The 57,671-nt window shown below is 62.3% G+C and carries 49 protein-coding genes and 1 pseudogene (1 of these 50 running past the window's edge); 28 read left to right on the forward strand and 22 right to left on the reverse strand.

Features of this window, described 5'->3' with window-relative positions:
- A partial coding sequence (locus ASC97_RS26505) for a porin (RefSeq protein ID WP_443216786.1) occupies nt 1-164 on the reverse strand: 164 nt, incomplete at its 3' end.
- Between the two features lie 251 nt (nt 165-415).
- Between ASC97_RS26505 and ASC97_RS26510 the strand changes: the two genes are divergently transcribed.
- The 10 genes from ASC97_RS26510 (at nt 416) to ASC97_RS26555 (ending at nt 13,016) form a co-directional block, all read left to right on the forward strand.
- Nucleotides 416-1,033 (forward strand): ANTAR domain-containing response regulator, encoded by a 618-nt coding sequence (locus tag ASC97_RS26510; RefSeq protein ID WP_057471328.1) that lies wholly within the window; start codon nt 416-418, stop codon nt 1,031-1,033.
- Nucleotides 1,034-1,076: 43 nt separating this feature from the next.
- On the forward strand, nt 1,077-2,354 hold the full coding sequence (locus ASC97_RS26515; protein WP_057471329.1) for a CmpA/NrtA family ABC transporter substrate-binding protein: 1,278 nt from the start codon (nt 1,077-1,079) through the stop codon (nt 2,352-2,354).
- A 356-nt stretch (nt 2,355-2,710) separates the two neighbouring features.
- Nucleotides 2,711-4,009, forward strand: a complete 1,299-nt coding sequence (locus tag ASC97_RS26520; RefSeq protein ID WP_057471330.1) for a CmpA/NrtA family ABC transporter substrate-binding protein — start codon at nt 2,711-2,713, stop codon at nt 4,007-4,009.
- Between the two features lie 62 nt (nt 4,010-4,071).
- A complete protein-coding gene (gene ntrB, locus ASC97_RS26525; protein ID WP_057471331.1) occupies nt 4,072-4,965 on the forward strand; it encodes a nitrate ABC transporter permease in 894 nt (297 codons plus the stop codon).
- 11 nt (nt 4,966-4,976) lie between these two features.
- Nucleotides 4,977-5,774: an ABC transporter ATP-binding protein gene (locus ASC97_RS26530; RefSeq protein WP_057471332.1), complete on the forward strand. Its 798-nt coding sequence runs from the start codon at nt 4,977-4,979 to the stop codon at nt 5,772-5,774.
- 5 nt (nt 5,775-5,779) lie between these two features.
- Nucleotides 5,780-8,230, forward strand: coding sequence for a nitrite reductase large subunit NirB (gene nirB / locus ASC97_RS26535; RefSeq protein WP_057471333.1), 2,451 nt, complete (start codon nt 5,780-5,782; stop codon nt 8,228-8,230).
- A gap of 10 nt (nt 8,231-8,240) precedes the next feature.
- Nucleotides 8,241-8,570, forward strand: a complete 330-nt coding sequence (gene nirD, locus ASC97_RS26540) for a nitrite reductase small subunit NirD (protein WP_057471334.1) — start codon at nt 8,241-8,243, stop codon at nt 8,568-8,570.
- Nucleotides 8,571-11,228, forward strand: coding sequence for a nitrate reductase (locus ASC97_RS26545; protein ID WP_057471335.1), 2,658 nt, complete (start codon nt 8,571-8,573; stop codon nt 11,226-11,228). It abuts the gene before it with no gap.
- Complete coding sequence (gene cysG, locus ASC97_RS26550; RefSeq protein WP_057471336.1) at nt 11,200-12,699, forward strand: siroheme synthase CysG; 1,500 nt, start codon at nt 11,200-11,202, stop codon at nt 12,697-12,699. The genes ASC97_RS26545 and cysG overlap by 29 nt, the downstream gene beginning before the upstream one ends.
- Nucleotides 12,696-13,016, forward strand: a complete 321-nt coding sequence (locus ASC97_RS26555) for a hypothetical protein (RefSeq protein WP_244481606.1) — start codon at nt 12,696-12,698, stop codon at nt 13,014-13,016. The genes cysG and ASC97_RS26555 overlap by 4 nt, the downstream gene beginning before the upstream one ends.
- A 79-nt stretch (nt 13,017-13,095) precedes the next feature.
- On the opposite strand, the gene ASC97_RS26560 is transcribed toward ASC97_RS26555, so the two are convergent.
- Both ASC97_RS26560 and ASC97_RS26565 read right to left on the reverse strand, forming a co-directional pair.
- Entirely contained in the window at nt 13,096-14,991 is a 1,896-nt protein-coding gene (locus tag ASC97_RS26560; RefSeq protein ID WP_057471337.1) for a DUF882 domain-containing protein, read from the reverse strand.
- Nucleotides 14,992-15,169: 178 nt separating this feature from the next.
- A complete protein-coding gene (locus tag ASC97_RS26565) occupies nt 15,170-16,723 on the reverse strand; it encodes a sigma-54-dependent transcriptional regulator (protein ID WP_057471338.1) in 1,554 nt (517 codons plus the stop codon).
- 208 nt (nt 16,724-16,931) lie between these two features.
- On the opposite strand from ASC97_RS26565, the gene ASC97_RS26570 reads away from it, so the two are divergent.
- From ASC97_RS26570 to ASC97_RS26580, 3 genes are all read left to right on the forward strand, one after another.
- Entirely contained in the window at nt 16,932-18,785 is a 1,854-nt protein-coding gene (locus tag ASC97_RS26570; protein WP_057471339.1) for a M3 family oligoendopeptidase, read from the forward strand.
- A gap of 365 nt (nt 18,786-19,150) precedes the next feature.
- Nucleotides 19,151-20,341: an aminodeoxychorismate synthase component I gene (locus tag ASC97_RS26575; RefSeq protein WP_057471340.1), complete on the forward strand. Its 1,191-nt coding sequence runs from the start codon at nt 19,151-19,153 to the stop codon at nt 20,339-20,341.
- Nucleotides 20,334-20,960 (forward strand): aminotransferase class IV family protein, encoded by a 627-nt coding sequence (locus tag ASC97_RS26580; protein WP_057471341.1) that lies wholly within the window; start codon nt 20,334-20,336, stop codon nt 20,958-20,960. Before ASC97_RS26575 ends, ASC97_RS26580 begins: the two co-directional genes overlap by 8 nt.
- 21 nt (nt 20,961-20,981) lie before the next feature.
- Here the strand turns inward: ASC97_RS26580 and ASC97_RS26585 are convergent, their stop codons facing one another.
- Complete coding sequence (locus ASC97_RS26585; protein WP_057471342.1) at nt 20,982-21,887, reverse strand: sensor domain-containing diguanylate cyclase; 906 nt, start codon at nt 21,885-21,887, stop codon at nt 20,982-20,984.
- A 129-nt stretch (nt 21,888-22,016) separates the two neighbouring features.
- Between ASC97_RS26585 and ASC97_RS26590 the strand changes: the two genes are divergently transcribed.
- A complete protein-coding gene (locus tag ASC97_RS26590; protein WP_057471343.1) occupies nt 22,017-22,301 on the forward strand; it encodes a YciI family protein in 285 nt (94 codons plus the stop codon).
- 28 nt (nt 22,302-22,329) lie between these two features.
- Here ASC97_RS26590 and ASC97_RS26595 read toward each other — a convergent pair whose 3' ends face one another.
- Together ASC97_RS26595 and ASC97_RS26600 are read right to left on the reverse strand one after the other, a co-directional pair.
- The gene (locus ASC97_RS26595; protein ID WP_057471344.1) at nt 22,330-22,623 is read right to left on the reverse strand and encodes a type II toxin-antitoxin system RelE/ParE family toxin; all 294 of its coding nucleotides are present in this window, start codon (nt 22,621-22,623) and stop codon (nt 22,330-22,332) included.
- A complete protein-coding gene (locus ASC97_RS26600) occupies nt 22,620-22,904 on the reverse strand; it encodes a CopG family ribbon-helix-helix protein (RefSeq protein WP_057471345.1) in 285 nt (94 codons plus the stop codon). Before ASC97_RS26600 ends, ASC97_RS26595 begins: the two co-directional genes overlap by 4 nt.
- Nucleotides 22,905-22,959: 55 nt before the next feature.
- On the opposite strand from ASC97_RS26600, the pseudogene ASC97_RS26605 reads away from it, so the two are divergent.
- The 5 genes and pseudogenes from ASC97_RS26605 to hemH all read left to right on the forward strand — a co-directional run bounded on the left by ASC97_RS26605 (nt 22,960) and on the right by hemH (nt 29,208).
- A pseudogene (locus tag ASC97_RS26605) lies at nt 22,960-23,832 on the forward strand (heme-dependent oxidative N-demethylase family protein).
- A gap of 139 nt (nt 23,833-23,971) precedes the next feature.
- The gene (locus ASC97_RS26610; protein ID WP_057471346.1) at nt 23,972-25,423 is read left to right on the forward strand and encodes a homospermidine synthase; all 1,452 of its coding nucleotides are present in this window, start codon (nt 23,972-23,974) and stop codon (nt 25,421-25,423) included.
- Nucleotides 25,424-25,595: 172 nt separating this feature from the next.
- Complete coding sequence (omp10, locus tag ASC97_RS26615; protein WP_057471347.1) at nt 25,596-25,964, forward strand: outer membrane lipoprotein Omp10; 369 nt, start codon at nt 25,596-25,598, stop codon at nt 25,962-25,964.
- A gap of 181 nt (nt 25,965-26,145) precedes the next feature.
- Complete coding sequence (locus ASC97_RS26620) at nt 26,146-28,044, forward strand: bifunctional metallophosphatase/5'-nucleotidase (protein ID WP_057471348.1); 1,899 nt, start codon at nt 26,146-26,148, stop codon at nt 28,042-28,044.
- A 126-nt stretch (nt 28,045-28,170) separates the two neighbouring features.
- A complete protein-coding gene (hemH, locus tag ASC97_RS26625) occupies nt 28,171-29,208 on the forward strand; it encodes a ferrochelatase (RefSeq protein WP_057471349.1) in 1,038 nt (345 codons plus the stop codon).
- Nucleotides 29,209-29,338: 130 nt separating this feature from the next.
- On the opposite strand, the gene queE is transcribed toward hemH, so the two are convergent.
- The 3 genes from queE to queC are packed head-to-tail and all read right to left on the reverse strand — an operon-like array spanning nt 29,339 to nt 31,139.
- Nucleotides 29,339-30,076 (reverse strand): 7-carboxy-7-deazaguanine synthase QueE, encoded by a 738-nt coding sequence (gene queE, locus ASC97_RS26630; protein ID WP_057471350.1) that lies wholly within the window; start codon nt 30,074-30,076, stop codon nt 29,339-29,341.
- Nucleotides 30,073-30,429 (reverse strand): 6-carboxytetrahydropterin synthase QueD, encoded by a 357-nt coding sequence (gene queD, locus ASC97_RS26635; protein WP_057471351.1) that lies wholly within the window; start codon nt 30,427-30,429, stop codon nt 30,073-30,075. The genes queE and queD overlap by 4 nt, the downstream gene beginning before the upstream one ends.
- The gene (queC, locus tag ASC97_RS26640) at nt 30,429-31,139 is read right to left on the reverse strand and encodes a 7-cyano-7-deazaguanine synthase QueC (RefSeq protein ID WP_057471352.1); all 711 of its coding nucleotides are present in this window, start codon (nt 31,137-31,139) and stop codon (nt 30,429-30,431) included. Before queC ends, queD begins: the two co-directional genes overlap by 1 nt.
- A gap of 194 nt (nt 31,140-31,333) precedes the next feature.
- Between queC and ASC97_RS26645 the strand changes: the two genes are divergently transcribed.
- Together ASC97_RS26645 and ASC97_RS26650 are read left to right on the forward strand one after the other, a co-directional pair.
- A complete protein-coding gene (locus tag ASC97_RS26645; RefSeq protein WP_057471353.1) occupies nt 31,334-32,344 on the forward strand; it encodes an SPFH domain-containing protein in 1,011 nt (336 codons plus the stop codon).
- 3 nt (nt 32,345-32,347) lie between these two features.
- The gene (locus ASC97_RS26650; RefSeq protein ID WP_057471354.1) at nt 32,348-32,803 is read left to right on the forward strand and encodes an NfeD family protein; all 456 of its coding nucleotides are present in this window, start codon (nt 32,348-32,350) and stop codon (nt 32,801-32,803) included.
- Here the strand turns inward: ASC97_RS26650 and ASC97_RS26655 are convergent, their stop codons facing one another.
- Nucleotides 32,804-33,799: a KpsF/GutQ family sugar-phosphate isomerase gene (locus tag ASC97_RS26655; RefSeq protein ID WP_057471355.1), complete on the reverse strand. Its 996-nt coding sequence runs from the start codon at nt 33,797-33,799 to the stop codon at nt 32,804-32,806.
- Between the two features lie 133 nt (nt 33,800-33,932).
- On the opposite strand from ASC97_RS26655, the gene ASC97_RS26660 reads away from it, so the two are divergent.
- The gene (locus tag ASC97_RS26660; RefSeq protein WP_057471356.1) at nt 33,933-35,456 is read left to right on the forward strand and encodes an outer membrane beta-barrel protein; all 1,524 of its coding nucleotides are present in this window, start codon (nt 33,933-33,935) and stop codon (nt 35,454-35,456) included.
- Nucleotides 35,457-35,462: 6 nt separating this feature from the next.
- On the opposite strand, the gene galU is transcribed toward ASC97_RS26660, so the two are convergent.
- Nucleotides 35,463-36,350 carry a UTP--glucose-1-phosphate uridylyltransferase GalU gene (gene galU, locus ASC97_RS26665; protein ID WP_057471357.1) on the reverse strand — a complete coding sequence of 296 codons (888 nt, stop codon included), beginning with the start codon at nt 36,348-36,350 and terminating at the stop codon, nt 35,463-35,465.
- A gap of 200 nt (nt 36,351-36,550) precedes the next feature.
- Between galU and ASC97_RS26670 the strand changes: the two genes are divergently transcribed.
- Both ASC97_RS26670 and ASC97_RS26675 read left to right on the forward strand, forming a co-directional pair.
- The gene (locus ASC97_RS26670; RefSeq protein WP_057471358.1) at nt 36,551-37,774 is read left to right on the forward strand and encodes a lytic murein transglycosylase; all 1,224 of its coding nucleotides are present in this window, start codon (nt 36,551-36,553) and stop codon (nt 37,772-37,774) included.
- A gap of 99 nt (nt 37,775-37,873) precedes the next feature.
- Complete coding sequence (locus ASC97_RS26675; protein ID WP_057471359.1) at nt 37,874-39,082, forward strand: SGNH/GDSL hydrolase family protein; 1,209 nt, start codon at nt 37,874-37,876, stop codon at nt 39,080-39,082.
- A 70-nt stretch (nt 39,083-39,152) separates the two neighbouring features.
- On the opposite strand, the gene ASC97_RS26680 is transcribed toward ASC97_RS26675, so the two are convergent.
- From ASC97_RS26680 to gltB, 4 genes are all read right to left on the reverse strand, one after another.
- Complete coding sequence (locus tag ASC97_RS26680; RefSeq protein ID WP_057471360.1) at nt 39,153-39,785, reverse strand: LysE family translocator; 633 nt, start codon at nt 39,783-39,785, stop codon at nt 39,153-39,155.
- A 108-nt stretch (nt 39,786-39,893) separates the two neighbouring features.
- Nucleotides 39,894-40,373 carry an HIT family protein gene (locus ASC97_RS26685; RefSeq protein WP_057471548.1) on the reverse strand — a complete coding sequence of 160 codons (480 nt, stop codon included), beginning with the start codon at nt 40,371-40,373 and terminating at the stop codon, nt 39,894-39,896.
- Between the two features lie 121 nt (nt 40,374-40,494).
- Complete coding sequence (locus ASC97_RS26690) at nt 40,495-41,949, reverse strand: glutamate synthase subunit beta (RefSeq protein ID WP_057471361.1); 1,455 nt, start codon at nt 41,947-41,949, stop codon at nt 40,495-40,497.
- Nucleotides 41,950-42,174: 225 nt separating this feature from the next.
- A complete protein-coding gene (gene gltB / locus ASC97_RS26695) occupies nt 42,175-46,899 on the reverse strand; it encodes a glutamate synthase large subunit (protein WP_057471362.1) in 4,725 nt (1,574 codons plus the stop codon).
- A gap of 536 nt (nt 46,900-47,435) precedes the next feature.
- On the opposite strand from gltB, the gene ASC97_RS26700 reads away from it, so the two are divergent.
- Nucleotides 47,436-48,491, forward strand: coding sequence for a threonine aldolase family protein (locus tag ASC97_RS26700; RefSeq protein ID WP_057471363.1), 1,056 nt, complete (start codon nt 47,436-47,438; stop codon nt 48,489-48,491).
- Here the strand turns inward: ASC97_RS26700 and ASC97_RS35975 are convergent.
- Nucleotides 48,488-48,616, reverse strand: a complete 129-nt coding sequence (locus ASC97_RS35975) for a hypothetical protein (protein WP_274534178.1) — start codon at nt 48,614-48,616, stop codon at nt 48,488-48,490. The two genes, ASC97_RS26700 and ASC97_RS35975, sit on opposite strands and share 4 nt — an antisense overlap.
- Before the next feature lie 158 nt (nt 48,617-48,774).
- A complete protein-coding gene (locus ASC97_RS26705) occupies nt 48,775-49,629 on the reverse strand; it encodes a LysR family transcriptional regulator (protein ID WP_057471549.1) in 855 nt (284 codons plus the stop codon).
- 91 nt (nt 49,630-49,720) lie between these two features.
- Between ASC97_RS26705 and ASC97_RS26710 the strand changes: the two genes are divergently transcribed.
- Complete coding sequence (locus ASC97_RS26710) at nt 49,721-50,725, forward strand: bile acid:sodium symporter family protein (protein WP_057471364.1); 1,005 nt, start codon at nt 49,721-49,723, stop codon at nt 50,723-50,725.
- Between the two features lie 84 nt (nt 50,726-50,809).
- Here ASC97_RS26710 and ASC97_RS26715 read toward each other — a convergent pair whose 3' ends face one another.
- Entirely contained in the window at nt 50,810-51,277 is a 468-nt protein-coding gene (locus tag ASC97_RS26715; RefSeq protein ID WP_057471365.1) for an Hsp20 family protein, read from the reverse strand.
- 446 nt (nt 51,278-51,723) lie between these two features.
- Between ASC97_RS26715 and ASC97_RS26720 the strand changes: the two genes are divergently transcribed.
- Both ASC97_RS26720 and ASC97_RS26725 read left to right on the forward strand, forming a co-directional pair.
- Nucleotides 51,724-52,698 carry an alpha/beta fold hydrolase gene (locus ASC97_RS26720; RefSeq protein ID WP_057471366.1) on the forward strand — a complete coding sequence of 325 codons (975 nt, stop codon included), beginning with the start codon at nt 51,724-51,726 and terminating at the stop codon, nt 52,696-52,698.
- A gap of 178 nt (nt 52,699-52,876) precedes the next feature.
- A complete protein-coding gene (locus ASC97_RS26725) occupies nt 52,877-53,650 on the forward strand; it encodes a cell wall hydrolase (RefSeq protein ID WP_057471367.1) in 774 nt (257 codons plus the stop codon).
- Between the two features lie 43 nt (nt 53,651-53,693).
- Here the strand turns inward: ASC97_RS26725 and ASC97_RS26730 are convergent, their stop codons facing one another.
- From ASC97_RS26730 to ASC97_RS26745, 4 genes are all read right to left on the reverse strand, one after another.
- A complete protein-coding gene (locus ASC97_RS26730; RefSeq protein WP_057471368.1) occupies nt 53,694-55,400 on the reverse strand; it encodes a methyl-accepting chemotaxis protein in 1,707 nt (568 codons plus the stop codon).
- 272 nt (nt 55,401-55,672) lie between these two features.
- On the reverse strand, nt 55,673-56,173 hold the full coding sequence (locus ASC97_RS26735; RefSeq protein WP_057471369.1) for a GNAT family N-acetyltransferase: 501 nt from the start codon (nt 56,171-56,173) through the stop codon (nt 55,673-55,675).
- Nucleotides 56,174-56,233: 60 nt separating this feature from the next.
- Complete coding sequence (gene hisN / locus ASC97_RS26740; protein WP_057471370.1) at nt 56,234-57,007, reverse strand: histidinol-phosphatase; 774 nt, start codon at nt 57,005-57,007, stop codon at nt 56,234-56,236.
- 257 nt (nt 57,008-57,264) lie between these two features.
- Nucleotides 57,265-57,671, reverse strand: partial view of an N-formylglutamate amidohydrolase gene (locus ASC97_RS26745; protein ID WP_057471371.1) — the final stretch only. The gene runs 475 nt beyond the window's last position; 407 of the gene's 882 nt are visible here — the last part of the coding sequence; its start codon lies beyond the right edge, outside the window — the gene reads right to left on this strand; it ends in the stop codon at nt 57,265-57,267.

The raw sequence follows: 57,671 nt of genomic DNA on the forward strand, positions 1-57,671 counted from the left end.
TCCGTGCCCGGTATATAGAAGTAAGTCGTGCCGTAGGCGTCGCAGACGCGCACATACTCTGCCGGCTCCGGCTCAGCGGCGACGATCGCATCCGCTGCGTTCGCAAACGAAGGACTGGCCAGCGCAATGGCCGATCCAAGAAATGCGTACCTGAGATTCACCATGCGCTCCCCACATTGCAGCCTCTGATTCGCAATGATCTTCTTATGCAGCGAAAACGCAAGTGCCTTGCGCGCCACAGGGAATGACGGCGCGGGTGGGCTTGAGACGCCTTCGGTCAGCTACCCTGTCGATCTATTGGCGCAGGAAGTCCAAAATTTATGCAGAAAAATATTTGCTTGATTTTAAGGCTCGCTTCGCGCATTTCCAGAAACACGACAGACGCTATCTAGCTTCGCGATGCGTTCAACAAAGAATGGATGCCGGTAAATCCGTGGCCACTCAACCCTTGAAGTCCAGTTTGAACGTACTGGTCATCGATGAGAACAGCATCCGGGCATCTATCATCGAGGTAGGGCTCCGGGAGGCCGGTTACGACCGCGTGACTGTAGCCGATGACATGAACGGTCTGGCGCGGCGGATCGAGGAGATCAATCCCGACGTCATTGTCATCGATCTGGAGAACCCGAACCGCGACATGCTGGAAAGCATCTTCCAGATCTCGCGTGCGGTTAAACGCCCGATCGCCATGTTCGTGGACAAATCGGACGAGGACTCGATCGTGGCAGCCGTCGAGGCGGGCGTGTCGGCCTATATCGTCGACGGCCTCAAGAAGGAGCGCGTCAAGCCGATCCTGGAAATGGCCGTCAGCCGCTTCAACGCCTTCAGCCGCCTGCAGCGCGAGCTTGCCGACGCCAAATCGGCGCTTGAGGAGCGCAAGATTATCGATCGGGCCAAGGGCATACTGATGAAAATGCGGGGCCTGTCGGAGGAGGAGGCTTTCGCCCTCCTGCGGCAGACAGCGATGAATGAGAAGAAGAAGATCGCCGAGATCGCCCAGAGCGTGGTGACCGCCGCTGGACTGCTGATGTGATCGCGGACGCTCGGCGTTTGCCTGGCATCCGGAGGAAACCGGAATGGATATGACGATGACCGAAAGTGCCACCGGCGGCCTTGCCGCCCCTGCCCGCGCCTCGACCGAGGGTCCGAAGACATTGAGGGCAGGCTTCATCCCGCTCGTCGACGCCTCCGTCTTGATCGCGGCAGTGGAATTCGGCTTTGCAGGAAAGGAAGGTCTGACCCTTGACCTCGTCAAGGATGTCTCGTGGGCCAACGTCCGCGATCGCCTCGCCTTCCGCCAGTTCGACATCGCCCATATGCTCTCGCCGATGCCGGTTGCCTCCATGCTGGGCCTCGGATCCAACCCGTCGCCGACGATCACGCCCTTTTCGCTCGGCCGCGGCGGCAACGCCATCACTCTGTCGACGCGCCTGTTCGACAGGATGCGGGAAGACGCCGGCCTTGCGGAGACCGCAGGCGCGCTCGAGAGCGCCCGCGCGCTCGCCATGGTCCTGCGCGACATCAAGACACGCGGCGAAGCGCTGCCGACGCTCGCCATGACCTACCCTTTCTCGTCGCACAATTACGAATTCCGCTATTGGCTGGCCGCCGGCGGCATCGACCCCGACAACGACGTCAGGCTTGTCGTCGTGCCACCGCCGCTGACCTCGGACGCGTTGGCCGCAGGCGCCATCGACGGCTTCTGCGTCGGTGCGCCCTGGAACATGATCGCCTCCGAACGCGGGGTCGGGCGAATCGTCGCCGCCAAGCAGGACATCTGGCCCTCGGCGCCGGAAAAGGTGATCGGCATGCGGCCCGACTGGGCCGAAAGCCACCCGGACACCGTCTCCCGGCTGATCGTCGCGCTCGATGCTGCGGCGCGCTGGTGCGACCGTGTCGAAAACCACGACGCGCTTGCCGAAGCGCTGGCGGATGCACGCTACATCGCCGCCCCGGTGCAGATCATCCGCCATGTCCTGGCCGGCGAATTCAACCTCGACGCCAGGGGCAACCGGCGTGTCATCGACGACTACTTCCTGTTCCACGGCCGCTTTGCCAACTATCCGCGCCCGAGCCACGCATTGTGGATCTACAGCCAGATGGTTCGCTGGGGACAGGCCGATATGACGCTTAACAATGCAAGGATCGCTACATCCGCCTATCGCCCCGATCTCTATCGTGCCGCCCTGGGCGAGGTCAACACTCCGCCCGATGCGGACATCCGCATCGAGGGCACCGAGGACGGCGACCGCTTCATGGACGGGCATGTGTTCGATCCCTCCCACTTCGTCGAATACGTCTCCGGCTTTGCCGTCAGGAGCAATAGGGCAAAACCCGGTGCCGACGACGTGTGAACCCATGCTGTGATGCACAATTTGATTGCACTGCGAATGCAGCAGCACCGGCAACAGCTCAAAACAGCAGCAGACGAGATCGACGCCTCAAAAATAGGCATCAACTGATCTCCAGCTATTACGCTGCCATTTCAATGCATTATTAGGAATGAGCAAAACTGGCATGCTGCTTGCATCGCCCTTAGCGCACCGGTCAACGGCGACCGGAGCAAGATGAACGCGCGATTGGCGTTCACAAAAGACATCGACGTCGCAAGGTTTTTGCTGTCCGGGACCTCCCTCCCGACGACGCAATCTCCGAGCGGCGTTTTTTTATTCCCGAAATTCCGGCCATCACCAGCAGAGGGGACCTCGGAATGAACAAGACAGTAACGACCGGCATCACCCGCCGCAGCATCCTGAAGACGACGGCTACCGCAGCATTGATCACCGCAGTCCGCACCGCCTTTCCCTCGGGCGCCTTCGCCGCCGCCGCGGGTCCCGAGGTCACCGGCGCCAAGCTCGGCTTCATTGCGCTTACCGACGCCGCCCCGCTGATCGTCGCCAAGGAAAAGGGCCTCTTCGGAAAGCACGGCCTTCCTGACGTCGACGTCGCCAAGCAGGCTTCCTGGGGTGCCACGCGGGACAATCTTGTGCTCGGCGGCGCTGCCAACGGTATCGACGGCGCCCACATCCTCTCGCCGCTTCCCTACCTCATGCAGACAGGCAAGGTGACGCAGAACAATCAGCCGGTGCCGATGTCTGTCCTCGCCCGACTGAACTACGACAGCCAGGGCATCTCGGTCGCCAAGGAATATGCCGATACCGGCGTGCAGCTCGACTCCTCCAAGCTGAAAGCCGCCTTCGAGAAGAAGAAGGCTGAAGGCAAGGAAATCAAGGCAGCCATGACCTTCCCCGGCGGGACTCACGACCTCTGGGTCCGCTATTGGCTCGCCGCCGGCGGCATCGACCCGGACAAGGACATCTCGACCATCGTCGTGCCGCCGCCGCAGATGGTGGCGAACATGAAGGTCGGCAACATGGACGTCTTCTGTGTCGGCGAACCCTGGAACGAGCAGCTCGTCAACCAGGGCATCGGCTTCACGGCGGCGACGACCGGCGAGCTCTGGAAGGGTCACCCGGAAAAGGCGCTGGGCATGCGGACCGATTGGGTCGAGAAAAACCCGAACGCCGCCAAGGCCCTGCTGATGGCCGTGATGGAAGCTCAGCAATGGTGCGACAGCATGGACAACAAGGAGGAAATGTCGACCATTCTCGGCAGGCGCCAGTGGTTCAACGTTCCGCCGAAGGACGTCCTCGGCCGCCTCAAGGGCGACATCAACTACGGCAACGGCCGCGTCGTCCACGGCACCGATCTCTACATGAAATTCTGGGCCGGCGGCGTCTCCTATCCGTTCAAGAGCCACGACACGTGGTTTCTCGCCGAGAACATCCGCTGGGGCAAGCTCGCGCCGGATACCGATATCAAGACGCTGGTCGACAAGGTGAACCGCGAGGACATCTGGCGCGAAGCGGCCAAGGACCTCGGCGTTGCAGCAGCCGACATTCCGGCATCCTCCTCTCGCGGCAAGGAAACCTTCTTCGACGGCAAGGTCTTCGACCCGGAAAACCCGTCCGCCTATCTCGATAGCCTGGCCATCAAGGCCGCGTCCTGATCGCGTCTCCGGCGCGCAAGGGGCGCGTCGGTCCTTTCTTGAATTCGTATGAGGAGCGTTCCATGCCGGCCCTGGCCAAGAAACAAACAATCGCGACAGCCGCAGCCGCGTCGACGACAGCAACCATTCTGCCGCTTTCAAAGCGGCCTGCAGCCAGGTTCGACGCGAGGAAGATCGCAGCCGCGGTCGCACGCAACGTCGTCCCGCCCCTCGTGGTGCTGGTGATCCTGCTTGCCGTCTGGCAGGTGCTCTGTTCGTCGCCCACCGCCTCCCTGCCGTCGCCGCACCAGGTCTGGCAGGAAAGCTACGATCTGATCGCCTACCCCTTCTTCAACTACGGCTCGCAGGACATCGGGCTTGGCTGGCGCGTCCTGATCTCGCTGCAGCGCGTCGCCTACGGCTTCGGCCTCGCCGCAATTGCCGGTGTCGTCGTCGGCGCCGTCATCGGCCAATCGGTCTGGGCGATGCGCGGCCTCGACCCGATCTTTCAGGTGCTGCGTACCGTGCCGCCCCTCGCCTGGCTGCCGCTTTCGCTCGCGGCATTCCAGAACGCCAACCCATCGGCGATCTTCGTGATCTTCATCACCTCGATCTGGCCGGTGATCATCAACACCGCCGTCGGGGTGCGCAACATTCCCCAGGACTACCGCAACGTCGCCAAGGTGCTGCGTCTCAATCAGATCGAGTTCTTCTTCAAGATCATGCTGCCCTCGGCCGCACCCTACATCTTCACCGGTCTTCGCATCGGCGTCGGCCTCTCCTGGCTCGCGATCGTCGCAGCCGAGATGCTGACGGGTGGCGTCGGCATCGGCTTCTTCATCTGGGATGCCTGGAACTCGTCGCGCCTGCCCGACATCATCGTCGCCCTTGCCTACATCGGCGTCGTCGGCTTCGCGCTCGACAAGCTGGTTGCAGCCGTCGGCAAGCTGATCACGCGCGGCGCTTCGGCCAATTGAGAGGAACGATCATGAACGCCTATCTCAAACTCGACCACATCGACAAGTATTTCGACCGCGCAGGAACGCGCGCAGAGGTGCTGAAGGGCATCAACCTGACGATCTCCAAGGGAGAGTTCGTCTCGATCATCGGCCACTCCGGCTGCGGCAAGTCCACGCTGCTGAACCTCATCGCCGGGTTGACGCCGGTCTCGGCGGGCGCCGTGCTTCTCGAAAACCGCGAGGTCAACGCCCCCGGCCCGGAGCGCGCCGTCGTGTTCCAGAACCACAGCCTGCTTCCCTGGCTGACAGTCTATGAAAACGTCAACCTCGCCGTCTCCAAGGTCTTCAGCAGTTCGAAGGGCAAGGCCGAGCGTCATGAATGGGTCATGGCCAATCTCGACCTCGTCCAGATGGCCCACGCCAGGGACAAGCGCCCCTCCGAAATCTCCGGCGGCATGAAGCAGCGCGTCGGCATTGCCCGCGCGCTGTCGATGGAACCGAAGATCCTGCTTCTCGACGAGCCCTTCGGCGCGCTCGACGCGCTCACCCGCGCTCACCTGCAGGACGCGGTGATGGAGATCCACGCCCGGCTCGGAAACACGATGGTGATGATCACTCACGATGTCGACGAGGCCGTTCTGCTCTCCGACCGTATCGTGATGATGACCAACGGCCCGGCGGCCAGGATCGGCGAGGTCCTCGAGGTCCCGATCGACCGCCCACGCAACCGCATCGAACTCGCCTCCGACCGAACCTACCTCAAATGCCGCGAAGCCGTGCTGAAGTTCCTCTACGAACGCCACCGCTTCGTCGAAGCCGCGGAGTAACCGACATGACCGAGAAACTCGTTATCATCGGCAACGGCATGGCGCCCGGGCGCATGCTCGAGCACCTGTTCGAAAAGGCGCCCGGCCACTATCAGGTCACCATTTTCAACGCCGAGCCGCGCGTCAACTACGATCGCATCATGCTCTCGCCGGTTCTGTCGGGCGAAAAGACCTACGAGCAGATCGTGATCCATGGCGATGGCTGGTACATCGACCACGGTATTACGCTCTACAAGGGCCACAGGATCGTTGCGATCGACCGGCACGCCAAGACCGTGACCTCGGACCACGGCGTTACGGAGAGCTACGACAGGCTGGTGATTGCCACCGGCTCCGTGCCCTTTATCATCCCCGTTCCCGGCAAGGACCTGCCCGGCGTCATCACCTACCGCGACCTCGACGACGTGCAGGCCATGCTGCTGGCGGCCCAGTCGCGCGAAAAGGCAATCGTCATCGGCGGCGGCCTTCTGGGCCTCGAAGCAGCGGCCGGCCTCGCCCAGCGCGGCATGGACGTGACAGTGCTGCATGTGATGCCAACGCTGATGGAGCGCCAGCTCGATCCAGCTGCCGGCTATCTCCTGCAGAAGGCCGTCGAGGAACGCGGCATCAAGGTCATCACCAAGGCCAACACCAAGGCGATAACAGGCAATGGCAAGGTCGAGGGCATCGAGCTCGACGACGGCCGCATCATCCCGGCAAGCCTTGTCGTCATGGCGGTCGGCATCCGTCCGAACGTCGGCCTCGCAAAGGACGCGGGCCTCGCCGTCAACCGCGGCATCGTCGTCGACGACGGCATGCGGACCTCGGACGGCAGCATTCTGTCGCTGGGCGAATGCGCCGAAGTCGGCGGCATGGTCTACGGCCTCGTCGCGCCGCTCTACGAAATGGCCCGTGTCGCCGCCTCGCACCTTTCCGGCGACACGTCGGCCGCCTTCGTCCATTCCGACACGCCGACCAAGCTCAAGGTGACGGGCATCGATCTCTATTCGCTCGGCGATTTTGCCGATGGCGACGACCGTGAGGAGATCGTCCTGCGCGATGCGACAGCCGGCGTCTACAAGCGTCTCGTCCTGAAGGACAACAGGATCATCGGCACCGTGCTCTACGGAGAGACCGCCGATGGCGCCTGGTTCAACGATCTCAAGAAGAAGGCGACGGACATCTCGCAGATGCGCGAGACGCTGATCTTCGGACAGGCCTACCAGGGAGGGTCGCCGCTGGACCCTATGGCGGCCGTTGCAGCCTTGCCGGATGATGCGGAAATCTGCGGCTGCAACGGCGTGTGCAAGGGCAAGATCACCTCGACGATCTCGGGCAAGGGCCTGACGTCGCTCGACGATGTGCGAGCCCACACAAAGGCCTCCGCCTCCTGCGGCTCCTGCACCGGCCTGGTCGAGCAGCTGATGGCCCTGACGCTGGGCGACGGCTACAACCCGGCCGCCGTACAGCCGATGTGCACCTGCACCGAGCTTGGCCACGATGATGTCCGCCGCCTGATCAAGGCCAAGGGTCTGAAGAGCATTCCTGCCGTGATGCAGGAGCTGGAGTGGAAGACCTCCTGCGGCTGCGCCAAATGTCGGCCGGCGCTCAACTACTACCTCGTCTGCGACTGGCCGGACGAATATGCCGACGATTACCAGTCCCGTTTCATCAACGAGCGTGTCCACGCCAACATCCAGAAGGACGGCACCTACTCCGTCGTGCCGCGCATGTGGGGCGGCGTGACCAATTCCAACGAGCTGCGCGCCATTGCCGATGTCGTCGACAAGTTCGAAATCCCCATGGTGAAGGTGACGGGCGGCCAGCGCATCGACCTGCTCGGCATCGAGAAGGAAGATCTGCCGGCGGTCTGGGCCGATCTCGGCAAGGCCGGCTTCGTCTCCGGCCAGGCCTATGCCAAGGGCCTGCGCACCGTGAAAACCTGCGTCGGCTCCGACTGGTGCCGCTTCGGCACGCAGGATTCGACCGGCCTCGGCATCCGCATCGAGAAGTTCATGTGGGGCTCCTGGACGCCGGCGAAGCTGAAGCTCGCCGTCTCGGGATGTCCGCGAAACTGCGCCGAGGCAACCTGCAAGGACATCGGCGTCGTCTGCGTCGATTCGGGCTTCGAGATCCATTTCGCCGGCGCCGCCGGCCTCGACATCAAGGGCACCGAGATCCTCGGGCTCGTCAGGACCGAAGACGAGGCGCTGGAGCATATCGTGGCGCTGACGCAGATGTACCGCGAGCAGGCCCGCTATCTCGAGCGTATCTACAAATGGGCCAAGCGCGTCGGCCTGGAGGAGATCCGCCGACAGATCGTCGGCGATGCCGAAAAACGCCAGGGCTACTACGGGCGTTTCGTCTTCAGCCAATCCTTCGCCCAGGTCGACCCCTGGTCGGAGCGCGTCTCCGGCAAGGACAAGCACGAGTTCAAGCCGATGGCGACCGTCGGGTATTCAGAAGCTGCGGAGTGAGGGGATAGATATGAACTGGCATCCAATCGGCGACATCTCCGATATTCCGCTGCGTGGCGCACGCTGCGTAAAGACGCCACAGGGCAAGATCGCCGTCTTCCGCACGGCCGAGAACGAGGTCTTCGCCATCGAGGATCACTGCCCGCACAAAGGCGGCCCGCTCAGCCAGGGCATCGTCCACGCCAGGGCGGTCACCTGCCCGCTGCACAATTGGGTGATTTCGCTGGAAACCGGCAAGGCACTCGGCGCCGACGAGGGCGCGGTCCGCACGATTGCCGTCCGCAACGAGAACGGTGCCCTCTCGATCGCCCTTGAAAGTCTGATGATGGCGGCAGAATAGATGGCGGAAGAGGTCAAGACCACCTGTCCCTACTGCGGCGTCGGCTGCGGCGTGATCGCCAGGATCGCCGACGACGGCGTCGTGTCCGTCAACGGCGACCCCGAGCACCCCGCAAACTTCGGGCGCTTGTGCTCGAAGGGCTCGGCGCTCGCCGAAACCATCGACCTCGACGGACGCGTTCTGCATCCGGAGATCGCCGGCCGGCCGGCCGGTTGGGACGACGCTCTGGACCTCGTTGCCAACCGCTTCTCGCGAACCATCGAAGAGCACGGGCCGGACGCCGTCGCCTTCTACGTCTCCGGACAGCTGCTGACCGAAGACTACTATGTCGCCAACAAGCTGATGAAGGGCTTCATCGGCTCGGCCAACATCGACACCAATTCGAGGCTCTGCATGTCGTCGTCCGTCGCCGGCCACCGCCGCGCCTTCGGTGCCGACACGGTGCCCGGCGCCTACGAGGACATCGAGCTCGCCGATCTGGTGATCCTGACCGGCTCCAACCTCGCCTGGTGTCACCCTGTCATCTATCAGAGGTTGGCGGCGGCCAAGGCTGCGCGCCCGGGTATGAAGGTCGTGGTCATCGATCCGCGCCGCACGATGACAGCCGATATCGCCGACCTGCATCTGGCGATCCGCCCGGACAGCGATGTCGCCCTCTTCGTCGGCCTTTTCGCGCATCTGATCTCGCACGATGCCGTCAATCAGAACTATGTGGCCGAATACACCAACGGCTTTGCCGAAGCGTTCGCATCGGCCTCCGCGTCGTCCTTCAACGGGATCCTGGGGTGCACGGGCCTGCCCGCCATGCAGCTCCGCGAATTCTACCGTCTGTTCGCAACGACGGAGAAGGTCGTCACCTGCTACAGCCAGGGTGTGAACCAGTCCGTCTCGGGCACGGACAAGGTCAACGCCATCATCAACTGCCACCTCGCAACCGGCCGCATCGGCCGCCCCGGCATGGGGCCTTTCTCGCTGACCGGCCAGCCGAATGCCATGGGCGGCCGCGAGGTCGGCGGGCTGGCAAACATGCTCGCCGCCCACATGGCGTTGGAGAGCGCCGATGACCGCGACCGCGTCCAGCGCTTCTGGCAATCTCCCGGCGTGGCGACGAAGCCCGGCCTGAAAGCCGTCGACATGTTCGAGGCCGTCTCAGGGGGGCGTATCAAGGCACTGTGGATCATGGCGACCAACCCCGTCGTCTCGATGCCGAATGCCGATGCCGTGGAGGCAGCCATCAAGGCCTGCCCGTTCGTGGTCGTGTCCGACATCCTCAAGCAAACCGACACGACCCGGCACGCCCACGTGCTGCTGCCCTCGCTCGGCTGGGGAGAAAAGAGCGGCACAGTCACGAACTCCGAACGCCGCATTTCCCGCCAGCGGCCGTTCCTCGACGCACCCGGCGAAGCGCGCGCGGACTGGTGGCAGCTGACCGAAGTCGCGCGCCGCATGGGCTTTGCTGAAGCATTCCCGTTCGCATCCCCGGCAGGCATCTTCGAGGAGCACGCAGCGCTCTCCGCCTTCGAAAACGACGGCAGCCGCGATTTCGACATCGGTGCCTGTTCCGGCATCGACGAGACGGACTATGACGCGATGTCCCCGTTCCAGTGGCCGAGGTCCGCAGGCGACGTGAAGGCCGACACCCGCTTTTTCGCCAAGGGCGACTTCTTCCACGCCGACCGCAAGGCACGCTTCGTCGCGGTGGAACCCGCCGCTTCGGACCGGACCAACGCCGACTACCCCTTCACGCTCAACACCGGCCGCATCCGCGACCAGTGGCACACGATGACCCGATCGGGCAAAAGCGCCCGCCTGTCCTCCCATATCGCCGAACCCTTTGCCGAACTGCATCCCCGCGATGCGATCGAGATCGGCGTCGGCAACGCCGGCCTCGTGGAGATCGAAAGTCCGCATGGCAAGTCGATCGTTCGCGCGTTGATCACCGACCGGCAGGCGCGCGGCAGCATCTTCGTGCCGATGCACTGGAACGATCAGTTCGCGGCCCGCGCCCGTATCGATGTGGTCGTTGCCCCCATCACCGATCCGTTCTCCGGCCAGCCGGCCTCCAAGAACGTTGCGGTCGCAGCACGGCCCTTCAAGGCGGCGCGATATGGATTTGCCGTCTCGGCCGGCAAGCCGCAGAGCCTCGACGCCGCCTATTGGGCAGTGGCAAAGGCCGACGGCGGCTGGCGCCTGGAACTTGGCTTCGATCGTGCTGTCGACGACTGGTGCAGCTGGTGCCGCGAGACGTTCGCCATCCCCGCGGGCATTGAACCGCTCGGTTACGCCGACCAGCAATCCGGCGATCTCAGGCTGGCCTTCTTCGACGGCAAGCGGCTGCTCGCGGCGCTGTTCCTCGCGCGCCAGCCGGTGGCGGTGGCCCGCAACTGGGCCATCTCGCAGCTTGCCGCCTGTCACGACGACCTGCGCAAGCGCTTCGCGCTGGTCGCCGGCCGCCCCGGCGCCGACCAGCCGGATCCAGGGGCAACCGTCTGCTCCTGCTTCAGCATCGGCGTCAACCAGATCGTCGAGGCAGTCCGCAGCGGCTGTCACAGCGTCGAGGCCGTCGGCAAGGCAACCAATGCCGGAACGAACTGCGGCTCCTGCCGCTCCGAAATCAGGGGGATCATCGATGGATGTCTTGCAGCCGCCGCGGAATGACAATCCGGCCCGCCTGGAACCTCTCGCCAAGCTTCCGGTCTTCTGGGCACTGGAAGGGAAGCGCGTTGTCGTCGCTGGCGGTTCGGATGCGGCAGCCTGGAAGGCCGAGCTTCTCGCGGCCTGCGGCGCCGAGGTGCACGTCTATGCAGAGAGGCTGTCCGACACCTTCGAAAAGCTCGTTCTGCGCGGTGCAGAACATCCACGAGGCTCATTCGCTCACCACCCGCAGGCGTGGGACGCATCTATCGTCGCCGGCTCGGCGATCGCCATCGCCGACTGCGGGGACGACGGCGAAGCGCGGGCATTTTTTGATGCCGCCCATGCGGCCGGTGTACCCGTAAACGTCATCGACAGGCCTGCCTTCTGCCAATTCCAGTTCGGCTCGATCGTCAACCGGTCGCCGGTCGTGGTGGCGATATCAACCGATGGCGCTGCACCCATCCTGGCCCAGGCAATCCGCCGGCGGATCGAGACATTGTTGCCGCGGGCGTTGAAAGGCTGGGCCGAACTTGCCCAATCGCTGCGGGAAACCATCAACGAGCGGCTCGTGCCCGGACCGCTGCGCCGCGTCTTCTGGGAAGGTTTCGTCGACCGCGCGTTTTCAAGTTCCGATACGCCGGAGGAGGGCGTCGGCGGGCTGCTTCTCAAGGAGGCCGAGCGGCTTCGGGAAGCGCCCGCCCACTCGTCCGGAGGTGGCCGCGTCACACTGGTCGGCGCCGGCCCCGGCGACGCGGAGCTGCTGACGCTGAAGGCGGTTCGCGCCCTGCAGGCCGCGGATGTGATCCTGTTCGACGACCTCGTCTCATCGGAGGTCCTGGAGCTTGCCCGCCGCGAAGCGAAGCGGATGCTGGTGGGAAAACGTGGCGGCCGCACCAGTTGCCGCCAGGAAGACATCAACGAGACCATGGTGAAGCTCGCCAAGGCAGGCAAGCGGGTCGTGCGCCTGAAATCCGGCGACCCGATGATCTTCGGCAGGGCCGGCGAGGAGATCGCCCATCTCGATCGCGAGAACATTCCGGTCGATGTGATCCCCGGCATCACGGCTGCAAGCGCCATGGCCTCGCGCCTCGGCATCTCGCTGACCCATCGCGACCACGCCCAGTCGGTGCGTTTCATCACCGGCCATTCCCGCTACGGCGGATTGCCCACTGATGTGAACTGGGCAACCGTTGCCGATCAGCAGACGACGACGGTCTTCTACATGGGAGGCCGGACGGCCCCTGCGATCGCCGGGAAACTGATTGCCGAAGGCCTCCCGCCCGCCACGCCCGCCGTGATCGTCAGCGACGTGAGCCGTACGACGGAGCGCGCATGGCGCGGCAGCCTTGCAACTCTCTCCGACGGCATCGTTCAGATCGGCTACGACAATCCCGTCCTGATCGCCGTCGGAAGCGCGCTCGCCGCGCGTCGAAGCGAGCAGGACGACAACGACCTCACGCAGATCGCAATCGCATTCGAAAGGGCAGGATGATGCAGTTTCAGGCGATGGCCCCGGCTCTCCTCGTCCTGTCGATTGCGTTCAGCGCATGCCGCTTCGCGACCATATTTCGTGCCCGGCAGGATTCGTCCGTCGCAGTCTCGCCTCAGACGATATTCGCAAGTGCTGTCAGTATCGGTTCGCTCGGCCTGGCTTTCGCCGGCAACGGCTTTTGGATCGCCCTGCTCATCGTCCTCACCGGCGCGCTTGCCGCGGCGGCAAGGAGGACGTCGGCCCATGATGGGGATCTCTGGCTCTCGATGGCCAGCCTCGCAGCCTACCTCCAGTTCGTCCCGGCGGCTGCTCTCTAGCGCAAACGTCGAAAGCGTGACGAACGAAAAAACCGCCGGGACGATCCGGCGGTTTTTCTTTGTTCCATCAACGGGTGGCTCAGTTCGATTCGAACTTGCGCACTTCCATGAAGTTTACGGCAGTACCGCTGAACCGGCCCGGATCGATGGAGGCCGTCTTGGTGAAGCCTTCCGCGTAGACCGAGGTCGGCTGGGCGCGAAGTGTCTGGCTGACAAACCGCGGTGCCTTCACCGGCTTGGTTACCATCTCCATGCGCGAATTGGTGAGCGCCCACTTCGAGATAATCTTCTCGGTCAGCTTCGGCTCGGTCCTGACCGTAGCCCGGCTGGCATCGGCTTCTGCCGCCTCATGCTTGGTCGGGCGGCCGCCCTTGGCGGGCACGCCCTGCGCTACGCCGGCGTCGTCGGATGTCCGGGGCGCGTCGAAGCCATCCCCGAAGCCTGCCGACCGGGTCGACGGAGCGAGGGCGGCCATTTGCACCGGTGTCTTCTGGGCGGGAACCTTTTGCGGCATTGCCGCGTTGATAGCCTGTTCGACGCTCGAAACCGGCGGTTGGCTCGATGCGACCTGACGGTCGCCGGCCGTGTCCTGCTGGTTGAGCGCGTCGGCAACAGCCGGAGAAAGCGTATCCTCCTGGTCTGCCACATCGTCGTCCGCTTCCGCATCGGCATTCGTCGCGGCGAGAAGCTTTTCGGCAAGGGCCGGGCGTTCACCCGGCGTCGGAACCGCTGCGAGATTCCCCGTCATCGCAGTCGGATCTGCCGAAGCGACTTCCGCATCGCCCACAGAGCGGCGCGGTCCGAGCAGCGAAGGAACCGGTACGCTGTAGGCGCTGAGATCTGCAAACTGCTGCGGACCTTGATCGGTCACGGCAGAGAGGGCCTGTTGCGCGGCATTTCCGGACTGCGGAGCGACGAGGGCGCTGGCCACTTCGCTGCCGCCTGGTTGATTGGCGAACGCCGGCCGCACCTGCGGAATCGGCGCATTGACGCTTGCGACCTCGGTCGGCTGGGCGGGAGCCTGCTGGCCGGGATCGGCTGCGTTCGGAATATCGGCGGCCTTTGGCGGTGTCGCCCTGGCGATTGCCACCGACGTTGCGCCGCTATCGTCGTCAGACGTGTCTTCTGCCTCGTCCGCTCCACCGCCGAACAGCGCTGCAAACAGAGTCTTGTGCTTGCGCGGCTCCTCGGACGAGCCGGAATAGGCGCCCGAGCTTGCCATCTGCACCTGGCTGGAGCTGACGCGGCGCTTGTAGTCGGCAACGGCCTGTTCATACCCAGGCAGCGGACGCCCGTCTGCGGGGATATGCATCGTGTTGCCGTTCGGGAAAAGCCTGACCAGTTCGTCACGGCTCATGCGCGGCCAGGCACGAACGCCGCCGACATCCATGTGCACGAAGGGCGAACCGGATTTCGGATAGAATCCAACGCCGCCGACCTGCATTTTCATGCCTATGCCACGCAAAGTGGCCAGTTTGACGTCAGGGATGAAGAAATCCATCGCCTTGCCGAGCATATGCTGGCTCTTCTCGGCAACGCCGGAATTGCGCGAACGGCCCTTCAGCATCGCGTTGGTAGCAGGCGAACGGAATCCGCAGACGACGTTGATATAGTCGCGTGAGCCGCTCTGGCGGTAGACTTCCCAGATCAGGTCGAAAAGGCGCGGGTCCATCTTGGTTGGCTGGTTCTTGCGCCAGTCGCGCAGAAAGCGGTTCAGCTGCTCGAGACCCTTGGGGTCGAACCTGCCGTTGCGCTTGTAGGTGATGACGGCTTTCTCGCCGGTGTGGACGAAGTAGAGCTTGAGACTACGCGTATCGCCAGCCGCCTGGGAAGGCGTGCTCACCGTCACAGGTGACGAAACAGCAACTGCGAGAAGGGCGGCCATAGCCGTCCTAACCACCTTTCCGCAAAGGTCTGCGCACCTCTTGCGCCATGTCGGGCGCGAAGGCTTCGTGTTCCAATTCAGATCCGGCAAACTCAATCCCCGTCAGACAGCCGATGGTCCTCTACCCGACCCTTGACTGTGAAATGCGGTCACACGATGGCAAAAATGCCACACGTGATCAACCTTTTCTTTACATAGTGAACAGCCCGCTAACAAGTGGTTTATGAATGGTAACAAAAGATGATTGCCGGATTCTTAATTTAGCGGGCTATGCGGCGTCCTTCTGGGGATTGTCCGGATCGATGCCGTAATCCTTGAGTTTTCTGTAGAGTGTGGACCGTCCGATACCCAGTTTTCGAGCCACTTGACTCATCTGGCCCCTATAGAATTTAAGAGCGAATCTGATCAATTCCTCTTCGACATCGGCGAGCTTGCGAACCTCGCCGGCGGGGTTCGTGCTGGCAATTGCGTTGTCCGGCGCGTCGGTGATTCGCGAGACCGCTGGATCGGCCGCCGAATGCGAGGCCGAGTATTCCACCTCAACAAGTTCGCTCAGGCGCGCACTGCTGCTGTTGTCGGCGACCAGTGCGAGGTGGTCCACCACGTCGTATTCGGGCAACTGCGCCGCGATCTGCGGAAAATCCGCTTCCGTCAGCTCCGGTCCGTCGGCAAGAACCACGGCACGGAAGATGGCGTTCTCGAGCTGGCGGATGTTACCCGGCCAGTCATAGGCCGTCAGCAGCGCAAGCGCGCCCGAACTGACCGTCATGCGATGGCCGTTCTTCTGCTCTGTCGAGAACCGCTCGGTGAAAACGCGCACCAGATGAGGGATGTCTTCCTTGCGCTTGCGCAGAGCCGGGATGGTGATCGGGAACACGTTCAGGCGATAGTACAGGTCTTCGCGGAAGTGGCCGTTCTTGACCTCTTCGATCAGATCCTTGTTGGTCGCCGAGATCAGACGGACATTGACCTTGTGGGCGGCACGCGCGCCCACTGTCTCGATCTCGCCCTGCTGCACGGCGCGAAGAAGCTTGACCTGGACGTCGAGCGGAAGGTCGCCGATCTCGTCGAGGAAGATGGTGCCGCCGTCGGCCTCCATGAACTTGCCGACATGGCGCTCCGTGGCGCCGGTGAAGGCTCCCTTCTCGTGACCGAAGAGAATGCTCTCCACGAGATTGTGCGGAATGGCACCGCAGTTGACCGTGACGAACGGCTTGCCGGAGCGGTCGCTGCCGGACTGGATGGCGCGCGCCACGAGTTCCTTCCCGACACCGGATTCGCCTTCCAGCACCACCGGGATGTTGGACTGTGCCCCGCGCTGGGCAAGATCGATGACGCGTAGCATTGCGGGACTGGCCGAGACAATATCGTCGAACCCGACTGCCCCGGAACGGGACCGGCGACCGGTGCGCGCCTTGATTTCGCGCTGGTCGAGCTTCAAGGCATTCGAAATCGAGTTGGCAATGCGTTCCGGAGACACCGGCTTGACGACGAAATCGAACGCACCGGCGCGCATCGCCTGGACCACCGTCTCGATTCCGCCCTGCCCTGTCTGAACGATGACCGGGATTTGTGTGCCGAATTCGTGCACTGCTTCGAGAAATTCGAGGCCGGTCATCTCGGGCATCATGAGGTCGAGCACGATGACGTTGTAGAGGCCGCTGGCCCTCTTCACCATCTCCAGACCGATGCGTCCGTTCTCCGCCTGATGGACGACGTGCCCATGACGCTCGATCGCGTTCTTCAGCAGTCGCCGCTGTACTGGATCGTCCTCGACGACAAGTATCTGCGCTGCACCCTTGAGCTCATTGTAACCGGTCATTGCCGCCTCACTTCATGCGAAACCTGCAAGCACTCTCGCAGAAAGGCTTGAACATCCAGTTTTGAGAAATAATCGCATTTTAACGTTTGTGACGGAGCCAAAATCGCCTCGAAACGAAGCTTCTCGGCTACCTAAAGCCCCTTGATGCCGGGGCTTTAGGCGCATAGACAGTCAAGCCTGTCGCAAAAGAGGAAGAGGAACCCTGCTCATGAAAAACACGCTCGCCGGCGCCGATCTTAATTTTTCGGCAAGCTCCGCCGCCTCCGCGACCGATACCGCGCTGGGCGATCTGCCGACCTGGAAATTGCAGGACCTCTACCCATCCGCCACTTCCACCGCCTTCGTCGCCGACATGGACAAGGCCGGCAAGCTTGCGGTTGCCTTCGAAGAAAAGTGGAAGGGCAGGCTTGCCGAGGCCGTGACCAAGACGGGCGCCGAAGGCATCGGCCAGGCGCTCAAGGAATATGAGGCGCTGGACGACATCATTGGCCGCCTCGGCTCGTTTGCGAGCCTCACCTACTTCTCCGACACCAGCAACCCGGTGAATGGCAAGCTCTACGGCGACGTGCAGGCTAAGATCACCGATTTCTCGGGCCACCTCCTGTTCTTCGCGCTCGAACTCAACCGCATCGATGATGCTGTCATCGATGCGTCGATGGCGAACGACCCCGACGCCGGCCACTATCGCCCCTGGCTGGTCGACCTGCGCCAGGACAAGCCCTACCAGCTCGACGACAAGCTGGAGCAGCTCTTCCTCGAAAAGTCGATGACATCGGCCGCCGCCTTCAATCGCCTGTTCGACGAAACGATGTCGGAGCTGCGCTTCGACGTCGACGGCGAGAAGCTGCCGCTCGAAGTGACGCTCAACATGTTGCAGGACAAGGACCCCGAGGTTCGTCGCAAGGCCGCCATGGCGCTCGCCGCAACCTTCAGGGCGAACCTGCGCACTTTTACCCTCATCACCAACACGCTCGCCAAGGACAAGGACATCTCCGACCGCTGGCGCGGCTTCGAGGACATCGCCGATTCCAGGCATCTGGCAAACCGCGTCGAACGCGACGTCGTCGATGCTCTGGCCGCCGCCGTCAAGCAGGCTTATCCGCGCCTCTCGCACCGCTATTACAAGATGAAGGCCAAGTGGCTCGGCATGGAGCAGATGGAGTTCTGGGACCGCAATGCGCCGCTCCCGGAGACGTCGAACGCCGTGATTTCCTGGGACGAAGCCAGGGACACGGTGTTGTCCGCCTATGGCAACTTTGCCCCGGAGATGGCCGCAATCGCCAAGCGTTTCTTCGACGAGCATTGGATCGACGCGCCGGTGCGACCGGGCAAGGCGCCAGGCGCGTTTGCCCATCCCACGGTGCCCTCCGCTCATCCCTATGTGCTGGTCAACTACCTCGGCAAGCCGCGCGACGTGATGACGCTTGCCCATGAACTCGGCCACGGCGTCCATCAGGTACTGGCCGGTGCCCAGGGCGCCCTGATGTGCCAGACGCCGCTGACGCTTGCCGAAACCGCATCCGTCTTCGGCGAAATGCTGACCTTCCGGGCGCTGCTCGACAAGACAAAGGACAGGCGCGAGCGCAAGGCGATGCTGGCCCAGAAGGTCGAGGACATGATCAACACGGTCGTGCGCCAGATCGCCTTCTACGAATTCGAGCGGAAGATCCATACGGCCAGGAAAGCCGGCGAACTGACGTCGGACGACATCGGCGAACTGTGGCTTTCGGTGCAGTCGGAAAGCCTTGGACCGGCGATCAGGATTTCCGAGGGTTACGAGACCTACTGGGCCTATATCCCCCACTTCATCCATTCACCCTTCTACGTCTACGCCTACGCCTTCGGCGACTGCCTGGTGAATTCGCTCTATGCGGTCTACCAGAAAGCCGACAAGGGCTTCCAGGAAAAGTATTTCGAGCTCCTGAAGGCAGGCGGCACCAAGCACCACGCCGAACTTCTGAAGCCTTTCGGCCTGGACGCGACCGATCCGTCGTTCTGGAGCAAGGGACTGTCGATGATCGAGGGGCTGATCGACGAGCTGGAAGCGCTAGATAAGGCCTGAGCAACGGTTGTCTCCCAAAGTTGGAGACGGCGCGAACGACCGCGCCTTGCGTAACGTTCAAGAGGAACAATGAAGGCACCCCCTTCTCCCTCATTCCTGTGCGCGTCACAGGAATCCAGTGCGCCCAGGTCCCTGGGCGCGGGAGACACTGTGCGGCGAATGACATCGTTCACGGCGCAGAAGCGCCGTGGCTGGATTCCTGTGACAAGCACAGGAATGCGGGATACTGGAATGAGGCGAGGCCCAGACGGCACACCTTCTCCGCCGAACAGGCTGCTGCTCGTCGTTCCGCTCCGCCCCCTCACCTGTCCGACGGGCAGCAGAGGAACACTGCGAACCTCGCCGCACGGGGCGCAAGCATCGCTATGACCGACAGACAGCCCTACGCCCTCTTCAGGGACGACACCACCGGGCAGGTGATGCTCTTCGCCAACCCGGCGGAGATCATCGTCGCTCGCACGCGCACCGAGTTCTTCGCAGCGCTCGCCGGAATGGAGGAAGCCCGGGCCGCGGGCAAATGGTTGGCTGGCTACATGGCCTACGAGGCCGGGTACCTCTTCGAGGACAAGCTCTCCGCCTTGGCCATGGCGGACAGGCAGACTCCGCTCCTCTGCTTCGGCGTCTTCGACGCGCCGCAACCCGATGACCATCCGCTTGCCCAGCCGGCGCAGCGTCTCGAAAACGAGGAATTCGTCACCGCCCCGAAAGCCGCGTGGGATTTCCCGACCTATAAGGAGCGCTTCGACCGCCTGCACTGGCATCTGAGGCAGGGCAATTGCTATCAGGCCAATCTCACCATGCCGGTGGCTGCCCGCTGGAGCGGCGAGCCCCGTGCGGCCTTCTGGGCCCTGATCGAGCGCCAGCCGGTAAAATACGGTGCCCTCGTCGATCTCGGCGGCCCTGTGATCCTTTCCCGCTCGCCCGAGCTCTTCTTCCGCACCGACAGCAACGGCTGGATCGAGACTCATCCGATGAAGGGCACCGCCAAGCGCGGCGCCAGCGTCGCCGAAGACGCCGAGATCGTCGCGGCGATGCGTCACGACATCAAGACGCAGGCCGAAAACCGCATGATCGTCGATCTCCTGCGCAACGACATCTCCCGCATTACCAGGGTCGGGACGCTCGACGTACCGAAACTCTTCGACATCGAGACCTATCCGACGGTCCACCAGATGGTGAGCCACGTCCAGGCACGGCTTCTCCCCGACCTCTCGATCCGCGATATCTTCGCCGCCCTCTTCCCCTGCGGTTCGGTAACCGGCGCGCCGAAGATCAGCGCGATGCAGATCCTGCACGAATTGGAGGGCACTCCACGAGACGCCTATTGCGGCGCGATCGGCATGATTTCGCCCGATGGCGCCATGCGCTTTTCCGTCGCCATCCGCACCCTCAGCCTGTTCGAGGGCGGCAAGGCGATCTTCAACGTCGGCGGCGGCATCGTGTTCGATTCGACCGCCGAAGCCGAATATGAAGAGTGCCTGCTGAAAGCGCGCTTCGCCGTCGGCGATCAGCAGATCGCGGGCGATAAAGACGACCGGGAGATCGCGGGTGACTGACTTCTCGCTGATCGAAACGCTGCGCTTCGACCCGGACGCCGGCTTTGTCAGGCTGCGTCTTCATCTCGCGCGCCTTTCCCGTTCTGCCCGCCGGGTCGGTTTTCCCGAACCTGCGGCGGCGGCGGCGAAGCTCGATGAGGCCGTCGCCGGCGCCTCCCGGGGTTTGCGCGTGCGCCTGACGCTGGATCGACAGGGGCTGATGGAGGTCACCACCGCGCCCTTCACGCCGCTTCCCGCCGATACGCCTTGGACGGTGCGCATCGCAACCTCCCGACTTGATTCGAACGACAAGATTTTGCGGTTGAAAACGACCAATCGGGCTGTCTACGACACTGCCCGTGCCGAATATGCTTCTTCGGACGCGGACGAAGTCGTCATGCTCAACGAGCGCGGCGAGGTTTGCGAGGGGACCATTACCTCGGTCTTCCTGGATGACGGATCCGGCATCCTCCGTACGCCCCCCATTTCATGCGGCCTGCTCGCCGGCGTGCTTCGCACCGAACTCATCTGTCAGCGGAAAGCGCGCGTCGGCCGCATCTCGCTGGAAGAGTTGAGGGCAGGCAGGCTGTACGTGGGCAACTCCCTGCGAGGCCTGATCCCGGCCATCCTCATCGCGTAGATCGGGATAAACCCTCCCGCTCTATGCGACGATCCTCAGGCGGTCGCGACCGCTCTGCTTGGCATGATAGAGCGCTTCATCGGCCCGCGCGTAAAATTCGCGCGCCGTCTCGCCGGCGTGCAACTCCGCGAGCCCGGCAGAGCAGGTATACGAAAAGGTCGGCACCGTGCGGATCGGCCGCGCATCGCGCACGGTCGTCAGGATGCGATCGATGATCAGCTCGCCTTGCGACAACGTCGTGTCCGGCAGGATCAGCATGAACTCCTCGCCCCCGATGCGGCCGAAGCTGTCTCGGCGCCGGACGAGCGGATGCACCCGGCGGGCGAAATCGACCAGCACGTCGTCACCCGCCTGATGGCCGTACAGGTCGTTGATGCGTTTGAAGAAATCCAGGTCGATAATGCAGATGCAGCCTCTCGACGCTTCCTCCGATGCCTGGCGTTGAACCATGCTCTCCAGCGCGGCCATCATGAAGCGGCGGTTGGATATACTGGTCAGCTCGTCTGTCTGGGAGGCCCGCAGCGCGAAATCGCGGTCCTGCCTGATGTCGCGCTCGCTCGCCTTCAGATGCGTGATGTCGCTGGCGATGCACAGCATCCACCCGTCGCGCTGGACGGTCTCCGTCATCCACAGCCATCGACCGTCTGTCACGTCGGTCTCGAACGCGCGAAACGGCAGCTTGCCACGGCGTGATTGCGCGGAGATAAGCCATGTCTCGAAGTCGGCCGCACGAATGATCGTGCCTTTTCCCGCCTTGGTATTGCGGCGCATCAGTTCTGCCCAAAAAGGGCACTCGTCTGGCTCTAGCGCGAAGGTGGAGCGGAACGCTGCGTTTGCATAACGCAGCCTGTCGTCCTGATCGTAAAGCGCGATCAGGACGGCACTATCCTCCTGCAACTCCGCAAGCCGCTCCGATATCTGGGTCATCCGATTGTTCCGGGCGTGCTGAATAACGATTCGCACTTTGGAGCGGAAACCTAAAAAGAAGATGGATGGTTCGGGGACAATTGAATACTCAGGTGTATCGGAACGAAACGCCCTGAAAGGAAACACCGGATGTTCATCCTTGCCCTGACCTATGTGAAACCGAACGAGGAAGCCGACAAGCACATGGAGCCGCACATGGCGTGGGTCAGGGAAGGCTATGCAAAAGGCTGGTTCCTCGCCTCCGGCCGCAAGGTCCCGCGCACCGGCGGCGTGGTTTTCGCCGTGGGCGACCGCGCCGAAATCGAAGCCTATGTGGCGGCCGACCCCTTCACCATCCACGGCATTGCAAGATACGACATCACTGAGGTCGCCATCACAACGACGGCAACGGGATTGGATGTTTTGAAAGGCTGAGCGACTTCCATCGGAGGGATTTGACCCACTAAGGAACCAGATCTGTCCGCGATGCGCTTTGCCTGCCGTCGAAAACTTCGATAATCTCGATATTTCCGTCGCGAATACGGTAGATGAGCGAATAAACCGAATTGCCGACGATCAGTCGACGAATATCGTCCCTATGTGTCCGGAGTCCAAGCTGGGGTCGATCGCACAGCAGATTGGCGGCGTAGACCAGGCGCGCAGAAACAGCCTTGGCAGCAGTTGGATTATGCTCGGCAATAAAGTGTCGAATGGAAATCAAATCGTCTCGCGCTGATGACGACCAAAGAAGCTTCATCGCCGGGTTTTACGCACATCGATCTCCGGGGGCTGTCGTTCCTCGTCGCTTCCCCAGGACCCCAACCACTCCGACATCGCTTCATGCGAAACAAAGTCGCCCTTGTCGGCAGCATCAGCGGCGGCGTCAATCGCCGCCATCTGGGCTTCCTGACGCGCCAGATAGTCGGCAATGGCTTCCTGCGCCAGACTGGAGGTATCGCGCCTTGTCACTTGCGCAAGCTTGTCCAACCTCCGGAGGAGAGGATCAGACACCCGAAATGAAACGACATTGCCGGCCATGGCGGCCTCCAGCTTGCTCTTGCGAAGAGGCTAACAAATCGGCACTTTGCTGGCAATGACGCTTCCGACCTACACGCCCTATGACGGCTCTGCCAAGCCCTTTACCATCGGCCTGTTGCCGCTCGATCTAGCACGTTGGATCGAGCCGGACGCCGATTAGGCGCGCTATGTCGGCGAAAAGCAGATACTCGTCGACACCCGCCGCAATGAGGTCTTCGTCGCCGAGGACGGCACCGAAGCCGCGCAGCAGGAGGCCCTCGATCTGCTGGACTCGTATCTTGCGGAACGCCATCCGAACCTCCGGCGCGACACGAGGGACGATGTCGCCGGTCTTCCTCCGCTGCTCAGGGCCGGCCTGCTCGTGCAGGACGATCTCGTCATCATGCGACGCAGGGAGGACGGCTGGCATCTGGTCGCGGGTTTCGTGGCCTTCCCTTCCTCGTGGTCGCTGCAGGAGAAGTTCGGCCGGCCGATGCAGGCGATCCACGCCGAGGTGCCGGGCTTCGGCGAAGGCAGCCGCAACGCCGCCTTGATCACCCGCATCTTCGACAATCTCCAACCCGCCCAGCCGGTCGAGCGACTGAATTGGTCCGTCAACACGACCGGCGACCTCTTCCTGCCGCTTTCCAAGCACCGCCGTCCATCGCATGCAGGCGCCTTCACGCTCGCCGAACGCTTCGCCCGCGTCGAACGGCAGACGTTGCGCAAGCTGCCCGGATCGGGCGACATCCTCTTCACCATCCGCGTCTATGTCGACCCGATTGCGGCGATCGCGCACCACCCGAATGCTGCAGCCCTCGCCGCAAGCTTCGCAGCCCAACTCGAAGGTCTAAATTGGGACCAGACCGCCTACAAGGGTCTCACAGTGCAGAAAACCGAGCTTGCGGCCAAGCTGCGGGCGCTCGCCAATGCCCTCTCGCCTGCCTGATATTTGCGTTCTCGGACCGATCGCTCTTTATTGTGACGCCGATTTGTGGTTAGAGCCGGTCACCCCTTCGCAATATATGCGCCATTTCACATAAATTCTTAAGGCCCATCGCCTTCGTCGCCTTCCACAGGAGAAAAGAATGACGGAACAGACCCACCCGGTATACGCCGAAATTACCGGCCCGATCGTGATGATCGGCTTTGGCTCCATCGGCCGCGGCACGCTGCCCCTGATCGAGCGCCACTTCAAATTCGACAAGAGCCGGATGGTCGTCATCGACCCGCGCGAAGAGCCCGCGGACATGGAGATCCTGAAGAAGCACGGAGTCCGTCACATCAAGGAATATGTGACCAAGGACAACTACAAGGATCTGCTGAAGCCGCTCCTGACCGAAGGCGAAGGCCAGGGCTTCTGCGTCAACCTGTCCGTCGACACCGGCTCGCTCGACCTGATGAAGCTCTGCCGCAAGCTGGACGTTCTCTACATCGACACCGTCGTCGAGCCCTGGCTCGGCTTCTATTTCGACAAGACCATGAAGAACGCCGACCGCACCAACTACGCGCTGCGCGAAACCGTTCGCCATGAGAAGAAGAAGAACCCGGGCGGCGCAACCGCCGTTTCCACCTGCGGCGCAAACCCCGGCATGGTCTCCTGGTTCGTCAAGCAGGCGCTCGTCAACCTCGCCAACGAGATCGGCGTGAAGTTCGAGGAGCCGGATCAGCACGACCGCGAAGGCTGGGCGAAGCTGATGAAGAAGGTCGGCGTCAAGGGCGTCCACATCGCCGAGCGCGACACGCAGCGCACCATCCATCCGAAGCCGCTCGACGTCTTCTGGAATACGTGGTCCGTCGAAGGCTTCATCTCCGAAGGCCTGCAGCCGGCCGAACTCGGCTGGGGCACGCACGAAGAGTGGATGCCGAAGAACGCCAAGAAGCACAAGAAAGGCAACAAGGCGGCCATCTATCTGGAACAGCCGGGCGCCAACACCCGCGTTCGCACCTGGTGCCCGACCCCCGGCCCGCAATACGGCTTCCTCGTCACCCACAACGAATCCATCTCGATCGCCGACTACTTCACGGTCCGCGACAAGGACGGCGAAGTTACCTTCCGCCCGACCTGCCACTACGCCTACCATCCGGCCAACGACGCGGTCCTGTCGTTGCATGAGATGTTCGGCAACGGCGGCACGGCGCAGCCGGTCCACCATGTTCTCAACGAGGACGAACTGGAAGACGGCGTCGATGAACTCGGCGTCCTCCTCTACGGCCACGAAAAGAACGCCTACTGGTTCGGCTCGCGCCTCTCTCTGGAAGAGACCCGCCGCATCGCGCCTTACCAGAACGCAACCGGCCTGCAGGTGACTTCCGCCGTCCTCGCCGGCATGGTATGGGCGCTCGAGAACCCGAAGGCCGGCATCGTCGAAGCCGATGAGATCGACTACAAGCGCTGCCTCGAAGTGCAGACGCCGTATCTCGGCCCGGTCGAAGGCCACTACACCGACTGGACCCCGCTCGACGGCCGTCCCGGCCTGTTCCCCGAAGACATCGACACCAAGGATCCGTGGCAGTTCAAGAACATCCTGGTTCGCTGAATTCTGCCAGAACCGACCTCGAGGATGCCCGCCGCAAGGCGGGCATTTTTGTAACGCTTGCTGTATAAAATGCCGCCTCCCTCCCCTGGAGCCTTGCCTTCCCCGACAGCCCGCGCCATGTTTTTCGCAACCACACGGATAGTTTTCGTTCCGAAATCCCCGGGAGAAGCTCATGAAGATCAAAACCCTCGTTGTCCTCGTCGGCGCTTGCGCGGCTCTTGCAGCCTGTGTTTCGCCGTCGCCACGCCCGATGCCGGTCGCCGCAAACCCGGCACCATCAGGTGTGGAAGGCTCCTGGGCGGATCCGAATGGCATCATTTCCACATTCCAGGCCGGAACCTTCACGACCCGGACCACCGACAGCAACCAGCTGCTTGCCTCCGGTACCTACGTGAACACATCGCCGTCGCTGGTTGAGATCAACATGACGTCGCTGGTGCGCAAGACACAGTCGAAGGTCAATTGCGCTCTGGTGACGCAGTCCCAGCTGAACTGCACCTCGGATGCCGGATCGCAGTTTACGCTGACCCGCCATATGTGAGAGCGTCAGCTTCACTCGAAAAGCTCCCTCCCGGGAGCTTTTTTTATGGGCACCCTTGGAAAGGACGGCCGCTGTCACAGCTTTTTCTCTTGCAGCCACTAGTGCTTAGTGGAAACATCGGTTGCAGAGGTACGGCGGAGCGCGGGGGTCCAGGCTTCGCCCGTAAAACCAGGAGAACAATATGACGAGGTCATTTCAATTCGGTCTTCTGACCGCGTCGCTGCTGGCGCTGTCGAGCGGCGCCGCCTTTGCCGACTACCAGCTCAATTTATTGCACATCAACGATTTCCATTCGCGCATCGAACCGATCAACAAGTTCGATTCCACCTGCTCGGCCGAGGAGGAAGGCAAGAAGGAATGCTTCGGCGGCGCTGCCCGCCTGAAGACCGCGATCGACCAGCGCCGGGCAGCGCTCTCCGGCCAGAATGTCCTGCTTCTCAATGCCGGCGACAACTTCCAGGGCTCGCTCTTCTACACGACCTACAAGGGTGCCGCCGAAGCCGAATTCCTGAACGACATGAAGTTCGACGTGATGACCGTGGGCAACCACGAGTTCGATGACAGCGAAGACGGCCTGGCGACCTTCCTCGACAAGGTCAAATTCCCGGTCATCTCGGCTAACGTGCTTGCCGCCGACGGCTCCAAGCTCGGAGATCGCATCAAGCCCTCGCTCGTGCTCGATGTCGGCGGCCAGAAGATCGGCATCGTCGGTGCGGTGACCAACGACACCGAAGAGATTTCCTCGCCCGGCCCCAAAATCCTGATCGCCGATGACGTCCAGACCATCACGGCGGCGGTGGAAGACCTGAAGAAGCAGGGTGTCAACAAGATCATCGCGCTGACCCATGTCGGCTACCCGCGCGATCTCGCCGCCATCGCCAAGATCCCGGATGTCGATGTCGTCGTCGGCGGCCACTCGCACAGCCTGCTCTCCAACACCGACCCGAAGGCCGAAGGCCCCTATCCGACCTGGGTGGACAATCCCGGCGGCTACAAAGTGCCGGTCGTCCAGGCCGCCTCCTACAGCAAGTATCTCGGCGATCTCGTCGTCGACTTCGACGATAACGGTGTCGTCAAGACCGCCAAGGGCGACCCGATCCTGATCGATTCCTCCTTCGCGCCCGACCCGGCCATCACCGCCCGCGTCGCCGAGCTGGCCAAGCCGATCGAGGAGCTCCGCAAGAAGGTCATAGGCTCGTCCGATGGACCGATCGACGGCGACCGCCTGGTATGCCGTGTCAAGGAATGCTCCATGGGCAATCTCGTCGCCGACGCCATGCTCGACCGCGGCAAAAGCCAGGGCATGAGCATCGCCATCCAGAATGGCGGCGGCCTGCGCGCCTCGATCGACGGCGGCGACGTCACCCAAGGCGAGGTCATCACCGTCCTCCCCTTCCAGAACACGCTGGCGACCTTCCAGCTGTCGGGCGCCGATATCCGCAAGGCTCTGGAGAACGGCCTCGGCAAGATCGAGGAAGGCGCAGGCCGTTTCCCGCAAGTCTCGGGCCTGAAATACAGCTACGACAAGAGCAAGCCGGCCGGTAGTCGCCTGGTTACCGTCGAGGCCCGCGAAGGCGATGCCTTCGTGCCGCTCGACGACGCGAAGACCTATGGCGTCGTCACCAACAACTACATGCGCGCCGGCGGCGACGGCTATTCGATCTTCGCGACAGCAGGCAAGAATGCCTACGACTTCGGCCCGGATCTGGCCGACGTGACGGCGGACTATCTGGCCGCGCATTCACCCTACAAGCCTTATACCGATGGTCGCGTGAGCGAAGTTGCGGCATCCGGAGCCAGCGCACCTGCAACGGCCGCTCCTGCAACGGCCGCTCCTGCAGCGCCTGCGACCCCGGCTGCTCCAGCCGCCCCGGCGGCAGCGCCCGCGACGGAAGCACCGGCAGCGCTCGCGCCAAACACGCCGACCAGCCATGTCATCGCATCCGGCGACACCCTCTGGGATCTCGCCAAGCAATTCTACGGCGACGGCACCCTCTGGAAGAAGATCTCCGAAGCGAACGGCACGCCCACGCCACGTCACCTGACGATCGGCAAGGAGCTGCAGATTCCGTCCAAGTAAGACGATTTGTCTCGATGACCTGAGCCGGCCCGGGCTTTCCCGGGCCGGCTTTTGTTCTTATAGGGTGAACCAGCCGCGCTTGGCTTCGTATGAGCCGGGCAGAGACGACAAGCATCTGGGGTATAAATGACGATCACCGACACTGCGCACCTCCCGCCGGACCATCCGACTGTGAAATCAGGCAAGGTGGGCGTCCTGCTCGTCAATCTCGGAACCCCCGACGGCACCGACTACGCCTCCATGCGCCGCTACCTCAGGGAGTTCCTGACCGACAAGCGCGTCATCGAGTGGTCGCCCTGGAAGTGGTACCCCATCCTGTTCGGCATCGTGCTCAACACCCGTCCGGGCAAGGTCGGAAAGGCCTACGAGCTGATCTGGAACAAGGACAGGGACGAAAGCTACCTGCGCACCCACACGCGCAGCCAGTCGGAGCTGATGGCGGAGCGCCTGAAGGACCTGCCTGATGTCACGGTCGACTGGGCGATGCGCTACGGCAACCCCTCGATCCCCTCGCGCATCCAGGCGCTGAAGGAGGACGGCTGCGACCGGATCGTACTCTTTCCGCTCTATCCGCAATATGCCGCGGCAACGACTGCGACCGTCAACGACAAGGCCTTCCAGCATCTCCTGAAGATGCGCTGGCAGCCGGCGCTGCGCACCGTGCCCGACTACCACGACGACGAGACCTACATCGAGGCGCTGGCAAACTCGATCACGACGCACCTGGCGACGCTGGACTGGGAACCGGAGATGATCCTCGCCTCCTTCCACGGCATCCCAATGTCCTACTTCAAGAAGGGCGACCCCTACTACTGTCAGTGCCAAAAGACGGGCCGGCTGCTGCGCGAAAGGCTCAGCCTGTCCGAGGAGAAATTCATGGTCACCTTCCAGTCCCGCTTCGGCCCGGAAGAGTGGCTGCAGCCCTATACCGACAAGACGGTGGAAAAGCTGGCGCAGGATGGCGTCAAGAAGATTGCGGTACTCAACCCCGGCTTCGTCTCGGACTGTCTGGAAACGCTGGAAGAAATCGCCGAACAGGCCGCCCATTCGTTCCACGAGAACGGCGGCGACAAGTTCACGCACATCCCCTGCCTCAATGACAGCGAGGACGGGATGCGCGTTCTGGAGAAGGTCGTCCGCCGGGAGTTGCTCGGCTGGGCCTGATTGAGCGTGTTGCCGCGCCGGCCTCGTCCGATCCTTCGGGCCACCTTCGCATGCCACAAGTCCCTTCTCCCCTCGGGGAGCAGGTGGCGGCAGCCGGATGAGGGGGCTGCATGGCGAGACGCGCTACACGTCACACCCCGCGCTTGTTACCCCACAAAAGCACATGCAGTTGCGGCAATACCCGCGCCGCGAACCACCTGTCGTCCGTCACCTTGCCGACAAGCCACAGCATCCGATCCATGATCCCGTCGATGTCGATCCTGGCATCGTCATCGTCCGGCGGGGGCGGCGTGTGGTTGCCGGGCTGCAGATAGACCGGCAGGTGTGGATAACGGGCAGCCGCCTCGCGCGCAAAGACATAATCGCGGTCGTCGAAGACCACGATCTTCAACGCGATCTGCGGCCCGGCGGCCGCCATGCGCAGACAGTCGTCGAAGGCGGCCCAATCGGTCTCCATGCCGCTTGAGGGCGGCTTCGGGCTGAGCACAAGCGTGTCGAGGTCGGCAAACCACTCCTTGGCGACACTGCCCTGCGTCTCCAGCGCGAATGTATAGCCTTCAGAGTGCCCGTGCGCGATGAGAGCGCCAAGCGGCTGGATCGCGGGATTGCCGCCGGAAAGCGACACCGTCAGCGGCATGTCGCCGGAAAGCCGGCGAACTTCCCGCCAGATCTCGTCCACCGACATCGGCAGCCATTGATCGCGGTAGTCGCTGTCGACCGCATGCAGCGTATCGCACCAGGAACAGCGGTAGTCGCAGCCTCCGGTCCTGACGAACACCGTCGGCAGGCCGATCAGCACGCCTTCTCCCTGGATCGTCGGTCCGAAGATTTCGCTGACGCGGATGGGCGCCTCGCGAGCCCCGCTCATGGCCGGTATTCCGCCCACGTCTTGGGCGTCTCGCTGACGCGCACTGCCGACGTCTCCGGCAATCGCTCCTTGCACCAGTCGTAGAAGTGCCTCGCCAGATACTCCGACGTCACCCGTTCATGGCCGAGCACGTCGTTCAGGTGGCGGTGGTCGAAGCTGTCATCGATGTAGCGCTTCAGCGGCGCCAGCTCGTGATAGTCGCGAACGAACCCGTTGTCGTCCAGCTCGACGGCCGACAGCTCCACTTCGACGATGTAGTTGTGCCCGTGCAGCCGCGCGCACTGATGATCGGCGGGCAGGTGTGTCAGCTGATGGGAGGCAGAGAAGTGGAATTCCTTGGTGATGCGAAACATCACTTCACCTCCTCGGCCGAAAAGCCGCTCGTCGCAGCGACCCAGAAATCCGCGTCGTCGTACTCCGTCGGATCGTCGACACCGGCCAGATGGAAAGCCTCTCGCCGTTCGACACAGGTGCCGCACCGCCCACAATGGCGCGCGCCGCCCTTGTAGCAGGACCACGTCTTCGCAAAGGGCGTGCCGCTCTTTACTCCGTCGGTCACGATGTCCGCCTTCGAGATGTTGACGTAGGGCGCGTAGAGCGAAACGCTGGCGTAGCCGTCGAGCGCCTGGTCCTGCATCGCCTGGAACGCGTCGATGAAGCCGGGACGGCAATCGGGATAGATGAAGTGATCGCCGCCATGCACGGCCACTGCAACGGAATCCGCTTTTTGCGCGGCGGCCAGGCCGAAGGCGATCGCCAGCATGATCGCATTGCGGTTCGGAACGACGGTCGCCTTCATCGTTTCCTCGGCATAGTGACCGTCGGGAACGTCGATATCGTCGGTCAGCGCCGAGCCGCTCAGGTGGCGGCCGATGGTGCGAATGTCGATGATCTGGTGCGGGACGCCGAGCCGTTTGGCGCAGGCGGTGGCGAAATCCAGCTCCTTGCGATGCCGCTGACCGTAGTCGAAGGAGAGGAGGCCGATGAGGTGTCGTTCCGCTGCGACCTTATGGGCAAGCGAAACAGAATCCAATCCGCCGGAGCAGATGACGATAGTCTTCATGATGGGGTCCCTTGTTTTGACCGGGTGGGCTGCGACCGGATACAGGCGCCTTTTACGCCACGTCACTGCCGTTGTGAATAGCCAATCGAAAACCCATATATCAAGCATGATCCATTGGCGGCGGCGCTACGGACTGGCGTTTGAAATCGTCTACGCTAAGGTGCAATCAATCGATTCTATCGCGGGGGAGTTTCATGGTTTTGGGCGGCTTCGACATTGTCGTGATCGCATTGGTGGTCTTTGTCATTCTGGTGCTCTTCGCCGGGATCAAGACCGTGCCGCAGGGGTATCGCTATACGGTCGAGCGTTTCGGCCGCTACACCCGGACGTTGGAACCGGGCCTCAATATCATCACGCCCTTTGTCGAGCGCGTCGGCGCCCGGTTGAACGTCATGGAGCAGGTCCTGAATGTTCCGACCCAGGAGGTCATCACCAGGGACAACGCCTCAGTCTCCGCCGATGCCGTCTCCTTCTATCAGATCCTCAACGCCGCCCAGGCCGCCTATCAGGTCTCCAACCTCGAGAACGCCATCCTCAACCTGACCATGACCAACATCCGTTCCGTCATGGGCTCGATGGATCTCGACGAACTGTTGTCGAACCGCGACGCGATCAACGATCGCCTGCTGCGCGTCGTCGATGACGCCGTCCAGCCATGGGGCATCAAGGTCACCCGCGTCGAGATCAAGGATATCCAGCCGCCGAGAGACCTCGTCGACGCGATGGCACGTCAGATGAAGGCGGAGCGTGAAAAGCGCGCCCAGGTTCTCGAAGCGGAAGGCTCCCGAAACGCCCAGATCCTGCGTGCCGAGGGCGCCAAGCAGTCGGCGATCCTGCAGGCCGAGGGTCAGCGCGAAGCCGCATTCCGCAATGCGGAAGCCCGCGAGCGCCTCGCCGAAGCTGAAGCCAAGGCGACGACGATGGTGTCGCAGGCGATCGCCGCCGGCGACGTCCAGGCCATCAACTACTTCGTGGCACAGAAATACACCGAGGCACTGACGGCAATTGGTTCGGCGAGCAATTCCAAGGTCGTTCTGATGCCCATCGAGGCCTCGTCCATCCTGAGCTCGCTAAGCGGAATCGGCGCGATCGCCAGGGAAGTCTTCGGCGATCCGTCCACGCCGCCAGCCCCGCCGCGCCCGCGGCAGGTGCCGGCGCGCACGACGCCCCCGGTCAATCCGTTCAACACCAATCAGGAGACCTGAGCGATGATCGCCGCCATAGTCGCGGAGCTCGGACCCTGGAGCTGGTGGATCGCCGGACTGGTGCTGCTTGCGGCCGAAATGATTGCCCCCGGCTTCTTCCTGGTCTGGATCGGCCTTGCGGCGCTTGCCGTGGGCGTGCTCTCGCTGCTGTTCTGGAACGAGACCTTCTGGCTGTGGCAGGTGCAGGCGATCCTGTTTGCCGCGCTTGCCGTCGCAGCCACCTTCATCGGCCGGCGATTGACCCGCCGCCACGACACCACAGACGAACCCTTCCTGAACCAGCGCGGCGCCAGCCTCGTCGGCCGCACCGCAACGCTTGCCGAACCCATCCACGAGGGACGCGGCCGCATCCGCCTGGACGATACGCAGTGGCGCGTCAGCGGCCCCGATCTACCGGTGGGCGCACGGGTGAAGGTCGTCGCGAGCAACGGCCGCGACCTGACGGTCGAAGAGGCCTGATCAGGCGACGCCGATCCTGAGCAGATCGTGGAAATGAATGAGCCCGATCGGCCGGTTGTCGTCGTCGACGACGATCAGTGCACCGATGCTGTGCTCGTTGAGCAGCGCCAGGGCGGCGGTCGCAAGCACCGTCGGTTTCACTGTCTTCGGCGTCCGCGTCATGATGTCGTCGACTGCCAGTTCCGAGAGATTGCGCGTCAGATTGCGCGCCAGATCGCCTTCGGTGACGATCCCGCACAGCCGCCCCTCTCCGTCGACGATACCGACGCAGCCGAAATGCTTGCGCGAAAGCGTCGAGATCGCCTCCGACAGCGGCGTACCCTGCGGCGCCAGCGGCACGCGTTCACCGGTGTGCATGATGTCGGCGACGTGGCTGAGGCTCGCGCCCAATTTTCCGCCCGGATGGAAAACGTGAAAATCGCGCGCCGTGAAGCCGCGGGCTTCGAGCAACGCAATCGCCAGCGCATCGCCCATGGCAAGCTGCATCAACGTCGACGTCGTCGGCGCCAGGCCGTGCGGACATGCCTCCACGACGTTCGGCATCAGCAGAACCACATCCGAGGCAGAGGCAAGCGAGGATTTTTCCGAGGAGGTCAGTGCAATCAGGGGAATGGAAAAACGCCGCGTATAGACGATGATGTTGCGAAGCTCGGCACTTTCGCCGCCCTTCGAAAGAGCAAGCACCACATCGCCCCTGCCGACCATGCCGAGATCGCCGTGATTGGCCTCGGCGGCGTGCATGAAGAAGGCCGGCGTCCCTGTCGAGGCCAGCGTCGCGGCGATCTTCACGCCGATATGACCGCTCTTGCCGACACCGGTGACGATCACCCGCCCCGAAATGGCACCCGCGACCGCGACCGCCCGCGCAAAGGGTTCGGCAAGAGGGCCGTCCAACGCCTTCTCCAGAGCCTCGAGAGCCTGCCTCTCGGTTCCGATCGTGCGCTTGGCCGAGTCGACCACCCCATTTTCGATGAGATTTTCCGCTCTTCTGATCATGCCAATGCGTTAGCGGTTTTCGGCGGTCAAGTCCATTGCCTCGTCGCAGCTTCAGAATGCGCCTTGGCAACGAATGGTTAACCACGAGGCTTTACGTTCGGGTAACACTTCGAAGCATGCCGGGCGCGGACAGATGGGCCAATGGAAATACACGAGCAGTCTGACGCCGCTCTGCGCGGCGGGCCTTGCCGTGTGCTCGGTTCTGTCAGGCTTGACGCTTGTGCCTTCTCATTCGCTCGCGCAATCCGCACAGCTGCGTGCGACAGATCGTGCCGCCACGCCAGCGTCCGCCTCCGCAAGTGAAAGCGGCGACAACGCCGGCGCGCAGCCGCAAGAGCCGGCATCGCCGCTGGAACCCGTCGACGCTGCGCCAAGACAGGCACCGTCTGCCGATCGACAACCGATATCTGCCGATCTGCCGCCGAGCGACGAGACCACAGGCGCGATTCTCGATGAAGACATGCTGCGCCTGAACACGCGCGAGGCCCCGCTCGACCTCCGATCGAACCGCCGGCTGGAGCCGAACCTAGCGACCGAGGAAACGCCAGGTATTCCCATAGGCACCTTCGTTCTGCGCCCCACCGTGACGCAGAGCATAAACACCGAAACGCAGCGGGATGGCGGCACCAAGGAGACCCGAGCGTTCCTCGAAACCGACATGCTGGCGACGCTGACATCCGACTGGGCCCTGCATCAGCTCGTCGTGACGACGCAGGGTGCCTGGCAGCAGAACGTCAGCGGCGAAGGCGAGGAGCAGCCGGAGTTCCGGATAGGTGGCGATCTGCGGCTCGACCTGCCGGAGGATACCACCGCCCGCATCCTCGGCGGCTATCGTTTCTATCGCGAAGACACGGACGATCCGAATGCCATCCAGAACGCGGACAAGCAGTCTGACGTGCAGGAATTCACGGCCGGCGGCTCGATCGAGCGCGATTTCGGTATACTGCGCGGCAGGACCGGCATCGATGTGACGCGGACCCTCTACTCGGATGCAACGCTTTCCGACGGTACGACGGTTTCGCTCAGCGACCGCAACCAGACGAGCGGCACGCTTCGCGGCCGCATCGGCTACGAGCTGTCGCCTGCCCTCGTTCCCTTCATCGAGGCGAATATCGGGAAGACCCACTATGACGACACCGTGGACCGTGCCGGCTATCGCCGCTCGGGCCAGTCCTATGGCGCCATTGCCGGGGTCGAAGTGGACATGGGAGAGAAGCTTCGTGGCGAAATCGGGCTCGGCTACGAAACCGCCACCTTCGACGACGATCGCCTTGCCGATATCGACACGGCGGTGGTCGATGTCCGGCTGCTCTGGTCGCCACTCCGCGGAACGGATGTCGACTTCGGCATCCAGACCAGCATTCAGCCGTCTACCAATGCAGGCGACTCGGGTTACGTCTCGCATGCGTTGACGACAGCCGTCACGCATCAGCTGCGCGACAATCTGGTCGGAACTTTCCTGGGTGGTATCACGCTGCGCGACTATCCGTCGGGGATAAGCGACGAGACGGTCTACACCACGAGCGCCGGCCTGACCTGGAACATCAACCGCTATCTCGACCTGACGAGCACGCTCGGATACGAACTGACGTCCCGCAAGACGGGCACCGACTCGCAGCAATGGCGAGCCGGCGTTGGTCTCAAATTGAAGCGCTAGCCTCGATCAGAGGGTCTTCAGCAGCGCCTTGAAGCCTTCCTCGACAGTGGGACGGATGTCCGCACGCTCCAGCGCAAACGCTACGTTGGCGAGAATGAAGCCATCCTTGGCACCGCAGTCATACGTCGTGCCGCGGAAGTGATAGCCCGCAAAATCCTGGTCCCTGAGCAGCTTCAGCATGCCATCGGTCAGCTGGATTTCGTTGCCGGCACCGCGTTCCTGGGTTTCCAGGATCTTGAAGATCTCCGGCTGCAGGATATAGCGACCGTTGATGAAGTAGTTCGACGGCGCGGTTCCCTTGGCAGGCTTTTCGACCATGTCGGTGATATGGAAACCGTCGCCGATGGCTTCGCCAACGCCGACGATACCGTATTTGTGGGCCTGATCGGGCGCGCACTCTTCGACCGCAACGATGTTGCCGCCGCTCTGGGCATAAAGGTCGATCATGCCCTTCATGCAGCCTTTCGTGTCGCTCTTCATGATCATGTCGGGAAGCAGCAGGGCGAAAGGCTCGCTGCCGACGATCTCGCGGGCGCACCACACCGCGTGGCCGAGGCCGAGCGGTTCCTGTTGTCGGGTAAAGCTGACCGTGCCGGCCTTGGGAAGCTGGCCGGCAAGCAGAGTGATCTCTGCCTTCTTGCTGCGCTCGCGCAGCGTCTGTTCGAGTTCGAAGTGAATATCGAAATAGTCTTCGATGATGTGCTTGTTACGGCCGGTGACGAAGACGAAATGCTCGATACCGGCTTCCAGCGCTTCGTCGACGACGTACTGGATAATCGGCTTGTCGACGACCGTCAGCATCTCCTTCGGAACGGCTTTCGTGGCCGGGAGAAAGCGGGTGCCGAGGCCGGCGACCGGGAATACAGCTTTGCGAACTTTTTTATGCTCTGCCACACAATCCTCCTGCGATGATTTCATCGCTTGAAATAAAAGGCATTTTTGATTGGACTAGATGAGATTTGCTACCGTTTTGCAAATGGTGACTGTGTTCGTCCGTCATGGTAAAGAATTTGTTGACTCCGTTCGGGTAGTCTCGGGCCTGAGCGGAACTTCGTGTTCTGCTGCGCCTGAAACGAAAGGACGGATGACCGCCGATGACTCAAAATCACAGAAACTCCCTTCGTGGTCTTGCTCTAGCACTCATCGTGACCGCGTCCGCCGGTCTGGCTCCCCTTAACGCGAAAGCCGATCAGCGGTTCCAGAAATGGATCGCGGACTTTTATCAAACAGCCGCTCAAAGTGGCATCAGCAAGGCAACCTATAGCAAAGCCTTTTCCGGCGTGACGGATCCAGACCCGACGGTGCTCGAAAAGGCGGCCTATCAGCCTGAATTTACAACGAAAATTTGGGACTATATCGATTCTCGTGTAAATCCCTACACGGTCCAGATCGGCCGCAAAATGGCCGCCAAGCACGCCGCCACGCTCAACGCGATCGAGCGCCACTTCGGCGTCGACAAAACGATTCTCCTCGCCATCTGGTCGATGGAATCCAATTACGGCGCAGTTCTCGACAAGGACGACAGGCTGCACTACGTGCCGCGCGCGCTGGCAACGCTTGCCTACGCCGACGAGCGCCGCGCCAAATTTGCCAAGAAGCAGCTGATCGCGGCGCTGAAAATCCTTCAGAACGGTGACATCTCACCTGACGGCATGACCGGTTCCTGGGCGGGCGCCATGGGCCATACGCAGTTCATACCGACGAGCTATCTGCTTTACGCCGTCGATGCCGACAACAACGGCCACCGCGACATCTGGAATTCCGTGCCCGATGCCCTGGCGACGTCGGCCAATCTGCTGATGAAGAACGGCTGGGATGCCGGCAAGACCTGGGGATACGAAGTGGCGGTCCCGCAGGGCGCCCTGAAGCAGGTGGGCAAGACCCACACGCTGTCGCAATGGGCGGCCCTCGGCGTGACCCGGCCAAGCGGCAAAGGCTTCAAGGACGGCGGCAGCAAGGCCGTCCTGAAGATGCCGGCCGGCGCGAGCGGCCCCGGCTTCCTCATGACCGCCAACTTCTTCACCATCAAGAAGTACAATGCATCGGACAGCTACGCCATTGCCGTCGGGCTGCTCGCCGACGAGATCGCCGGCTACGGCGGCATGAAACAGCGCTGGCCCCGGCCGGATGGTGTGCTCGACGTCAAGGAGAAGTTCGAGCTTCAGACCCGGCTGAAAGCACTCGGCTACTATGACGGCGAAGTCGATGGCAACTTCGGCAGCGGATCAAAGGCCGCCATCGCTGTGGTTCAGGGCAGAATCGGCATGCAGGCGGACGGCGAACCATCGTTGCCGCTGCTGAATGCACTTCGCAAATAGTGCTATCAAATAGTGCTATAGAGTGGCGCCATGCGTATTGGGGTGTGGACGCATGTCCCGCTCCATGAGAAAATACCGGCAGATGCGAGGCTGCTGACGATGCGTAAACGAGTAAAACGGGGCACGGCCCGCTGGGGCGCCCTCTGCGCTGCCGCGCTGGTGTTTTCATCAGGCGCGCTGCCTCCCGTGAATGTTGCAGAAGCCCAGGAGCGCTACTACCAGCGCCGATCCATCCTCGATTTCTTCTTCGGCCGCCGTTACGTCGACCAATATCCGCCCGCTCCCAACGAGTATGCCCCGGCACCCCGGGTCATTCCGCGAAAGAAGAAGGCGCCGCCGAAGGCTGTGGTTGCAGCTCCCCGCGCCGCACCGGTGATCGCGCCCGAGGAGAAAGTCGTTCAGAAGCTCGACAACGCCCAGAAGATCCTGGTCGTCGGAGACTTCCTGGCCGGCGGGCTCGGTGTTGGAATGGAAGCGGCATTTCAGGACTCGCCCGGCATCCTCATCGAGACGCACAGCAACGTCGCCTCCGGCCTGGTTCGCGACGACTACTACAATTGGCCGGTACAGCTCACCAAATTCATGGACGAGGCAAAGCCCGCCATGGTGGTGGTCATGCTCGGCGCCAACGACCGCCAGCAGATGGTGACTGACGGCGGCAAGGAGAAGTTTCGAACCGACGGCTGGTACGCCGAATACCAGCGCAGGGTGATGAACTTCGGCAAGGATGTCACCAGCCGCAAGATCCCGCTTCTCTGGGTCGGATTGCCGGCCTTCGATTCACCTGGCATGACCGCCGACGCGGTCCAGATGAACCTCCTTTACCGCAAGCAGGTCGAAAGCATCGGCGGCGAATTCGTCGACGTATGGGACGGCTTCGTCAGCGAAAACGGCGACTTCATCATCACCGGCTCCGACATCAACGGCCAGCAGGTGCGATTGCGAACGTCCGACGGCATCAACCTCACCGAGGCGGGACGCCGCAAGCTTGCCTTCTACGTCGAAAAGCCTGCCCGGCGCATCCTGGGCACGCAGGCAAGCCCGGACCTCGTCCGTCTCGACAGCAGCATGCCGAGCCTCGACCTGTCGTCGAACCCCGCCGACCACACCGATCCGATCAGCCTTTCCGATCCCAACCTCGACGGCGGAATGGCTCTCCTCGGTGGCGCGGCGCTGCCCGTCAGCACCGGCAAGTCGCCGCGCGACAAACTCGTCCAGGACGGCGAGATGGCCCCTCCGCCGGCCGGCCGCGTCGATGATTATCGCATACCGGCCAAGAAGTCCGCGGCCGAAGTCTCGGCGAAATGAAACTCCGAGGATCTGGCGCGAATGTCAGGCGCACGAGTGCGAAGCGCGAGGCGGATCAACCGTGCGGACGCTAGCTTCTTTGCAGCACGAGGTGAGCTCCCAGGCCGACCAGCATCGTGCCACCCGCACGTTGGACAAGACGCTGAGTGGAGGTGGATTGCCGAAGCCTTGAGACGACAGCACCGGCCAGCATCACGCAAACTAAGTCGGCGGACGAGAAAATCACGTTGACGATCGTTCCAAGAAAAACGAACTGCAACCAGACCGGAAAGCCGCCTGACGGATCGATGAACTGCGGCAGGAACGCCAGGAAGAAGATCGCGGTCTTTGGGTTAAGCACCTCGATGGAAATGCTTTCAAAAAACGCGCGCCGTTCCGACTTCGGGTCCGCTGCGGCAAGAGCGGGTTCCCCTTGCGCCTTTGCGCGGAACAACGAAATGCCGAGCCAGACCAGATAGCCGGCGCCTATCAGCTTGACTGCCGTGTAGAGCACCGGTACCGCATGGAAGATAATCGACAGGCCTGCCGCAGCAGCGGTCACGTGCACGTAGCAGCCCAAATGAATCCCAAGCGTTGCCATCAGCCCCGCTCGCCGGCCGCGCGCCAGAGTCTGAGCCGCCGCGTAAAGCATCGCGGGGCCAGGAATGTACGCGAAGAGAGCCGTCGTGATGAAAAACGTGATCAATAGCTCGGTTGATGGCATCGCGTATTCCCCCTTACGCCCCGGCAGGATCAGCCAGCGGCGCATGGAGAAGCCTAGATGGTTGTGCTGCACTTTGCCATGAGGATCTGGTGGACGCAGAACACACAGTCAGCCCATCGCCGCGCGCAACAATTTGATCGCGCGGGGAACGGATGGTGCCTTGACCGGTGGCGGTTCTGCCCGCTCACAAAATTCACGCCAAACGAAAAGCGTCAGTTCGGCACCATCGGTTTCGTCTTTGTCGCCCGGCTCCGCAAAATTCTGCAGCGCCCGATATCGGCTGTCCCGCCAGAAAAGCTCCTCCACCCAATCGTAAATGGGTATCACGTGGAAATGGATTGGGTAGCCCGGAGAATGCCCGTAGCGTCCGATATAGACACGTTGCGCATTCAACGTGTGGGTCAAGGCGTGCTGAGCCTTCGCCAGCAACGGACCTAGTTCAGCCAGGGCCTCCTCCGACAGCTCCGACAAATCGGTGCTGAACCGTTTGGAGCCAACCATCAGGTAGCCGGGGAGTGCCGAGTTCACGCGATGATTTACAAGCCAGCCGACAGTTTCGCATACATGGAACTGCTGAGGAATTTCCAGGGAATCGCCTCGTCTTGTTGTCTCGATCACCGGTCATCGCGGCAACGGTCGGGTGTTTCGCTGCGCAAAAAAGCTCGGAACCGCATAGCGCCGTCCCGAGCTCATTGATCAATCCCGGCGCTTATCGCGGCAGAACCGTTGAGCCCATCAGGGCTTCGTCGATGGCGCGCGCCGCCTGTCGGCCTTCGCGGATCGCCCAGACGACCAGCGACTGGCCGCGGCGCACGTCGCCGGCCGTCCAGAACTTGTCGATCGAGGTCTTGTAGTCCTTGTCGTTGGCAACGACGTTGGTCGAGCCGCGGCGGTCGGTGTTGAGCGTCAGCTTGCCGTCGAGTTCCTTCAGAACGCTGCCGGTAAACGGGCCGCTGAAGCCGATGGCGATGAAGGCGAGGTCGGCCTTGATGATGAACTCCGTGCCGGCGATAGGCTTGCGGCGTTCGTCGACTTCGCAGCACTTGACCCCCGTCAGCACGCCGTCTTCGCCGACGAATTCGAGCGTCGCGACCTGGAACTCGCGCACGGCACCTTCAGCCTGCGAGGAGGAGGTGCGCATCTTCGTTGCCCAGAACGGCCAGACGGCGAGCTTGTCTTCCTTTTCCGGCGGTTGCGGGCGGATGTCGAGCTGCGTGACCTTCACGGCACCCTGGCGGAACGCCGTGCCGACGCAGTCGGACGCCGTATCGCCGCCGCCGACGACGACCACATGCTTGGCGCCGGCGAGGATCGGATCGGAAGCCCAGCCGACGCTGTCGATGTTTTCGCGGCCGACGCGCTTGTTCTGCTGGACGAGGTAGGGCATCGCGTCGTGGACGCCGGCAAGCTCGATGCCGGGAATGCCCGCTTCGCGCGGCGTTTCGGAACCGCCGCAGTAAAGCACAGCATCATGGTCGGCGAGCAGCTGCTCGACCTTCAGGTCGACGCCGACGTTGACGCCGCAATGGAAGGTAACGCCCTCGCCGCTCATCTGTTCGACACGGCGGTCGATGAAGTTCTTCTCCATCTTGAAGTCGGGAATGCCGTAGCGCAGCAGGCCGCCCGGCTTGCTCTCGCGTTCGTAGACATGGACGTCGTGACCCGCGCGGCCGAGTTGCTGCGCAGCCGCCATCCCGGCCGGGCCGGAACCGATCACCGCCACCTTCTTGCCGGTGTGGACCGTTGCCGGCTGCGGGCGAATGAAGCCGAGCTCGTAGGCCTTGTCGGCGATCGCCTGTTCGACCGTCTTGATCGCGACCGGCGCATCCTCCAGGTTCAGCGTGCAGGCTTCCTCGCAAGGCGCAGGGCAGACTCGGCCGGTGAACTCCGGGAAGTTGTTGGTGGAATGCAGGTTCTGGATCGCCGCTTCCCAGTTGTTGTTGTAGACGAGGTCGTTCCAGTCGGGGATCTGGTTGTGCACAGGGCAGCCGGTCGGACCATGGCAATAAGGGATGCCACAGTCCATGCAGCGCGCGGCCTGTTTCTGCACTTCCGGGTCCGACATCGGGATCGTGAATTCGCGGAAATGACGGATGCGATCCGAGGCCGGCTGATACTTCGCTACCTGCCGGTCGATTTCCAGAAACCCTGTTACCTTACCCATACTGCTGTCTTCCCTTACACTCATGACCGCCTCACCGCAGCCAGTTGTCTATTGTCAGTCCCGGTATCCGGGGCAAGTTGATTGACCGTCATTGGACCATATCCCCTGAAAAGCATCATGCGACTGGGGACGGCATCTTGCCGTCGACGCGATCGTCATGGTCATCGAGATATTTCGGTCACCCATCACATGCGCGCTCGCTTGTGACGGATGTGTCGGCACATTTTACTCGGCGGCGATCCCCATCCGGCTCCGCTCCATTTCCTCCAGCGCACGGCGGTACTCGACCGGCATGACCTTGCGGAATTTCGGACGGTAGTCGATCCAGTTGTCCAGAATCTGCTTGGCGCGGGTGGATCCCGTGTAATGCAGGTGGTTGGAGATCAGCTGGTAGAGGCGCTCCTCGTCGTGGCGGGTCATGTCGCCGGAAACGTCGACGCGTCCCTTGTGCATGAGGTCGCCGCCGTGATGATGCAGCTTTTCCAGCATGTCGTCCTCCTCCGGAACCGGCTCGAGCTCGACCATGGCCATGTTGCAGCGCTTGGCGAAATCGCCGCTTTCGTCGAGAACGTAGGCCACGCCGCCGGACATGCCGGCTGCGAAGTTGCGGCCCGTTTCGCCAAGCACGACCACCACGCCGCCCGTCATGTATTCGCAGCCGTGGTCGCCCACGCCCTCTACGATGGCGATGGCGCCGGAGTTGCGGACCGCGAAGCGCTCGCCCGCGATACCGCGGAAATAGCACTCGCCCTCGGTCGCACCGTAGAGAACGGTGTTGCCGACGATGATCGAGTCTTCCGCGAGGATCTTCGAGTTCTCTGGCGGGCGGACGATGATCTTGCCGCCCGACAGTCCCTTGCCGACATAGTCGTTGCCGTCGCCGATCAGGTTGAAGGTGATGCCGCGTGCCAGGAACGCGCCGAACGACTGGCCCGCCGTGCCCCTGAGCGTCACGCTGATCGTGTCCTCCTTCAGGCCGCGATGATTGTACCGCTTGGCCACTTCGCCGGACAGCATCGCGCCAGCCGAACGGTCGACGTTCTTGATATCGACTTCGAAGGCGACAGGTGTCTTCGATGTCAGTGCGGGCTGCGCCTGCTCGATCAGCTTGCGGTCGAGGATGTCGTCGATCGGGTGCTTCTGCCGCATCGTCCAGTAGGTCTCTTCCTTGTCGGCATCGACCTTGTGGAAGATCCGGCTGAAGTCGAGCCCCTTGGCCTTCCAGTGCGAGAGCATCTCGTCCTTCTCCAGGAGCTCGGAAGCGCCGATGATGTCATCGAGCTTGGTGAAGCCGAGGGAGGCCAGGATTTCGCGCACTTCGTTGGCGACGAAGAAGAAGTAGTTGACGACGTGCTCCGGCGTGCCCTTGAAGCGCTTGCGCAGAACCGGGTCCTGCGTCGCAACCCCTACCGGACAGGTGTTGAGATGGCACTTGCGCATCATGATGCAGCCGGCGGCAATCAGCGGCGCGGTCGCAAAGCCGAACTCGTCGGCACCGAGAAGGGCACCGATGATGACGTCGCGGCCGGTCTTCAGGCCGCCGTCGACCTGCAGGGCGACGCGCGAGCGAAGCCCGTTCAGCACCAGTGTCTGCTGGGTTTCCGCAAGGCCGATTTCCCACGGGCTGCCGGCATGCTTCAGCGAGGTAAGCGGCGATGCGCCGGTACCGCCGTCGAAGCCGGAGACGGTGATGTGGTCGGCGCGCGCCTTGGCGACGCCGGCGGCAACCGTGCCGACGCCGACTTCCGAGACGAGCTTCACCGAGACATCCGCCGCCGGGTTGACGTTCTTCAGGTCGTAGATCAGCTGTGCCAGATCCTCGATCGAGTAGATGTCGTGATGTGGCGGCGGCGAAATCAGGCCGACGCCCGGCGTTGAGTGACGGGTCTTGGCGACGGTCGCATCGACCTTGTGGCCGGGCAGCTGACCGCCTTCGCCGGGCTTTGCGCCCTGCGCGACCTTGATCTGCAGCATGTCGGCGTTGACGAGATACTCGGTCGTCACGCCGAAGCGTCCCGACGCGATCTGCTTGATCGCCGAGCGTTCCGGGTTCGATGAGCCGTCCGAAAGCGGCATGTAGCGGTCGGATTCCTCGCCGCCCTCACCGGTGTTGGACTTGCCGCCGATCTGGTTCATGGCGATCGCAAGCGTCGTGTGCGCCTCGCGGCTGATCGAGCCGAACGACATGGCGCCGGTCGAGAAGCGCTTGACGATATCGATCGCCGGCTCGACGTCGTCGACCGAGACCGGTGTGCGGCCCAGCTGTTCGGCGCTCTTGACGTTGAACAGGCCGCGGATCGTGTTCATGCGCAGCGCCGACGTATTCACCATCTCGGCAAACTCGCGGTAGCGATCCTCGGCATTGCCGCGAACGGCATGCTGGAGCGTCGCGACCGCATCCGGCGTCCAGGCGTGGCTTTCGCCGCGCATGCGGTATGCATATTCACCGCCGATATCGAGCGTCGTGGCGAGCAGCGGATCCTTGCCGAAGGCCGACGTGTGGCGGGCTACGGTTTCCTCGGCGATCGCTTCGAGGCCGACACCTTCGATCATCGTCGCGGTGCCGAAGAAGTACTTGTCGACCAGCGTCTGCTGCAGGCCGATTGCGTCGAAGATCTGGCCGCCGCAATAGGACTGGTAGGTCGAGATGCCCATCTTCGACATGACCTTGAGGATGCCCTTTCCGACCGCCTTGATGTAGCGGTAGACGACTTCGGTGGCGTCCACTTCCTTGGGGAATTCGCCCTTGGCATGCATGTCGAGCAGCGTGTCGAAGGCAAGGTAGGGGTTGATCGCTTCGGCGCCATAGCCTGCGAGCAGGCAGAAATGATGCACTTCGCGCGGCTCGCCGGTTTCGACGACCAGCCCGACCGAGGTGCGGAGCCCCTTGCGGATCAGGTGATGGTGCACGGCAGCCGTCGCCAGCAGCGCCGGGATCGCGATGCGGTCCGGCCCGACCTGGCGGTCGGAAAGCACGATGATGTTGTAGCCGCCCTTGACGGCCGCTTCCGCCCGCTCGCAGAGGCGGTCGAGCATTTCGGGCATGCCTCCGGCGCCACGCTCGACATCATAGGTGAAATCGAGCGTCTTGGTGTCGAAACGATCTTCCGTATGGCCGATGGAGCGGATCTTCTCGAGATCGCCATTGGTCAGGATCGGCTGGCGCACTTCCAGGCGCTTTGCGTTTGCAGCACCTTCGTGGTCGAGGATGTTCGGCCGTGGTCCGATGAAGGACACCAGGCTCATGACCAGCTCTTCGCGGATGGGGTCGATCGGCGGGTTGGTGACCTGCGCGAAGTTCTGTTTGAAATAGGTGTAGAGCAGCTTCGACTTCTCGGACATCGCCGAGATCGGCGTATCCGTGCCCATCGAGCCGATCGCTTCCTGACCGGTCGTCGCCATCGGCGACATCAGGATTTTGGTGTCCTCGGTGGTGTAGCCGAATGCCTGCTGGCGGTTCAGCAGCGACACGTCGCGGCGAAGCGCGCGGGGCTCGACAGGCTTCAGGTCTTCGAGGATCAACTGCGTGCGGTTCAGCCAGTTGCGATAGGGGTGCTTGGTCGCGAGCTCGGACTTCACTTCCTCGTCGGAAACGATGCGGCCCTTTTCCATATCGATCAGCAGCATCTTGCCCGGCTGCAGGCGCCACTTCTGAACGATGCTCTCTTCGGGAACCGGCAGCGTGCCGGCTTCCGACGCGAGGATCACACGGTCGTCGTTGGTGACGAGATAGCGGGCCGGACGCAGGCCGTTGCGGTCGAGCGTCGCGCCGATCTGCTTGCCGTCGGTAAAGGCAACAGCCGCCGGCCCGTCCCACGGCTCCATCAGAGCGGCATGATATTCGTAGAACGCCTTGCGCTCGGCGGTCATCGACTGGTTGCCGGCCCAGGCTTCCGGGATCAGCATCATCACGGCATGCGCCATGGAGTAGCCGCCGCGCACGAGGAATTCGAGCGCGTTATCGAAACAGGCCGTGTCCGACTGGCCTTCGTAGGAGATCGGCCAGAGCTTGGAGATATCGTCGCCGAACAGCGGCGAGGACACCGAAGCCTGGCGTGCCGCCATCCAGTTGACGTTCGAACGCAGCGTGTTGATTTCGCCGTTGTGGGCGACCATGCGATACGGATGGGCAAGCTTCCACGACGGGAAGGTGTTGGTGGAGAAGCGCTGGTGCACGAGGGCGACCGCGCTTTCGAAACGCGGGTCAGACAGGTCCTTGTAATAGGCTCCGACCTGGTAGGCGAGGAACATCCCCTTGTAGACGACGGTCGCCGACGACAGCGAGACCGGATAGAAGTTGCTCTCCTCACCATCGAACTCGTCGTAGATGCGGTTTGAGATCACCTTGCGCAGCGTGAACAGGCGGCGTTCGAACTCGTCGTTCGTCGCGGCATCTTCGCCTGCACCGATGAAGACCTGCACGTGGTGCGGCTCGGTGGCGGCGATGTCGGGCGCCTTGGAAAGCGAGGAATTGTCAACGGGCACATCGCGGAAGCCGATAAAGACCTGGCCTTCCTCGGTGATGACGTCCTTGATCACCTTCTTGAAGTGCTCGATCTGCTTCTCGTCGCGCGGCATGAAGATATGGCCCATGCCGTACTCGCCGGCCTTCGGCAGGGTAATGCCCTGCTTGGCCATTTCCTCGCGGAAGAAGCGGTCGGGAATCTGCACGAGAATGCCCGCGCCGTCACCCATCAGCGGATCGGCGCCGACGGCGCCGCGATGCGTCAGGTTTTCGAGAATGAACAGGCCGTCCTTGACGATCTGGTGAGACTTCTGACCCTTCATATGCGCGACAAAGCCAACGCCGCAGGCGTCGTGTTCATTGCGCGGATCATAGAGGCCTTGTTTTCGCGGCAGACCGGAGGCGAATTTACGTGCATTGGCCGTCGCGCGCGCATCTGCTGCTGCGAACTGGTCGATACCCGTGGATGGCGTGTTCTTCGTCATCTTTTTCCTCCTGTCTGAGCCCGCGACCGCGGGCGGCTCTTCGTCGCACACCGCCCCCTATGTTAGGTTCGGCGCGTGACAGCGCTGTTGCATTGTCGAAGATCCGGTCGCCGGCGGCAGGCTTTCCGGGGAAAGCAACCGTTGCGCTCCGCGCCTGCCATGCGTTCCCTGCGGGAGCTTTCGCCCGCGCTCGGTGAACTATAGCGTGAAACCCAACGAGTGTAAGGTTTTTTGGCGCCTCTTCGGCCATAGCGGCCAAAATAGGACAGCAACCCTGTCCTAATTCAATGGTTCTATGCCAGAAAGACCGAACTTTCGCAAGAGCGACGGATTAAAAAATCGTCAATTAACGACGGAAGATTGCCAAACCGACCGAAACCGCGAAATTTAATTACGCAGTCGCGTATCATTTTGTATATTGATTGCGGAATTCAATTTCCGTGATGGGTTCGAACGCAGACGCTTGATCGGGTGAAACTTTGGCTTAGTGTCCCGCACGCACACCATTTCCACACACATTTCCACACGGTTTTTCCATGTTCTTTGCATCCGATAACTGGGCTGGCGCCCATCCTGCCATTGCCGAACGCCTGCTCAAGGAATCCACAGGTTTTGCGGCTGCCTACGGAGCCAGCGATCTCGATCGCCGCGTCGAGGCCCGCTTCGCCGAAGTCTTCGAACGCGACGTCGCGGTCTTCTTCGTCGGCACCGGCACGGCCGCCAATTCGCTCGGTCTCGCCAGCGTCCAGCGTCCGGGCGGCATCACCTTCTGCCATGCAGGCGCGCACGTGATCGAAGACGAAGGCGGCGCGCCCGATTTCTTCAGCGGTGCGCGCCTCATGCCCGTTCCCGGAGAAACCGGCAAGATCGACCCCTCGAGGCTTGCGAAACGGATCGCTGCCTTTCCGGAAGACGCCGTGCAGCATGGTCGCGCGACGGCCGTCACGATCACACAGGCAACCGAGGTCGGCACCGTCTATTCCCTGGCCGAAATCGACGCGATCGCCGCAATTGCCGGCAGGAGAAACCTGCCGCTGCACATGGACGGCGCACGCTTTGCAAATGCCCTCGTGGCGCTGGACGCCACGCCCGCCGAGATGACGTGGAAGCGCGGCATCGACATTCTCTCCTTTGGAGGCACGAAGAACGGCTGCTGGTGTGCCGAGGCGATTGTCTTCTTCAATCCGGATCAGGCGAGAGAGATGCCTTTCATCCGCAAGCGCGCGGCGCAGCTCTTCTCGAAGTCGCGCTTCATCGCGGCACAGTTTGACGGTTATTTCGAAGACAATCTCTGGCTCGATCTGGCCAGCCACGCCAACGCCACGGCAGACCGGTTGCGGGCCGGCATCGAAGCGAGCAACACCGCGCGCTTGGCGTGGGCAACCACGGCAAACGAAGTCTTCGCCATCGTCAAGAAGACGGCGGCCAACATTGCTGACGACAGGGGCGCGAAGTTTTACGAATGGCCGGTGCCGTCCGAAACGCCCGAACTGGTGGGCGCCGATGAAGCCCTGATCCGCCTCGTGACGAGCTTTGCCACGACCGAGGCGGATGTGGACCGGTTCCTGGACTGCCTTGCGGCCCAGAGCTAGTTCTGATGCACGATGACGGCGGACGGCGGTGCACCGTTGTCCGTCGTTTTCGCGTCGTGAGCGGCCACTGCGATGAGCATCACACAGGCAACCAGCCCGGATATGAAGAGTGCTCCGTAAATCATCGGTCCGTTCTCCTTGTTGCCCCGAACGTCGACCAGACGGCATGGGCAAGCTAGGCCCTGAACCTGACCAGATACCTAAGTTTCAGGGTTGAGAGATGCTTAAAATGCCGCGAAAAGCGTTAACCGCACGCTGTTCGAACGTGATGGGCGGCTGGCTCTCAATTCGAGCGGAGGCTCCTGACCTTCGCCAGAATATCCTCGGATAGTGCCGAAACCAGCGCTTGATCCGCCCCTTTGCGCGGCACCAGCACGAATTCGACATCCTCCAGTACCGGCAGCTTCCCCTTGCCGATCTCCCTCAATCCCGAGGGCGCCATGCTGCGCGGCTGCACCAGCACGCCCATGCCGGCGCGGGCGGCTGCGGTCAGACCGCTGAGGCTCCCGCAGGTGCAGACGATCCGCCATGCAATCTGATGGCGCCCCAGCGCTTCGAGCGCGATGCTGCGCGTCACGCTCGGCGGCGGAAAGGCAATCAGCGGCAACGGTCCGCCACTCAGGATGTGGTCCGGATCGCGCGCCAGCCAGACCAGCGGCTCGCGATAGACAAGCCGTCCACGCGCATCTCCCAAACGCCGCTTGGCGAGCACCAGATCGATCTCGCCGCTGTCCTGCATCTCATAGAGCGTGCCTGACAGGGCCACCGTCAGTTCGAGATCGACGGACGGATGCGACCGGACGAAATCCTCGAGCACGGCCGGAAGCTGGCTGGTCACGAAATCCTCGGAGACGCCGAGCCGCAGATTGCCGCGCAGGCTGTGCCCCCTGAAGAGCGACTGCACCTGCCCTTCGATCGACAACATCGCGCGGGCGTGCGACAGCAGCGCCTCGCCATCCGTGGTCAGCACGACCTTGTGGGTGTCGCGCGCGAGCAGACGGCGACCGATCGCCGCCTCCAGGCGCTGGATGTGCTGGCTGACGGTCGACTGGCCGAGACCCAGTCTTTCGGCGGCCAGCGTGAAGCTCCCCATCTGCTCGACGGCGACGAAACTGCGCAATTGGGTCAGGTCGAGCATCGTCATCTCATTTCGTGATAACTGTTATTCCTTGCATCCTGTATTGTAATGGAAGAAACAGGATTGATCCATCCCGACCCGAGTAAAGCAAATGCGCCGTTTTCTGCCCGATACCTTCACCATCCTGCTCGTCGGCACGGTCATCCTCGCGTCGCTGCTGCCGGCCAGCGGCACCTTTGCGGGCTACTTCGGCATCGCGACGGATTGCGCAATCGCATTGCTCTTCTTCCTGCACGGCGCGCGTCTCTCGCGCGATGTGGTGATTGCGGGCCTGCTGCACTGGCGTCTGCACCTGGTGATCCTGCTCACGACCTTCGGCGTCTTCCCGCTGCTCGGCATGGGCCTCGGCTTCCTGCCGGAGACGATCCTGCCGCACCCGCTCTATCTCGGCATTCTCTTTCTCTGCGTCCTGCCCTCGACGGTGCAGTCCTCGATCGCCTTCACCTCGATGGCCGGAGGCAACGTGCCGGCGGCCATCTGCTCGGCCTCGGCCTCCAATATCTTCGGCATGTTCCTGACACCGCTGCTTGTCGGACTGCTGTTTTCGGTCGGCGGCCACGGCGGATTTTCCTGGGATGCGTTTCTGCAGATCTGTATCCAGCTGCTCCTGCCGTTCATCGTCGGCCAGGTCCTGCAGCCCTGGATCGGCAGTTGGATCCGCACCAGGAAGAAGCTGTTGATGCCGGTCGACCGCGGATCGATCCTGATGGTCGTCTATCTCGCTTTCAGCAAGGCCGTCGTCGAGGGGCTGTGGCACACCTTCTCGCTCGCCGATATCGCGGTCGTCATCGTCGCCGATATGCTGCTTCTCGCCATCGTTCTCTGCGCCACCATGTACGGCAGCCGTTGGCTCGGCTTCAACAAGGCAGATGAGATCACCATCACCTTTTGCGGCTCGAAGAAGAGCCTCGCAAGCGGCGTGCCGATGGCCAATGTCATCTTTGCTGGCCAGTCGATCGGCGCGATCGTCCTGCCGCTGATGCTTTTCCATCAGATCCAGTTGATGGTTTGCGCCGTCATCGCCCAGAAATATGCAGCCGCCGCCCGCCGGCAGGCCACCGAGGCGGAAATCGAAGAAGCGGCCAGCCCGGCCTGATCGGCCCCGGCCGAGCAGCGCACAGAATAAAGGCGGCGCCCCCGTGGAGCGCCGCCCGCCTTGCCTCATCCTGGGAGGGATAGGTTAGTTGGTGACCTGAGCCTCGATCGCCTTCGGCGCGCTCACCGGCTCTGCGGCGATCGCGATCTTGCGCGGCTTCATGGCTTCGGGAATGCTGCGCAGAAGGTCGATGTGAAGCAGTCCGTTCTTCAGGGACGCAGCGGTCACCTCGACATGGTCGGCAAGCTGGAAGCGCCGCTCGAAGGTGCGCTTGGCAATGCCGCGATAGAGATATTCGCTGCCTTCCGCATGATCGTCGCCCTTTTCACCCTTGACGGTGAGAGCGTGGGCCTGCGCCTCGATCGAGATTTCGGTCTCGTCGAAACCGGCGACGGCCATGGTGATGCGATAGGTGTTCTCACCGGTGCGCTCGATGTTGTAGGGCGGATACGTCTGCCCCTGGTCCGGCTGACCGAGGCTGTCGAGCATGGTGAAGAGGCGGTCGAAACCGACCGTGGAACGATAAAGGGGAGAGAAGTCTACGTGACGCATGATGTCCTCCATGGGAAGCGACGTGTTGCGATAATTTGCCCCGCAAGCCCCTGCTCAGGCAGCTCCGGAACGGTTCCGCGGACCCGTTTGGCGTCCGCAGAAATGAGATGGTGACGCGTCTTGCGGAGTTCAAGACCCCTTCGAAGCACCCGCCCCTGGAACGCACACCACGTGGCGTGAACCGCATATGAACGCTCGGTTCGGCATGCGTTCAGGAGCGTTCGGATATCAATGTGGTCATCGGATCGCACTGGCCCGATGGCTGAAGTGTATCGTCCCTTCGTCTTCAGCCCGACCTCCGGCCGGCATCGCGCAACCTCGGGTTTCGCATGCCGGCTTCTTTTTCTTCCATGTCAGAACGCTGCTTTTTTCTTGATTTGACACTGCAATCGCCTATCCGCTTTACTGGCTATCCGAACATGCACGAAGGACGCGATCGAGCTGCCATGGACCAGGTCCTTTTTTCGACACCGGGCAATCCTATTCCGGAAAACCGGACGGAAGGCTTCTTCGAGACGCATGACGGACTGCAGCTGCGTTATGCGGTTTTTCGGTCGAGCGCTTCGGTCGCCAAGGGCACCGTCGTCCTGCTGCATGGGCGCAACGAATATATCGAGAAGTACTACGAAACGATCCGCGATCTGACGGACAAGGGTCTCTGGGTCGCGACGTTCGATCTGCGCGGTCAGGGCAATTCGGCTCGTCTTCTCAAGACGCGCCACTATGGTCATGTTCGGCGATTCGTCGATTACGAGCACGACCTCGACACCTTCCTCGAAAAGATCGTCCTGCCCGATACCCGCCTGCCGTTCTACATCCTTGCGCATTCCACCGGTGCGCTCATTGCGCTGTCGGCAGCACCGTATCTTTCGAGCCGCATCGAACGCATGGTATTGACGGCACCGTTCATCGGCCTTTCAGGCCAGGCGGCATCTTCAGGTACGATCAGGCGCCTGGCGACCATTGCCTGTTCACTCGGGCTCGGCTCGTTTCCACTTGCCCGCAAGCTCAGGGACATGCCGTTCACGGACAATCCGCTGACCTCCGATGAAGTTCGCTTCGAACGCAACCAGGCGATTTCCGCCGCTTACCCCGATCTGTTGCTCGGCCTGCCGACAGCGCGCTGGCTGCTCGAATCCTTCATTACGATCGACCGCGTCACCTCGCCCAACCACCTGTTCTCGATCACCATTCCGACTGTTGTCATCGCCCCGACGCGCGACACGATCGTGCCGTATATCGCTCAGGAGCGACTGTCGCGCTACTTCCGTGCCGGCCAGCTGGTGCCGATCAACGGCGCCCGCCATGAAGTGCTGCAGGAGCGCGACGTCTATCGCAAGGCGGCGCTTGCCGCCTTCCATGCCTTCATCCCCGGCAGCGATGCGGAAGCAGCCGAGGCGGTCGAAGGCTTCGGCACCTGAACGCACGCTTCGGGCCTGCCCGAAGCGTGCTACTGCCCTCGCACGAGGGCTTCAGGGGCCATCGCCGGCGTAGCGCGCGGTTTTTGAACGCTATGCGTTTGAATTTCTCGGGAATCTCATGTAAAACGTCGCCACTGATCGATAAGGGCTGCACTAATCACATAGGAGGCACCTGGCGTTGAGGGCGCGAAACGTCTTGGGAAGATCCCTTTCAGGGATCCTATTCGTCGGCTTGGCGACTGCGGGCTGCACAACTGCGCCCAAGTCAACGCCTGCCTCGGCCACGCATTCCACGAAGCGGATTGAACCGGCAAAGGTTACCTACAATTATACCTCCGAAGACCGCTCTTGTCTGAAGCGCGCCATGTATTTCGAGTCCGAGCGTTCAAGCCACGATGGCTACATGGCCGTCGGAACGGTCATCATGAACAGGCTGACCTCCGGAGCCTATCCCGACTCGATTTGCGGTGTCGTCGCGCAGGAACGGCAATTTGCGCCGGGTGTGATGACACGAGAGGTGAAGGAGGAGGCGCAATCCGATCTCGACCTCGCCGCCGACGCCATTCTGCACGGGGAACGCAACCCCGAAGTCAAGGAAGCGATGTTCTTCCACACCGACGGCCTGAAGTTTCCCTATGACAACATGCACTATGTTGCCGTGGCGGGTGGCAACGCATTCTACGAGAAGCGCGGAGCGGACGGAGCGCTTCAAACACCGTCGCCGCTGCCCGCCTACGAAGTCGCGATGAACTACCTGCCGGCCCACAGCGCCTCGTCGGCGCAGTTCGAGCTGCTCATTCCGGCCGCCGTCCCCATTCCCACCCCGATGCCCCTGCCCGATGCAGTCATGGACACCGGCTTCGAGCTGCCGGCGACCGTGGCGGTACCCTTGCCTCGTCCGGCGCTCGATAGCGCCGGGATGAGAGCGGGCTTCGACCTGGCAGGAGGATAGCCGGAAACCTGCGCCTGCGGGCGCATGTCAAAGGCTGATACCGTCAGGCGACCTTCGCCAGGCCAACCGCACCGCGGTCGTTCTCGACCTCACCAACTTTGACCCCGCCAACCTTGAATTGCCCGACAAGCTCGAAAAGCGCTTCCGCCTCCAAGGCAAGTCGTCGGCTGGCGGCGGCGGTTTGCTCGACCATCGCGGCGTTGCGCTGCGTATCCTGATCCATCGACATCACCGCGCCGTTGATCTGGTTAAGGCTGGAAGACTGCTCCTTGGCAGCCTCCACGATCCCGGTGACGTTGTCGTGGACCTGCAGCACCTGCGCCGCGATCGCTTCGAGCGCTGACCCCGTCTTGCCCACCAGCGCCACGCCGTCGCGCACGGAACTCTCGGAGTCACGGATCAGCGCCTTGATCTCCTTTGCCGCGCCGGCAGAGCGCTGCGCCAGTTCCCGGACCTCATGGGCGACGACCGCAAAACCTTTGCCCGCCTCGCCTGCCCGCGCCGCTTCGACGCCGGCATTGAGCGCCAGCAGGTTGGTCTGGAAAGCAATGTCGTCGATCACCCCGACGATGCCCGCAATTTGCCTGGACGATTGCTCGATCTTGGACATCGCCTCGACCGTTTGCCGAACGACGCCAGCCGACTCCTGCGCGCTGCGCGACGTGTCGGCAACCAGGCGGCCCGCATCGGATGCGCGTCGCGCTGAATCGGACACGGTCGTCGAGATCTCCAGGACAGCAGACGCAGTTTCCTCGACCGAAGCAGCCTGCGTTTCCGAACGCTTGGCCAGGTCGTCGGAAGCGATACGAATGTCCCGCGTCCCTGAAGCGATCAGCGTCGCGTTCCTGGAAATGGCCTGCATCGCAGCGCGCAATCGGGCTGCCGATGCATTGTAGTCGGTCCGCAGGTTGTCGAGCGTTGCAATGAACGGCTGATCGATCGCCTGCTCCAGGTCACCCTCGGCCATTGCCTGCAGGCCCTGCGCGAGTTCGTTCACCGCACGCACGCGCTCGGTCACGTCGCTTGCGAACTTGACGACCTTGAAGACCTTGCCGTTCATGTCGACGATCGGGTTGTAGGACGCCTGGATGAAGACCTTCCGTCCGCCCTTGCCGATACGCATGAACTCGTCCGCTGCAAAACGACCTTCGCCGAGGTTGCGCCAGAACGCCGTGTAGTCCGTACTGTCCACGTAATCGCGATCGCAGAACATCGAGTGATGCTTGCCGCGGATCTCCTCGATCGTATAGCCGAGCGTCTCGAGGAAATTCGCGTTGGCGGTGAGAATGTGGCCGTCCGGGGTGAATTCTATCGTCGCTTGCGCACGCGACAGCGCGTCGAGCTTTCCCGCATCTTCGGCGCTCTTGAGCTTGCTCTCGGTGATATCGGTCGCGAACTTGACGACCTTGTACGGTGTCGAACCCTTGAACACGGGATTGTAGGATGCCTCGATCCAGACCTCGCGTCCGGCCTTGCCGATGCGCTTGTACTGCCTGCGATCGAATTTGCCTTCTGCCAGCCGCGCCCAGAACGCGCGGTAGTCTTCGCTCCGCGCTTCGGCGGGATCGACGAACATGCGGTGATGCCGGCCGACGATCTCGCCAAGGTTATAGCCCATGGCGCTGCAGAAATTCTGGTTGGCCGAGAGAATCTTGCCCGTGAGATCGAATTCGATGACTGCCTGGGAGCGGTTGACGGCATCCAGAACTGCCTTGGCATCAGCCCCGGCGGTGAAAGGTAAAATATGCATTTCGAGATGCCTTTTACGTAAAATGCGGGATGCCGATAATCCGCCGCGTGTCTTTGCTGAGTCTCCTATGCAGGATTTGCAGCGAAACGTTACATGTCTGTTAACGCTCTTCTTTTGCGAGCAAGAATGTCCGCAAATCGTTGAAACAAACAATCATTGCGGATCTATACGCTAAGACTTTCAATCTTTGAGAGAGTAATGTGACTAAGCCGAACTGCCTTCTGCAACGCGGCATGCCGGTGCTAGCGAACGAGAGGAGAACTGCGCCAAGCTCAATCAGCAAACTCCTCGATCCGCTCCGCAAAAATCCTGAACCCGATTCGTTCGTAGGTCGCCTTCGCTTTCGGATGGTCATTCGTGTCGGTGTGGAGCCAGACGCGGCGCGGTTGGCGCGCCCATATTGCCCGCAGGGCCCAATCCAGAAGATAGGGGCCGAGACGTTTGCCCTGTGAGTCGGGAGTCAAACCGAAGTGCTTCAGCTCGACATCCTGTCTGCCGACGCCTTCGAACTCGCAAAGCCCTATGGGCTGCACTTCGTCGCGCAAAATGTAGAGGGCGGTCGAAGGCCGGAGCAGAAATGCGCCAAGCTCCACTTTCGGCTGTCGAAGGCGGTCGTCCCAGTGCAGCGGATCGCCGACGGATCGGTAGAGCGAAAGGTAGTCGTCCGGTTCAAGGCGCTCCCTGGCAATATGCATGCCCGGAAGCGGCGACGACAGGATCGGCCCGGCCGGTGGCTGGAGTTGTTCCAGATAGCTGACGAGAAGTTGGACCATCACCCGCCGTGCGCTTTGATGGCCATTGCGGAAACCGGGCTTCCCGCACAACCCTCCGGCCTACCGCCGAAGAACGGCGACCGCCTGGTCGTAGACCGCACGGCTTCCGGCGGCGATGATCGAGCCGCCGTTTTCCGGTCGCCCACCGTCCCAGGTGGTGATGATGCCGCCGGCCTTCTCGATGACGGGGATGATACCGCCTACATCGTAGGGCTTCAGGCTGTTCTCGATCACCAGGTCGACATGGCCCGCCGCCAGCAGCGCGTACGCATAGCAGTCCGTGCCATAGCGGAAAAGCCGCACCTGGCTTTCGATCTCGCGATACTTTTCCATCTCGTCTCCCACGAAAAGATGTGGCGACGTCGTGAAGAGAATGGCGTCGGAAAGCTGTCCGCAGTCCCGCACCTTGAGCTGCCGCTCGCCTTCGGGCCCGGTGTAGTACGAACCGCTCTCGTCGGCGAAATATCTCTCGCCTGTAAACGGCTGCTCGATCATCCCCATAATCGCGCGGCCGTTCCGCTGCAGGCCGATCAGCGTCCCCCAGACGGGAACGCCTGAGATGAAGGCCCGCGTGCCGTCGATCGGATCGATCACCCATACATATTCGCGGTCGAGGCCGATATTGCCATGCTCCTCGCCGAGAATACCGTGCCCGGGAAAATGCTCTTCGATCAGAGCGCGGATGGCCAGCTCCGCGGCCCGGTCCCCTTCGGTTACCGGGTCGAAACCGCCCGACAGCTTGTTCACGATATCCAGGCCCGAGCGAAAGCGCGGCAGCGTTTCTGCTCTTGCGGCTTCTGCGAGGCGATTGAAGAACGAGCGGTCAGGAAACATGGTGCAATCCATCCGGTGGCGGGCAATGGCGTTTTTCTTAGCGGAAATGCGCTCGGTTGCAAACGCAAGCGGCAGCTTTTAGCCGGCTGCCCAATATTTTTGCACCGCAATATAATGCTTGACAATTGTGCATCGCAGCAGTAGTGTCTTCATACAGTCTCTGACTGTAAATACCCTCCTTGGGTGTTTCCTCCCTAGACTTGGACCGCCGCAAGGCGGTCTTTTTTTGATGGTTGGTTTTTTGATCGCAGGGACCGTTATTCTGCGGCGAGCGCCGTATCGCTGGCGAACTTGGCCACATAGTCGGCCATCTGCCGCATGAACGACGTGATCGCCGCCGCAACGAGCGCAAAGTCGGGACGTTTCTCCAGCGTGATCTCGTCTACGTAGATCGAACGGTTCACCTCGATCTGCAGCGCGTGCAGGCCACGCGATGGCCGGCCATAATGCTCCGTGATGAAGCCACCGGCATAGGGCTTGTTGCGGATCGCCGCAAAGCCCATTTCCTCGAATATACCGACCGCCGTTCGTGACAGTTCGGCCGATGCGCTGGTGCCGTAGCGATCGCCGATGATGAAATCCGGCCGCGTGTTGGCGCCGGCAACGCGGACATTTCCGGGCATCGAGTGGCAGTCGATCAGCACGCCGAACCCGAACTGGACAT

Origin of the sequence: Rhizobium sp. Root1203, assembly GCF_001424945.1 — a bacterium.
In the GTDB taxonomy this organism is placed as follows: Bacteria; Pseudomonadota; Alphaproteobacteria; order Rhizobiales; family Rhizobiaceae; genus Rhizobium.

Excerpts from the sequence above, each read along its gene's own strand:
- ASC97_RS35975 (WP_274534178.1), bottom strand. The coding sequence starts at position 48,616 with ATGATTTACGGAGCACTCTTCATATCCGGGCTGGTTGCCTGTGTGATG.
- cysG (WP_057471336.1), top strand. The coding sequence starts at position 11,200 with ATGGATGTCTTGCAGCCGCCGCGGAATGACAATCCGGCCCGCCTGGAA.
- gltB (WP_057471362.1), bottom strand. The coding sequence starts at position 46,899 with ATGACGAAGAACACGCCATCCACGGGTATCGACCAGTTCGCAGCAGCA.
- ASC97_RS26720 (WP_057471366.1), top strand. The coding sequence starts at position 51,724 with ATGGACCAGGTCCTTTTTTCGACACCGGGCAATCCTATTCCGGAAAAC.
- ASC97_RS26610 (WP_057471346.1), top strand. The coding sequence starts at position 23,972 with ATGACGGAACAGACCCACCCGGTATACGCCGAAATTACCGGCCCGATC.
- ASC97_RS26620 (WP_057471348.1), top strand. The coding sequence starts at position 26,146 with ATGACGAGGTCATTTCAATTCGGTCTTCTGACCGCGTCGCTGCTGGCG.
- ASC97_RS26650 (WP_057471354.1), top strand. The coding sequence starts at position 32,348 with ATGATCGCCGCCATAGTCGCGGAGCTCGGACCCTGGAGCTGGTGGATC.
- ASC97_RS26655 (WP_057471355.1), bottom strand. The coding sequence starts at position 33,799 with ATGATCAGAAGAGCGGAAAATCTCATCGAAAATGGGGTGGTCGACTCG.
- queD (WP_057471351.1), bottom strand. The coding sequence starts at position 30,429 with ATGTTTCGCATCACCAAGGAATTCCACTTCTCTGCCTCCCATCAGCTG.
- ntrB (WP_057471331.1), top strand. The coding sequence starts at position 4,072 with ATGCCGGCCCTGGCCAAGAAACAAACAATCGCGACAGCCGCAGCCGCG.
- ASC97_RS26565 (WP_057471338.1), bottom strand. The coding sequence starts at position 16,723 with ATGACCGGTTACAATGAGCTCAAGGGTGCAGCGCAGATACTTGTCGTC.
- ASC97_RS26730 (WP_057471368.1), bottom strand. The coding sequence starts at position 55,400 with ATGCATATTTTACCTTTCACCGCCGGGGCTGATGCCAAGGCAGTTCTG.
- ASC97_RS26515 (WP_057471329.1), top strand. The coding sequence starts at position 1,077 with ATGGATATGACGATGACCGAAAGTGCCACCGGCGGCCTTGCCGCCCCT.
- omp10 (WP_057471347.1), top strand. The coding sequence starts at position 25,596 with ATGAAGATCAAAACCCTCGTTGTCCTCGTCGGCGCTTGCGCGGCTCTT.
- nirD (WP_057471334.1), top strand. The coding sequence starts at position 8,241 with ATGAACTGGCATCCAATCGGCGACATCTCCGATATTCCGCTGCGTGGC.
- ASC97_RS26575 (WP_057471340.1), top strand. The coding sequence starts at position 19,151 with ATGACCGACAGACAGCCCTACGCCCTCTTCAGGGACGACACCACCGGG.
- hemH (WP_057471349.1), top strand. The coding sequence starts at position 28,171 with ATGACGATCACCGACACTGCGCACCTCCCGCCGGACCATCCGACTGTG.
- ASC97_RS26555 (WP_244481606.1), top strand. The coding sequence starts at position 12,696 with ATGATGCAGTTTCAGGCGATGGCCCCGGCTCTCCTCGTCCTGTCGATT.
- hisN (WP_057471370.1), bottom strand. The coding sequence starts at position 57,007 with ATGTTTCCTGACCGCTCGTTCTTCAATCGCCTCGCAGAAGCCGCAAGA.
- ASC97_RS26675 (WP_057471359.1), top strand. The coding sequence starts at position 37,874 with ATGCGTAAACGAGTAAAACGGGGCACGGCCCGCTGGGGCGCCCTCTGC.
- ASC97_RS26510 (WP_057471328.1), top strand. The coding sequence starts at position 416 with ATGGATGCCGGTAAATCCGTGGCCACTCAACCCTTGAAGTCCAGTTTG.
- ASC97_RS26590 (WP_057471343.1), top strand. The coding sequence starts at position 22,017 with ATGTTCATCCTTGCCCTGACCTATGTGAAACCGAACGAGGAAGCCGAC.
- ASC97_RS26715 (WP_057471365.1), bottom strand. The coding sequence starts at position 51,277 with ATGCGTCACGTAGACTTCTCTCCCCTTTATCGTTCCACGGTCGGTTTC.
- ASC97_RS26670 (WP_057471358.1), top strand. The coding sequence starts at position 36,551 with ATGACTCAAAATCACAGAAACTCCCTTCGTGGTCTTGCTCTAGCACTC.
- ASC97_RS26710 (WP_057471364.1), top strand. The coding sequence starts at position 49,721 with ATGCGCCGTTTTCTGCCCGATACCTTCACCATCCTGCTCGTCGGCACG.
- queC (WP_057471352.1), bottom strand. The coding sequence starts at position 31,139 with ATGAAGACTATCGTCATCTGCTCCGGCGGATTGGATTCTGTTTCGCTT.
- ASC97_RS26595 (WP_057471344.1), bottom strand. The coding sequence starts at position 22,623 with ATGAAGCTTCTTTGGTCGTCATCAGCGCGAGACGATTTGATTTCCATT.
- ASC97_RS26735 (WP_057471369.1), bottom strand. The coding sequence starts at position 56,173 with ATGGTCCAACTTCTCGTCAGCTATCTGGAACAACTCCAGCCACCGGCC.
- ASC97_RS26600 (WP_057471345.1), bottom strand. The coding sequence starts at position 22,904 with ATGGCCGGCAATGTCGTTTCATTTCGGGTGTCTGATCCTCTCCTCCGG.
- ASC97_RS26680 (WP_057471360.1), bottom strand. The coding sequence starts at position 39,785 with ATGCCATCAACCGAGCTATTGATCACGTTTTTCATCACGACGGCTCTC.
- ASC97_RS26705 (WP_057471549.1), bottom strand. The coding sequence starts at position 49,629 with ATGCTCGACCTGACCCAATTGCGCAGTTTCGTCGCCGTCGAGCAGATG.
- ASC97_RS26700 (WP_057471363.1), top strand. The coding sequence starts at position 47,436 with ATGTTCTTTGCATCCGATAACTGGGCTGGCGCCCATCCTGCCATTGCC.
- ASC97_RS26520 (WP_057471330.1), top strand. The coding sequence starts at position 2,711 with ATGAACAAGACAGTAACGACCGGCATCACCCGCCGCAGCATCCTGAAG.
- ASC97_RS26545 (WP_057471335.1), top strand. The coding sequence starts at position 8,571 with ATGGCGGAAGAGGTCAAGACCACCTGTCCCTACTGCGGCGTCGGCTGC.
- ASC97_RS26660 (WP_057471356.1), top strand. The coding sequence starts at position 33,933 with ATGGGCCAATGGAAATACACGAGCAGTCTGACGCCGCTCTGCGCGGCG.
- ASC97_RS26585 (WP_057471342.1), bottom strand. The coding sequence starts at position 21,887 with ATGACCCAGATATCGGAGCGGCTTGCGGAGTTGCAGGAGGATAGTGCC.
- ASC97_RS26530 (WP_057471332.1), top strand. The coding sequence starts at position 4,977 with ATGAACGCCTATCTCAAACTCGACCACATCGACAAGTATTTCGACCGC.
- ASC97_RS26690 (WP_057471361.1), bottom strand. The coding sequence starts at position 41,949 with ATGGGTAAGGTAACAGGGTTTCTGGAAATCGACCGGCAGGTAGCGAAG.
- queE (WP_057471350.1), bottom strand. The coding sequence starts at position 30,076 with ATGAGCGGGGCTCGCGAGGCGCCCATCCGCGTCAGCGAAATCTTCGGA.
- ASC97_RS26570 (WP_057471339.1), top strand. The coding sequence starts at position 16,932 with ATGAAAAACACGCTCGCCGGCGCCGATCTTAATTTTTCGGCAAGCTCC.
- ASC97_RS26645 (WP_057471353.1), top strand. The coding sequence starts at position 31,334 with ATGGTTTTGGGCGGCTTCGACATTGTCGTGATCGCATTGGTGGTCTTT.
- nirB (WP_057471333.1), top strand. The coding sequence starts at position 5,780 with ATGACCGAGAAACTCGTTATCATCGGCAACGGCATGGCGCCCGGGCGC.